The 43464-nt window shown below is 47.4% G+C and carries 35 protein-coding genes (1 of these 35 cut by a window edge); 19 read left to right on the top strand and 16 right to left on the bottom strand.

Annotation, left to right across the window (positions count from 1 at the left end):
• Positions 1-128: 128 nt before the first annotated feature.
• Together ACYVFD_RS27190 and recJ are read right to left on the bottom strand one after the other, a co-directional pair.
• Complete coding sequence (locus tag ACYVFD_RS27190) at positions 129-1322, bottom strand: MFS transporter (protein ID WP_461093671.1); 1194 nt, start codon at positions 1320-1322, stop codon at positions 129-131.
• An 87-nt stretch (positions 1323-1409) separates the two neighbouring features.
• Complete coding sequence (gene recJ / locus ACYVFD_RS27185; RefSeq protein ID WP_461093670.1) at positions 1410-3152, bottom strand: single-stranded-DNA-specific exonuclease RecJ; 1743 nt, start codon at positions 3150-3152, stop codon at positions 1410-1412.
• 41 nt (positions 3153-3193) lie between these two features.
• Between recJ and ACYVFD_RS27180 the strand changes: the two genes are divergently transcribed.
• Together ACYVFD_RS27180 and guaB are read left to right on the top strand one after the other, a co-directional pair.
• Entirely contained in the window at positions 3194-3616 is a 423-nt protein-coding gene (locus ACYVFD_RS27180) for a DUF2141 domain-containing protein (protein WP_461093669.1), read from the top strand.
• 747 nt (positions 3617-4363) lie between these two features.
• Entirely contained in the window at positions 4364-5836 is a 1473-nt protein-coding gene (gene guaB / locus ACYVFD_RS27175) for an IMP dehydrogenase (protein WP_461093668.1), read from the top strand.
• A gap of 89 nt (positions 5837-5925) precedes the next feature.
• On the opposite strand, the gene ACYVFD_RS27170 is transcribed toward guaB, so the two are convergent.
• The 3 genes from ACYVFD_RS27170 to mazG all read right to left on the bottom strand — a co-directional run bounded on the left by ACYVFD_RS27170 (position 5926) and on the right by mazG (position 11184).
• Positions 5926-9369 (bottom strand): M36 family metallopeptidase, encoded by a 3444-nt coding sequence (locus tag ACYVFD_RS27170; protein ID WP_461093667.1) that lies wholly within the window; start codon positions 9367-9369, stop codon positions 5926-5928.
• A 204-nt stretch (positions 9370-9573) separates the two neighbouring features.
• Positions 9574-10305, bottom strand: coding sequence for a metallophosphoesterase family protein (locus tag ACYVFD_RS27165; protein WP_461093666.1), 732 nt, complete (start codon positions 10303-10305; stop codon positions 9574-9576).
• Positions 10306-10374: 69 nt separating this feature from the next.
• On the bottom strand, positions 10375-11184 hold the full coding sequence (gene mazG, locus ACYVFD_RS27160) for a nucleoside triphosphate pyrophosphohydrolase (RefSeq protein WP_461093665.1): 810 nt from the start codon (positions 11182-11184) through the stop codon (positions 10375-10377).
• A gap of 166 nt (positions 11185-11350) precedes the next feature.
• On the opposite strand from mazG, the gene ACYVFD_RS27155 reads away from it, so the two are divergent.
• The 8 genes from ACYVFD_RS27155 (at position 11351) to ACYVFD_RS27120 (ending at position 18815) form a co-directional block, all read left to right on the top strand.
• Positions 11351-12049 (top strand): DUF1361 domain-containing protein, encoded by a 699-nt coding sequence (locus tag ACYVFD_RS27155; RefSeq protein WP_461093664.1) that lies wholly within the window; start codon positions 11351-11353, stop codon positions 12047-12049.
• On the top strand, positions 12024-12566 hold the full coding sequence (locus tag ACYVFD_RS27150; protein ID WP_461093678.1) for a DUF4352 domain-containing protein: 543 nt from the start codon (positions 12024-12026) through the stop codon (positions 12564-12566). The genes ACYVFD_RS27155 and ACYVFD_RS27150 overlap by 26 nt, the downstream gene beginning before the upstream one ends.
• Positions 12567-12581: 15 nt before the next feature.
• Positions 12582-13013, top strand: coding sequence for a diacylglycerol kinase family protein (locus tag ACYVFD_RS27145; RefSeq protein ID WP_461093663.1), 432 nt, complete (start codon positions 12582-12584; stop codon positions 13011-13013).
• Between the two features lie 69 nt (positions 13014-13082).
• The gene (locus ACYVFD_RS27140) at positions 13083-13754 is read left to right on the top strand and encodes a hypothetical protein (RefSeq protein ID WP_461093662.1); all 672 of its coding nucleotides are present in this window, start codon (positions 13083-13085) and stop codon (positions 13752-13754) included.
• Entirely contained in the window at positions 13726-14025 is a 300-nt protein-coding gene (locus ACYVFD_RS27135) for a winged helix-turn-helix domain-containing protein (RefSeq protein ID WP_461093661.1), read from the top strand. Before ACYVFD_RS27140 ends, ACYVFD_RS27135 begins: the two co-directional genes overlap by 29 nt.
• A 150-nt stretch (positions 14026-14175) precedes the next feature.
• Positions 14176-16827, top strand: a complete 2652-nt coding sequence (locus ACYVFD_RS27130; protein ID WP_461093660.1) for an XrtN system VIT domain-containing protein — start codon at positions 14176-14178, stop codon at positions 16825-16827.
• Positions 16814-17929: an exosortase N gene (gene xrtN, locus ACYVFD_RS27125; protein WP_461093659.1), complete on the top strand. Its 1116-nt coding sequence runs from the start codon at positions 16814-16816 to the stop codon at positions 17927-17929. Before ACYVFD_RS27130 ends, xrtN begins: the two co-directional genes overlap by 14 nt.
• Before the next feature lie 121 nt (positions 17930-18050).
• Positions 18051-18815 carry a hypothetical protein gene (locus ACYVFD_RS27120; protein WP_461093658.1) on the top strand — a complete coding sequence of 255 codons (765 nt, stop codon included), beginning with the start codon at positions 18051-18053 and terminating at the stop codon, positions 18813-18815.
• Positions 18816-18883: 68 nt separating this feature from the next.
• Here the strand turns inward: ACYVFD_RS27120 and ACYVFD_RS27115 are convergent, their stop codons facing one another.
• The gene (locus ACYVFD_RS27115; RefSeq protein ID WP_461093657.1) at positions 18884-19585 is read right to left on the bottom strand and encodes a LolA-like protein; all 702 of its coding nucleotides are present in this window, start codon (positions 19583-19585) and stop codon (positions 18884-18886) included.
• Between the two features lie 109 nt (positions 19586-19694).
• Positions 19695-20981, bottom strand: coding sequence for a sodium:proton antiporter NhaD (gene nhaD / locus ACYVFD_RS27110; RefSeq protein WP_461093656.1), 1287 nt, complete (start codon positions 20979-20981; stop codon positions 19695-19697).
• 116 nt (positions 20982-21097) lie between these two features.
• Here nhaD and ACYVFD_RS27105 point away from each other — a divergent pair, with 116 nt between their 5' ends.
• Positions 21098-21412, top strand: a complete 315-nt coding sequence (locus tag ACYVFD_RS27105; RefSeq protein WP_461093655.1) for a hypothetical protein — start codon at positions 21098-21100, stop codon at positions 21410-21412.
• Between the two features lie 3 nt (positions 21413-21415).
• Here the strand turns inward: ACYVFD_RS27105 and ACYVFD_RS27100 are convergent, their stop codons facing one another.
• On the bottom strand, positions 21416-22603 hold the full coding sequence (locus ACYVFD_RS27100; RefSeq protein WP_461093654.1) for a cation:proton antiporter: 1188 nt from the start codon (positions 22601-22603) through the stop codon (positions 21416-21418).
• Positions 22604-22887: 284 nt separating this feature from the next.
• The gene (locus tag ACYVFD_RS27095; protein WP_461093653.1) at positions 22888-23778 is read right to left on the bottom strand and encodes a PE-PGRS family protein; all 891 of its coding nucleotides are present in this window, start codon (positions 23776-23778) and stop codon (positions 22888-22890) included.
• Between the two features lie 199 nt (positions 23779-23977).
• On the opposite strand from ACYVFD_RS27095, the gene ACYVFD_RS27090 reads away from it, so the two are divergent.
• Entirely contained in the window at positions 23978-24619 is a 642-nt protein-coding gene (locus tag ACYVFD_RS27090; protein ID WP_461093652.1) for a 3-keto-disaccharide hydrolase, read from the top strand.
• Positions 24620-24683: 64 nt separating this feature from the next.
• On the opposite strand, the gene ACYVFD_RS27085 is transcribed toward ACYVFD_RS27090, so the two are convergent.
• On the bottom strand, positions 24684-25670 hold the full coding sequence (locus tag ACYVFD_RS27085) for an L-dopachrome tautomerase-related protein (RefSeq protein ID WP_461093651.1): 987 nt from the start codon (positions 25668-25670) through the stop codon (positions 24684-24686).
• A 143-nt stretch (positions 25671-25813) separates the two neighbouring features.
• Between ACYVFD_RS27085 and ACYVFD_RS27080 the strand changes: the two genes are divergently transcribed.
• From ACYVFD_RS27080 to ACYVFD_RS27055, 6 genes are all read left to right on the top strand, one after another.
• Complete coding sequence (locus tag ACYVFD_RS27080) at positions 25814-26179, top strand: hypothetical protein (RefSeq protein ID WP_461093650.1); 366 nt, start codon at positions 25814-25816, stop codon at positions 26177-26179.
• Between the two features lie 114 nt (positions 26180-26293).
• Positions 26294-27337 carry a tRNA preQ1(34) S-adenosylmethionine ribosyltransferase-isomerase QueA gene (gene queA / locus ACYVFD_RS27075; protein WP_461093649.1) on the top strand — a complete coding sequence of 348 codons (1044 nt, stop codon included), beginning with the start codon at positions 26294-26296 and terminating at the stop codon, positions 27335-27337.
• Between the two features lie 74 nt (positions 27338-27411).
• A complete protein-coding gene (locus ACYVFD_RS27070) occupies positions 27412-28095 on the top strand; it encodes a 2-C-methyl-D-erythritol 4-phosphate cytidylyltransferase (RefSeq protein ID WP_461093648.1) in 684 nt (227 codons plus the stop codon).
• 46 nt (positions 28096-28141) lie between these two features.
• Positions 28142-29131: a methylmalonyl Co-A mutase-associated GTPase MeaB gene (meaB, locus tag ACYVFD_RS27065; protein WP_461093647.1), complete on the top strand. Its 990-nt coding sequence runs from the start codon at positions 28142-28144 to the stop codon at positions 29129-29131.
• 46 nt (positions 29132-29177) lie between these two features.
• A complete protein-coding gene (locus ACYVFD_RS27060) occupies positions 29178-30248 on the top strand; it encodes a plastocyanin/azurin family copper-binding protein (protein WP_461093646.1) in 1071 nt (356 codons plus the stop codon).
• Between the two features lie 82 nt (positions 30249-30330).
• Positions 30331-31830 (top strand): DUF7133 domain-containing protein, encoded by a 1500-nt coding sequence (locus ACYVFD_RS27055; RefSeq protein ID WP_461093645.1) that lies wholly within the window; start codon positions 30331-30333, stop codon positions 31828-31830.
• A 97-nt stretch (positions 31831-31927) separates the two neighbouring features.
• Here ACYVFD_RS27055 and ACYVFD_RS27050 read toward each other — a convergent pair whose 3' ends face one another.
• The 6 genes from ACYVFD_RS27050 to ACYVFD_RS27025 all read right to left on the bottom strand — a co-directional run bounded on the left by ACYVFD_RS27050 (position 31928) and on the right by ACYVFD_RS27025 (position 42698).
• The gene (locus ACYVFD_RS27050; protein ID WP_461093643.1) at positions 31928-32299 is read right to left on the bottom strand and encodes a hypothetical protein; all 372 of its coding nucleotides are present in this window, start codon (positions 32297-32299) and stop codon (positions 31928-31930) included.
• Between the two features lie 92 nt (positions 32300-32391).
• Positions 32392-32907, bottom strand: coding sequence for a hypothetical protein (locus tag ACYVFD_RS27045; RefSeq protein WP_461093642.1), 516 nt, complete (start codon positions 32905-32907; stop codon positions 32392-32394).
• Positions 32908-33366: 459 nt separating this feature from the next.
• Positions 33367-34917 carry a SusD/RagB family nutrient-binding outer membrane lipoprotein gene (locus ACYVFD_RS27040; RefSeq protein WP_461093641.1) on the bottom strand — a complete coding sequence of 517 codons (1551 nt, stop codon included), beginning with the start codon at positions 34915-34917 and terminating at the stop codon, positions 33367-33369.
• 23 nt (positions 34918-34940) lie between these two features.
• Complete coding sequence (locus ACYVFD_RS27035; protein ID WP_461093640.1) at positions 34941-38177, bottom strand: SusC/RagA family TonB-linked outer membrane protein; 3237 nt, start codon at positions 38175-38177, stop codon at positions 34941-34943.
• A 553-nt stretch (positions 38178-38730) separates the two neighbouring features.
• Positions 38731-40230: a glycoside hydrolase family 130 protein gene (locus ACYVFD_RS27030; protein WP_461093639.1), complete on the bottom strand. Its 1500-nt coding sequence runs from the start codon at positions 40228-40230 to the stop codon at positions 38731-38733.
• A 119-nt stretch (positions 40231-40349) separates the two neighbouring features.
• Positions 40350-42698: a glycosyltransferase family 4 protein gene (locus ACYVFD_RS27025; RefSeq protein WP_461093638.1), complete on the bottom strand. Its 2349-nt coding sequence runs from the start codon at positions 42696-42698 to the stop codon at positions 40350-40352.
• A gap of 349 nt (positions 42699-43047) precedes the next feature.
• Here ACYVFD_RS27025 and ACYVFD_RS27020 point away from each other — a divergent pair, with 349 nt between their 5' ends.
• On the top strand, positions 43048-43464 hold the beginning of the coding sequence (locus ACYVFD_RS27020; protein ID WP_461093637.1) for an efflux RND transporter permease subunit. The gene runs 1974 nt beyond the window's last position; only the first 417 of its 2391 coding nucleotides appear in the window; the start codon lies at positions 43048-43050; the stop codon falls past the right edge of the window.

Raw genomic sequence — 43464 nt, 5'->3', positions numbered from 1 at the left:
TAAAGGTTTTAGCAGGTAAAGTACCTTTGGCCAGCAGTTCTCGCAAATAAGTCTGATGGTCCTCTGACAAAGTGAGATGTTGCTTTTTCATAAAGCTAATATACAAACTAACTTAGTTTACAGTGTACTTAGTTCGCATTCCCTTTGACACCATAACTCAGCGCAACTACTAACAACAGCATCGCTAAAAAGCCTAACGCAGTGGATAAGGAGAACTGTTGGGCGATAAAACCCAGCAAAGCTGGGCCAGCCAGCAGCCCGGTGTAACCAATCGTTGTAATGGCTGATAAACTGACAGTTGGAGCAACACCGGGTAATCGTCCAGCCGCACTAAAAAAAATGGGCACCACGTTGGCCACTCCTAAGCCTAGCAGTACAAAGCCTCCTAATGTTCCCAGTACCCAGGGACTTGATATAGCAATGATCAAACCCAGCGCCCCCAGCACACTTCCCGCTACGACAACCGTTTTGCCGTTCAGACGTGCCACTAGCTTATCACCCACTAACCGCATGATCGCCATGGCAACAGAAAAAGCCGCATAGCCCGCTCCCGCAAATTCCGGCTCGATACCTCTGATATCCCGGAGAAAGATGGCACTCCAGTCGAGGATAGCTCCTTCGGCCAGAAAAACGGCAAAACACATGATACCCAAAAATAAAACACTCCCGTTCAACCAACCGGACCGCTGCTTACCCGCAGTCGGCTTCTCAGTTGCAGTAGAGAAACGATCAATAACCTGTCGCTCTACATTGGCAGGAAATAAGTTTCTGTATTGCGTTAGCATAATGAGGATCATCAGCAGCGCGATACTGACAATGGCATAGACAGGGTTGAGCCCTAGCTTAATCAAAAAGCCCAGGCCCAGGGAGCCCAGTAAGCCACCCACACTAAAAAGGCCATGCAGAGACGACATAATGGGCCGTCCATACAGATTCTGCACTTGTACGCCATGCGTATTCATCGCTACGTCGACGGCTCCAATACCTGAACCGAACACAAACAGCGTGATAGCCATAGCAGCAGTAGAGGACAGGATAAGCAGCAGCGGCAAAGCCAGCGCCATGACACATACAGCAAAAGCCATAATGATACGACTCCCGAAACGACTGACCAGCCAACCCGAGGTAGGCATCATGATCATGGCTCCAGCCCCCAACAGGAGTAGTAATAAGCCCAGGTTGGCGTCGTTCAGGGTCAACCGATCTTTCGCATAGGGAACCATGGGAGCCCAACTGGCCATACCCAGGCCACAGACCAGAAAAATCAACTGGGTGGCTATGCGGGCCTTAAATACCTGTCGGGATGGTATGGCTACCTCCATGATGTAAATTGATTAAATGCGACTGCAACCAGCTAAAGGCTCAATCAACTACCGAAAACCTGATGACTATCGACTAAAAACCGTCGGCTAGTATTTCACATCTTTCAGCATCAATTGCAACGACACATTGCCATTATAGACGTTGTGCTCTACCTGATAGCAAATCGAGAAGGGCTTTCCAGGCTGAAGATGCGCGGCAACACGGGCCAGTCCGAAGCCAACAGCAGTTAATGTATGTCCCGAACGTCCCTGGCGAACAGTTATTTTCAGGTGTTTGTCTTTCATGATGTATGGCTCACCTGCTAAATAAACATCCTCGGTCATAAAGATCGGTTGCATATTGTGTGGACCAAAGGGGCCCATTTGCTTCACGATTCGGACGAGTTTATCGGAAATTTCACTAAAGTCAAGTGGTAGGTCGATATCAATCAGTGGGGTCAGGTGTTCTTCTTTGATCTTGCGGGAGACAACCTCCTCAAACTTCTTCCGAAACGCATCAATATTTCCGACAGGCATGGTCATACCAGCGGCAAACGTATGGCCGCCAAACTGTTCCAGCAGATCGGCACATTCTTCGATGGCTTCATACACATCAAATCCCGGCACCGACCGGGCCGATCCCGCAGCCTTATCGTTCGACTGCGTCAGGATGATGGTAGGTCGGTGAAAATGCTCGATACACCGCGACGCGACGATGCCAATCACTCCTTTGTGCCAGGTAGCATCGTATAAAACGGTTGATTTTGCCTTGATCAGCGTCTCACTCTCGCGAATCATGGCCAGTGCCTGTTCAGTAATACTGGTATCAAACTCCCGTCGGCTGTTGTTGTGTTGGTTGATAGCTAAAGCGAATCCATCCGCTTCGTCTTCCGACTCAGCCAGCAGCAGTTGTACAGCGGCTTTGGCATGCTGAATTCGACCGGCCGCATTGATGCGTGGCCCTATACCAAAAACCAGATTGGTAATATTCAACTCGCCTTTCGTGAAACCTGCCACACTGATCAATGCTTTCAATCCGGTACGCGGTGCCGCATTGAGGTATTTAAGGCCATAATAGGCCATTACCCGGTTCTCGCCCGTCACTGGCACAATATCCGAAGCAATACTTACCGCTACCAGATCGAGGTACGGATATAATACACTGAGTTCAATGCCCGCTTTTACACAGTAAGCCTGCAACAGTTTAAACCCTATGCCACAACCACTTAGCTCTTTGTATGGGTAGCTACAATCGTCGCGCTTCGGGTCCAGAACAGCAACGGCGTTGGGCAATTCGGAACCAGGGCGATGGTGATCACAGATAATAAAGTCGACGCCCAGCGCATTGGCATCGGCTACCCGCTCAATGGATTTGACGCCACAGTCGAGGGCAATAATGAGCGTGAACCCATGTTCAGCGGCCCACTCAACACCCTGTTTCGAAATCCCGTAGCCCTCCTTATAGCGATCCGGAATGTAATAGTCTATCTTTGCGTGGTAGTTTTTCAGAAAGCCATAAACCAGTGCCACCGACGTTGTTCCGTCGACATCGTAATCGCCATAGATCAGGATTTTTTCGCTCCGTTCAGGAAGCATGGCCTTTTGTAACCGCAGGATGGCCCGATCCATATCTTTCATGTCGAATGGATCATGCAGATGCCCTAGTTCAGGCCGAAAAAACTGACGAGACTCATTGAAGCTAGTTACTCCCCGTTGCACCAGCAAAGCCGACAGGGCTGAGCTAATTCCCAGCGACTGCGACAATGCCTCAATAGCCTCCTGCTCTTCTGTCGAATTGGGGTACCGTTTTGCGATCCATCGTTTAGTCGGAAGTGGGGGCTGGGCTATCATATCTGCAAAATAAATCCGTTTTTAGATAAACACCGTACTGTATGTTCTTTTTACTGCCACTAGTTGGCCTGTTTCTAACGAATCCTATTTCGGCCTCATCACTCTCCAAAACCAATTTAACCATTGAGGTTCACAACGTTCAGACACTAAACGGCTCTGTTTTCATTGCTCTTTTTGCGGCTGGAAAAGAATTTCCCAGCGGTAAACCAATCGAGGGAGAAAAAGTGGCGGCTGCCAGTCATAGTGTTCAGGCATCATTCTCCGTCGAACCCGGTGAGTATGCCATCGCAGTTTTTCACGACGAAAACGGAAACGGCCAACTGGACAAACGTATCTTTGGAATTCCTAAAGAGCCCTACGGATTCAGCAATAATTTCCGACCAAAAATGTCGGCTCCAAAATTCACCGACTGTCGGTTTACGGTTGGTACCAGCAGCAAGACGATTCGGATCAAATTGGATTAATAGGTTGGTGAATCTACTGACCATTCCATCAATCAGTGTCTTTATACCCAGTTTCTGGCACTCATCAGGTATAGCTAAACGTGAGTGATTTGGGGATAAAAAAAAGTTGCCCTACCGCAATAGCAGTAGGGCAATCCTGTAAACTAGATAACATAGGGATTAGGATAAACCCTTACCTCATACGGGTTTATCCTGAGATCTTTAGCATTATACCTAATTTAGACAGTAATGCTACCCAATTAGGTGTCAATACGATAATAGTAATGATTGCAGTTGTTGCAGTGATAGGCTTTTAGCGGTAAGAAGCCCAGGCTTTTCTTTATCCAACGGGGACGATTCGTTCTGTCCGGATGAGTATTTTTACAAACAGGACATCGGTTAAGGAAAGCAATCTTACGCCAGAGATAAATCAGAAAGGGGGCAATTAGCCCTAATGTAGCCAGTATTGGCAGACGGATAGACATAATAGTTAAGTACAGGTTGACGACTGAAATTTAAGTACTAATACCTGCCAGGGAAGATTAAAAAATGATTAGTTGATTATTCGGCAAAAAATCACCGCTTATTCTCAACTCCCCAAACGATAAGTTACTTTCTTCATCAGAGAGCAGGCAAGTTCACGCCAGTAACCTAGTAAAAGCTGTAGGCTTACTGTTGGCTAATTTGGTGGAGAATAAAAATATTATTCAATTGTCAGAAATTCTCCTTACATTTGTCCGGCAAATAACACAACCTGCTTATTTGCTCATGAGCTTAGATACGAGTAAGTTTCTTTACGAGGCTCTCACCTACGACGATGTACTGCTCCTGCCCTCCTACTCGGAGGTTCTTCCCCGCGACACCAGCACCGTTACCCAGCTTACCCGCAAGATTCAACTGAACATTCCGCTTATTTCAGCGGCTATGGATACAGTTACCGAATCGGCACTGGCTATTGCCATGGCACAGGAAGGTGGCATCGGAATCATTCACAAAAACATGAGCATCGAAGCTCAGGCCGAACAGGTTCGGAAAGTGAAACGTTCGGAAAGCGGAATGATTATCGACCCGATCACGCTGCCTGAAACGGCAACCCTCGGCGATGCGCATAAGATCATGCGCGAATCCAAAATCGGCGGTATTCCCGTAGTCGACGATACTGGTAAACTGATCGGGATTCTGACTAACCGGGATCTGCGCTTCCAAAATGACCTTACGAAGCCCGTAACCGACATCATGACCCGCGAAAAGCTCGTCACCGCTCGTCAGGGGCTCACGCTCGAAGAGGCCGAGAGTATTCTACAACAGTACCGCATTGAAAAGCTGCCCATCGTTGATGAAAACTATCACCTGGTTGGGCTGATTACGTATAAGGATATTCTGAAGAAAAAGAGCCATCCCAACGCCTGTAAGGATGAACTCGGCCGGTTGCGCGTAGGCGCTGCCGTTGGCGTTACGCACGATTATGTACAACGGATTGAAGCGTTAGTTAAAGCGGGTGTTGATGTCATCAGTGTTGACACGGCCCATGGTCATCATGTGGGCGTTTTGAATGCAGTGCGTGCCATAAAAGAGCGCTTCCCGAACCTTCAAGTCATTGCGGGTAACGTAGCCACAGGCGAAGGAGCCAAAGCCCTCGCTGATGCCGGGGCCGATGCCGTGAAAGTGGGCGTAGGACCTGGCAGCATTTGCACTACCCGTATTATTGCCGGGATCGGTATGCCCCAGTTGACAGCCGTCTACGAATCAGCCAAAGCGTTGCAGGGAACTGGTGTTCCGGTTATTGCCGACGGTGGCATTCGCTTCTCCGGCGATATTACCAAAGCTCTTGCCGGGGGCGCCAGTACGGTTATGATTGGCTCACTACTAGCCGGAACCGAAGAAGCGCCCGGTGAAGTAGTCTTGTATGAAGGCCGTCGTTTCAAAACTTACCGGGGTATGGGTTCTGTGGAAGCCATGGAGGAAGGCTCGAAAGACCGTTACTTCCAGGATGCCGAAGACGACATTAAGAAACTTGTACCGGAAGGTATCGTCGGTCGTGTGCCCTTCAAAGGCAAGGTGGCTGAGATTGTTTACCAAATGGTGGGCGGTCTGAAAGCTGGTATGGGCTACTGCGGAGCCGCTGATATTCCAGCACTTCAGCAGGCCAAATTTGTAAAAATCACCTCGGCTGGTGTTCGCGAAAGTCACCCACACGATATCCAGATTCAGAAAGAAGCTCCGAATTACTCGTCGCGATAAGCTTTGCCTGAGTAATGAATTTAGTGAGGTTTTCAAACAGTGAATAACTCTCTCAGGAGTTATTCACTGTTTGTTTTATAGCCATCTGACTAATTTACTATGTTAACTTTTCCGCTCCCCTGTACACTTACTTTCCCTGTCCCGAAAAACTGCACCCCCTTTGCCAGGCCTGTGTAAGCGTTCGGAATAGTTACTGTGTGCGTATCCATAATTTGAACAGGAAGCGAGCCATCTGGAACACAATTACAATTCCAGGTCGCTGATACATCCCAACTCCCTGTCTGAACCGAGATAAAAGCCGTCAACGGAATAAAGGTGACCGTCACATCCTGACTTTTATCGCTCAGGCATACTTTTGATCCTGTTGTTCGCTCGCAACGGGCATAATATTGGGTGGTAGCTGTAGGCGAAACTGGCATACTGACTAGTCCATCATCTGCAGTCTGATACCATTTCAGTACAGAGCCAGCCCCCGTACATCCAGAAGCCGCAAGAGCGACCGAACCACCCATAGTTATGGTTGTACTGGAAACAGTAGCTACAGGTGCGGCTGTCGTCAGAATAGTAAATGTAGCCGCCGTCCGACAAGCCGCAAAATCAGGTCTTGATACATAAAATGTCGTAGTACCAGGTATAGTTGTGTTCACAATACCAGAACCAGCTACCCCTACCGGATTGAATACGGTGTTTGTTGCCAATGGCAAACCACCTGTAGGGGTAGCATACCAATTGGGGGCACCAGCCGAAAAGACGGGTGAACTCGCCTGTAAGGTAAACGGTCCTGTTACGCCCCCAAAATAGGTTGCAACAACCAATATATATGTTACTCCTTGGGTAAGTGAATGGGTAAACAGCGACAAATAACCTGGCCCACTATCGTCATCGCCATGTAGAAAATTCGTTGCAGGACTGGCTGGATTAAACGACGCTTGATACAATGACAGATAGGTATCATTAGACCCGCCATCACTCAGAGAAGCCGCCGAAATGGCAAAGGTTTGTGTACCGCTTGACGGTGCCGTAAATGTAAAGGATTGATAATAAACCGTAGAACCAGCCGAATAATAGGTTGCATCATTTCCTGAAGCCCTTATATAGGTAGGCGAACTGGTCGTTAAAGCACCATCAATGACATTCGACAATACAATAGGGGCCATAAGTCCTTCGCCAGCCGGCACGGTTGTATTCTGGCAAATGGAATAAGCCCCAACCGTTGGCGTAATGGTTGGGTTAACTGTCACGGTAACAGACTGATTCAACGAAGGTAACCCACACCCGCCGGGGCTTATCGAAAACACATACTGGACTGTAACAGGCTGATTCGTAGTATTTGTTAATGTTTCATTGATCGTCGATGAAGTAGCCGTTGAACTCGCATTACTAATACCAGCGACAACAGCCCGGCTCCAGCTAAAACTTACTCCGGCTGTACTAGATGTAGCGGTATAAGTCAATGAGGCTCCCGAACAAACTGTTAAAGCGGTAGCAGAACTTAGCGTGTTACCGCCAATGGGCGTAAAGTCTTCAGTTACGATCTGGTCATTTGAGGATGATCCGGTTGAAGCATTAGCGCCCAACCCACGCCGGGCAAAGGCTCTTCCGATAGCACACCGGTACCGACCACCAAACAAAAGCTGGTCGGCCTGTAGAATAGCATCCCGCGACTGCACAAAACTAGGGCTACAAGGCTGCAAACGCAGCCCTTCATTTACGAGCTTTAAAGCGGCCACATTGCCCCGCATGGCCGTTACGCTGGATGGGGTCGTGTAGACGCTGGAAACAATCTGATTATCCTGTAAAATAATCTCCCACGTCATGTCCCAAAGCATAGTTGCCCAGATAGACCCAATCCCATGTGGAACGGCAAAGCTACCTACTTTGGCATAGGTTACCGCCCCATTCACGTTGGTCATATCATACGAATAGGGATAGGGCCGAATGCCAGCTCCTGTTGTTGATTGTCCTAACGCATAAGTACCGATACCCCGCGAAATATTGGCACTGGCTACGGTTGGGGTCAATGCGGCCCAGTTTGTCGTTAGCATCAAGGCCAAATAATCGCTCCAGCCTTCCCCCCCCTGCTCTGCATTCTGTAGACACGATGAATTAGCAGGTCCCCCTGTTAAGCGAGTAGACCACCCATGCCCATATTCGTGCGAAATGATGCCATTATCAAAATCGCCATCCGGCTGATACGTACTTACTCCATTCCAGAGGTACATCTGCATACGCCCGTTGTAGCCATCAACGGGCGTGTAGAAATTAGCGTTATTGGTTCCCCCACCATCCTGTGCATCGGCAAACACATAGTCGTTTCCCGAGCCTCCTCGCCCAAGGTTATTATTCTGAAAATTGCCGCTAGGCTCATCGAAGCCAAACTTCCACAGTACATCGTGAATCAGGTTGTTCCAGTAGAACAGGTTGGTAATGGCCGCATTCTGATTACCAGAAGCCGTATTTAGCCCAAACGTATAAGGATACGTAAAATCAAGCGTAGCCGATGAAGGGCTAAGCCCTATACCATCATTATTATCTGCATCTTCCTGTGCCCAAACATTGTTCCCCCGTGTTGTTGAATAATCAATGCTGCCATCGTTATGCCAGCCATTCGTAACGCCCGGCCCTGTTCCGCTTGGCACAAAACGAGTGTAGGGATTGACCGATTCGGTACGAGAACCATGATTAGGGCTTTCCAAAGGATAATCGAAAACCGTATAGCCGTTAGGAGTAAAGTTTTTTCCCGCTTTGTCTAAGAAAGCCTGGGAACCTTTATCATGAGCTCTAATGTGGTGATGAGGTACTCCAAAGTCACAATGGATGATTTCATCTATTTTTTGTAGTATATTCCCAGATTGAGCATCTACATGAATACTCCACCCATTACTACCATCTTTGGTCAAAAAGCGAACATTCCAGGCCAGGGTTAACTTCTCGACTACTTTCTGCTCTTTCCGATCTGTCTCAATAGGCAGCCAATATAACTTTACATCAATCTTTTGGTCTGACAGAGCCGGAATTGAATATATACTTCTGGTAACGGTACCATCTGCCAACTGAGTAACTTTAGGCAGTTCAACCTGTGTTAAATTGGCTGATGCCAGCCCTACTTCCGCCAAAGCCTTCTGCAAGGCATCTGCTGGTGTAATAGTCCCCTTAAAAGCTCCGACCTTGGGCGTCAAGTCCAGATTTGGAATGAAGTTATGCGTCAGGTAAGAGCCTTTATTGTCGACCAACACGACGTTCAGTAGTCGATTATATACTTCTATAGACTGATATCCCTGATTGAAATACACATGATACCAACCCGTTGTAGGGGAGCGGTATGCACTTGATATAAGTAGTCCATTAATGTCGGTAGCCGTTAATTTCTGCTTGTCGGCATTCTCTACAATGTAGCTTCGGGCGTTTTCGATTTCGATTTGAGCATAGGATTGATAATAGACGAGCAGAAACAGAATTACCCAATATCTCCCTACACCTGTTAAATGAATCGAACGGTGAATAATATGTGATAGTATTGTCCAGAGGGCCATAACTCAATAGTTGAAACCCAAAAGTAAATTTTTATATCAACATTATCTACAATGTTATGTATGAAGTAGTTTTAGCTTAGTATCCCTGCAGAGAGTAAGATGACTGCTACCTGCTAATCGTTATAAACGGGTTACGAATCGGTATTTAGCCTAACTCGCATCCAGCCGTGTTTTACCTAGTTGACCGCTCACGAATACCAGCCTTTAAAGATAGTGCACTGCACTAATTGTGCCATGTGTGGTCAAATTGACCTCCCGGATCCCTACCCGATAGTTGTCGACCGCGAAACCCGGTGTGTTCTGCTTCATTTGATAAAACGTAGAAGGAGAAAGCAAAACCAGCAGATTGCCCCGCTGAACTACTTTTTCGACATGATAGTGGCCGCAAACTACCGTTACATGGCAGGGAAGTCGATGGACCAGTTCCAGAAACTCTTCACTTTGCCGGAATGGGTACTTGGCATCCATAAATTCGACATCGGCAGGTAGCGGAGGATGATGCATCATGATCACGACATTGTTATCGCGCAGGGCCGTCAGATAGTCGGTTAGCCAGGTCCACTGAGCGTCGGAAAATACTCCCTTCGACGAATCCAGAAATAACACTGGGCGCCCTTCCAGTGGCAGGGCGTAATAGAGTTCGTTATCGTGCAAATCGTGCCTTTTATGAAACACATCAGCAATCAGTGTCGCATCGTCGTGGTTACCCGGAATGATGTAATAGGGTATAACGAGTTTTCCCAGTTGCTTTTCAAACCATGCATAAATAGCCGGATCTCCTCCCTTGTTGCAGATATCACCACCAATAACTACACAATTTGGTTTCAATTCGTCTAAAAAAGCCAGTGCATTCAAAAAATTCTGTCGAACATCAACGCCCTGGGGATTTTCGCCCTCGACATCAAGATGCATATCAGTAATAAACGCAATTCGCATAAGCAGTGTGTGATCTGTATTCTGGCCTGTATGGAGTGGCAATGTACATTTTATCTCCAACATCCTGAATCATCCACGTACTTTTGCTTCATTCCAGTACACATCCATTTCGGCCAGAGTCATTTCATTCAATTTTTTACCATTGGCCCGAGCCTGCTCTTCGAGGTATTGAAAACGTTTTATAAATTTTTTGTTCGTGCGTTCCAGCGCCGTTTCGGGATTGATGTCGATAAACCGGGCATAATTGACCAGTGAAAACAGCAAATCGCCAAACTCCCCTTCGGCTCGCTTCGGATCGATTGCTTCATTGGATTCGGCATTGAATTCAGCCTTAAACTCCTGCATTTCCTCTTCTACCTTCTCCCAAACCTGCTGTTTTTCCTCCCAATCGAACCCTGCTCCACGTGCCTTTTCCTGAATTCGCATGGCTTTCACCAGCGCGGGCAACGAGCCCGGTACGCCACCCAGCACCGACTTATTACCTTCCTTTAACTTGAGCTGCTCCCAGTTGACTTTTACCTGCTCTTCTGTTTCGGCAACTACATTTCCATAAATGTGCGGGTGTCGGCTGATGAGTTTATCGCAAACGCTATGGAGCACATCAGCCATATCGAAAGCGCCCGTTTCCGATGCTATTTTGGCATAGAAAACCAGGTGTAACTGAATATCACCCAGCTCTTTACGAATCTCGGGGAGATCGTTTTCCAGAATGGAGTCGGAAAGTTCATAGGTTTCTTCGATGGTCAGATGGCGCAGGCTATCCATCGTTTGTTTGCGATCCCAGGGACACTGCTCACGCAACTCATCCATGATTGTCAGCAATCGGTCGAATGCCATCAGTTGTTCCTGACGGCGAGGGGGCAATTGATCAAAAGTCATTTGGTAAAATTAAGGGAAAAGGCGGAGAAGGGAAAAGGGAGAAAGGAAAGAAAGGATATAGAGTCTAAGCTAAGCCTAATCCTTCCCGCTTACTATTTTTTTCATCAATCACTTGACTGGCATTCAAACAAATCCTTTACTTTGCAAAACAAAGTACTTTTAAAATATGCAAACACTGTATTCTTCCTCTTATGGTTCTGGCCTGTGGGAACATCGGAATGCCCAGTCGGGTAAAGGTCTACGGATTTTGACCCTGCTAACGGCGGCTGGACTTAGTTTAGTTGTTGCGCGGGGAATCCTGACCGGAAACTGGTGGTTCTTCATCGCATTGACCTGGAATCTGGCCCTGGCCTGGTTTCCGCTTGGTACTGTTCTTACCCTTCGTGATCTTCGAACGGCTGGCTTTCGAAGTCGGTGGCTGCTGGCTGGTGGTTTGACGCTCTGGCTTGCTTTTCTACCCAACGCCCCTTACATAATCACCGATCTATTCCATATAAAAGGTATCGACTATCCGCTGCTCTGGTTCGATACGATGGCGCTTTTTGTATTTGCGCTTACAGGCTTGCTTACAGGGCTCTATTCTATCCTCATCGTTCATCGAATGCTCCGGCCACTGACTGGCCACTGGCTCACCTGGGCGTTTATTTTGGCCAGTCAGTTATTATCGGGATTTGGGATTTACCTGGGCCGGTTTGGTCGCTGGAATAGTTGGGATATTCTCGCACGCCCTTCCTCCCTGACTAAGGCCATCGCTCGTGCTTATCAGGACCATTTAAGTGTAAAGCTCACCCTATCGTACGGATTCGTACTGGTGATTTTCTACATCGCTTTCTACTGGTATGCCGAACATGACGACAATCGGTAAATACTGCAATCCTAACCATTCCTCCATAAAACAGGCCGTATGGTCCGTTCTGATAACAGCTTTGACTATTGCCTGTCAACCATCAGCCGATCAAGAAATTGGCTTGGGAGAGCCCATCAGGCACGATGACTTTTTTTATGCGATAAACCATGTGTTAGTGCAGGACCGTATTGGCTCGGCTAGACCCAATGGACGTTTTTGGATTGTTACAATTGAAGTTAACAATCAGGCAAAACGGGTTGAGCATCCATGGACGAACTCGGTGGCTTTTATAACCGACGACCACGGCCATATTTTTGAGAATCAGCCAAAAGCGCAGCAGCAACTAAATAAAGCTCATCCGTTTGGCTGGCAGCAGGAATATATAACTCGAGCCGGACACATTGATACGACTCAACTGGTATTCGACTTACCCAAATCGCTTAAAAAGCCTTTTCTGCATTACCGGGGCGAATTATTAATGGGCGATGCATTCGATGGGCGACAGTTCGAACATACCCGAGTGCGGCTTTTTTAATGCTATGTTTGCGGTATGATTGATTTCCGAAAGGTCATCCGCAGTTTTCGATTTGCCGGGCAGGGCATTCTGGATTTGTTCCGTTTCGAGAACAATGCCAAAGTACACCTACTGATCGCCGGATTGGTTTTGGCAGTCGGTTTTTGGGTTCACCTGACCAGCACAGAATGGGCCATTATCCTGACCCAGGTTGGACTGGTATGGGCGGCAGAAGCCTTCAATACGGCCATTGAAAAACTGTGCGATTTTGTTTCACCGGGTATTCATCCGCAAATAAAAGCGATCAAAGACCTCTCTTCGGGGGCGGTTCTGATCCTGGCCATCACTGCCGTGCTTGTCGGTATTGTTATTTTTGGCAGCCACCTGCTCGATAGTGTATTCAATCTTTCGATTGGGCCTAAAATCTGGTTTTCTACCCCATTCGATCCAACGTTGACACGATTCTGAACGAAACTTCTATCTTTAACCACCCTTATTCTCATTACCTAACCTTAGGTTTTTGACTCATACGTAATCATGCACGAATCCCGCGAACATCTACAAACCCTGTCGGAGATCCGCATACTCATGGAGCGGTCTTCCAAATTCCTGTCTCTGAGTGGTTTATCGGGCGTATCGGCCGGGGTGATTGCGCTCATAGGAGCTGCTACTGTATATATGCGATTGAGCACGGGTCTGTTTACACCGATGGGCTCTTACGATTCGCTACCGAGCAATCCTGTTAACCAACATGATGTGAGGCAGTTTCTGGTGAGAGTGGCCATTGGCGTGCTGGTTCTGGCACTGGCATCCGGCACTTACTTTACGGTTCGCAAAGCTCGTCGTCAGGGATTAACCGTCTGGAACCAACCCTCGAAACGTTTGGTGTGGGCTATGGTAGTCCCTTTGGCCACTGGTGGGGTATTTTGTCTGGCGCTACTGTATTATAACCTGATTTGGCTATCTTTTCCGGCAACACTGATTTTTTACGGGCTGGCCCTGCTCAATGGGAGCAAATACACCCTGCGTGATGTTGAATCATTAGCTTATTGTGAAATAGTTCTCGGCTTGCTGTCCCTATTCTGGCCAGGGTATAATCTGCTAACCTGGTCTATTGGATTCGGCCTGTTGCATATTGCCTATGGCCTGGCCATGTATTATAAATACGAACGTACACCTCATGAAGAACGACCTGCTGGCTCAGTTTAATAAAGCCTTTGAAAGCAAAGCGCGGCTGAGCATTATGTCGGTCCTGATGGTCAATGACTCCCTGAGTTTCAACGCGCTGAAAGAACTGCTCAGTTTAACCGATGGTAACCTTGCCACGCACCTGCGTGCGCTGGAAGAAGCGGGCTATATCGCGGTACAGAAGCAGTTTGTGGGGCGCAAACCCAATACCACCTATTCGGCTACTCAAGTCGGGCAACACGCATTTACCGATCACCTGAACGCCCTGGAAGCTTTTATCAAGAATATGTAATGCGGTAGTTGCGGCTTGTCAATACTTGCTTCAGCACACTGTAAGGGGTTATAGACTCCCTCTTCAAACTTAGTTTTCAATATCCTTTACTGGTTCCAATGATCATGTCTTATCAGTTGTTTTCTTCACTTTGAAAAACAAAGTACTTTTATGAACATAAAATCACTACGTACCTCTCTCACGTCACGTATCCGTGAATCAGAAAATCAATCCGAAATCACTGGCTATGATTTTCCCATTTCTGCCCGGTCACGCTTTCTGGAGCCGTTTCAAGACCCATTTTTCGGAATTGGTTTAGGGTTTCTGGCCGCTTCGGGCAGTGCCTTTCTACTATATGAACTGCTGAGCGATCCGCGCCAGAACGACAACTACAACGGCGCAATGATCCTGCTTCATTACAGCTTAACAGTCATCTTTTCAGTTATTTTATGGACACACGGTTATTTCAAACCCCGTACGGATCACTACGCAAAGAGCCGACCAACGCGATGGCTGGGACTACTACTATGGCTGATTAGTGCCTATGCCCTAAATCGAGAAATACCCGTTTTTCAGCAATCAACCGCCTGGTTATGTTGGGTGTTGGTCATAACCGGAGCGGCTATGTTGCTGTTTGCCTGGAAAGACTCGCTGCCGGTACGGGCACAGCAAGCGCTCTATGCCATACTGGCTATTGGCTGGTGGCTGTTTGTGTACATGGCCTTCTACATGGTTTTGCTTTATCACATCAGTATTCCGATGCTGATCGGTTTAGGCTTATCGTTTCATTCGTATGTACCGCTCCTGTTTGCCATTGCCCTGGGCAAACGACTCTGGTTCGACGGTCAACAGGACGAGCACTTACGGCTGGGAATCGGTTTTGGGCTGATGATTCCTGTCATTACGGTTGGCCTTTTCGTGAGTAGCTGGATTCATGATCTAAACCGTATTGAGCAAACGCAGTTGGAAGCCACCGTCCGTAAAACGAGCGACTTACCCGATTGGGTTCTCGTTGCCCAACGACTGAAACCGGGCTGGGTTACGAACCGGGTGCTGGTGAATAATCGGGTGTACGATCGGATGTTTGTAGGTACTGGCAATGGTGTAGGATTTGGCGGCTTCACTAAACTGGATGAGGTTCGCGAACACGACCCGCTGGTTGCTATTGCCTCTCAACTGTTCCCTGCCGATGTGCTGGACAATGCCAATCAACTGGCTTTACTGAAAGTCGTATCGGCGAATCGGCATGGAGCCGAAGAAAAACTCTGGACGGGCCACCACCTGACCACCGAAGATGTGGTTTCACAAGTACGAATCTGGCCACAATTCCGAATCAGCTATACCGAACAAACCTTTCGTATTCGGAACCATGCCCGCAGCACCACCGAAGAAGCACTCTTCACCTTCCATTTGCCCGCTGGTTCGGTGGTTTCTTCCATGTCGCTTTGGGTGAATGGCCGTGAAGAACCGGCCCGGCTAACTACTGTAGCCAAAGCCGACACAGCCTACCGAACCATTGTAGGTGTCGATTCCAGAAGGGTAGCGCGAGATCCCTCGGTGGTCCACTGGCAGGAAGGTAACCGCGTAACGGTTCGGGTGTTTCCATGCCGGGCAGGCGAGGATCGACGCGTGAAAATCGGGATTACCTCCCCATTAAGGCAGTCAGGAAATCAGCTCATGTATCAGGCTCCAACGGCAGAAGGTCCTGACGCCAGCTCAGCCAGCGAGCTGATTCATATCGATTTTGCGTCGGCCCCAATTGACCTGCAGACGCCCTGGCTTTTGAACCTTCTGCAAGCAAATACGCTTACGCATCAGGGCAATTATAATCCAGGTTGGGCATTACGGTTCCAGGCACCAGCATTATCCCCCGAAGCCTTCGTCCTGAATGATAAGGGGTATCAGGTAACGGCTCACCAGCAAACTACTGAGTCATTTACCCCAACCGATGTTTTTCTGGACGTCAATGAAAACTGGGAGAAAGACGAATTTACCACTGCCTATTGGACGGCCGCAAAACAGCGTAACTGCCGGGTTTGGGTATTTGATGATGGGCTAAAACAACTCACTGCATCAAATCTGGACGATACCTACGACCGGCTTCATCAACAATCGTTCAGCTTGTTTCCGATCTATCGAATAAGCAACCCGGCAACGGCCCTGCTTATTACAAAAAGCGCTTCGACTGGTCCGGTCCTGAGTGACTTACAAAACAGCCAATTTGCCGATCGGTTTGGCGAACTGGCCAATCCACAAGCCCCTCTTCGAACTTTCTGTTTGGCTTCACAGAATCGGGAAAGTAGCTTATCTCCTTTTTTGAAAACGCTGGCCGAACTTGGTGTACTCAACGTACTGGATGGTACTACCGACGACCTTGCAACGTTTTATACCAGCCACCAGTTTCCCCGTTTTGCCACTGATTCAGCACGTATTAGCTTACCCGAAGCGGGTATCGATATTCAAGCGGTTTCATCGTCCGTAGCGAAAGCATCGACGGCTCCTGATCATCTGGCCCGACTCTTTGGCTATAATCAGTTAGTAAGACACATTGGCCGGAAATATTTCGTCAAAAACTATCAGACAGATAGCTTACTTCAGGAAGCCCAACAGGCACACATCGTTTCGCCTTTATCCAGTCTGGTCGTCCTAGAAACCACTGCCGATTATGACCGATTCGGCATTAAAAAGGACAAATCCGGCCTTGATAATGCCACATTGAAGGAAGATGGCGCCGTACCGGAACCGCATGAATGGGCTTTGTTTGGACTACTGGCTTTATCGATCGGGTGGTTAATCTGGCGCAAGCACTATGCACTCCATTGATCTGATTACCTGGCTGGCAATGGGCCTGCTGGTATACGCCTGGTGGCCGGGAACATTCGGGCGGGAACGCTGGACCGGCCGATTGGTCACCTTATGCCTGTTGTCGCCAGGTTTACGGTATCTGTCGGCCCTGTTCTCCTTCCCTATCCGCCTGAAAATTAGTAGCTGGGCCGGTTATTTATTGAACTCGGTAGGTTTGAATGTTCAAGTTGAAGGGAATGTACTACTACGTATCATACCGGGTACAGAGCCACTGAATATGGCTGTGGACCCGGCCTGTATGGGGTTACAACTGACCGGAGTATCGCTACTAGTGAGTCTGTTCAGCCTTATCTGGCACGAGCGTATCCATCAAAAGCGAATCGCTTTAGCATGGCTTATCAGCTACGAGATGGTGGCCTTTGGCTTAACCGTACTCTGCAATCTGTTTCGGATTGTTTTACTGGTAGCTTTTGGTGCTATGCCAGGCACCCTGGCGCACGAAGGCATCGGGTTAGTGTGTGTAGGCGTTTATGCCTGGGCACCTACCTGGTGGCTGGCCAGTCTGCTAGTGGATCGACTGGGGAAAACTGATCAAGTCCGCATGTCCAGCCGGGTATCAAATAGTCTGCTAAAATCGGCGGGTTGGGGCTTTGGCTTACTGGCTATTGGCTTGGGTATCCGGGCCCTGGCCGCTGGACAAACTAACTCAGCTACTGACCTTTGCCGCTCTTTTCAACGCTCCGACACAAGCTGGCATCGCTATACAGCCGATTGTCGTTGTAAAACCGTAACGAATGGTTTTGTCCAGTTAGCCAAACCGGGTTTGCTCATCTATCTGAAACCTCAGCCCGACTGGATCAGTGCCGATCATAGCCCTATGGTCTGCTGGCTGGGCAGCGGTTACGAACTACAATACGTGCGGGAAATCATGCTCGACGGGCATCCGGCTTACTCTGGCGAACTACGCAAACACGGCCATAAACTGCATACAATCTGGTGGTACAGCAATGGATCGATCGATACCATTAGCCAATTGATCATGCGAACGGCTATGGTCAGAGGGGCAACTGGATTTGTATTGGTAAACATCACCTCCGAAAAGCCTGTAAGTTCGTTGTAGCCTTGCATTGCTCTATTGGCTCATTTTCAATATTTAGTGGCAAAACACATTAAAACTTCACAGTATGATTGTATCAGGTTTTCAAATTGTTAGCTTTACGTAGTAAACACTTTATACGATTATGAAACCATTATACATCATTCATGGAACCTTACTATTTCTGATGCTGCAAGGTCAGGCAGCTATGGCTCAGCGAACAAAGCGCTTCTCGAATTACGATGCGATAAGCACTTATCGCATCGCTACACAGCATGTGAATTTAGGGGACCTTAATCAGGCTCTACAGCAGGCAGGTTACACACCCTTAGGTAATCAGTTTACGACATTAAGCGTGCTTACTCAAATTACTCGACCAAACCGTGCCTTAGCTTTGCATACCGAATTTGGGATGGCATTTGCATCTACTGTAAATAATAGTACATACAAGGCACGAGTCGGGTTCTATTCATTCAAGCTGGGAACGTCGTATCAAATCATAGGATCCAAAAATTTTCACCTGGCTCCTCAGCTTGGGCTGTTGTGGATTCCATTTTCCATACACGTTTCACCAACGAATACAACTTCGCCTTCACTCAATACAGTATTAACCAATCCGGGGACCGTCCAAACGGCTACACTGGGTACGATAATGGCTGGACTAGACGCCGGTTTAACCGCCAACTATCGGTTTGGTTATAAGGAGCAACAGACGGATTGCTCAACCATTGAACGCTCATACGTGATTGGCCTTGATGCAGGCTATCGGTTTACAGGCCGATCTCCTCTCGACCGAAATCAGGAAGTTAGTACAACCAATCCAGCCGTTCAATTGTCGGGCTGGTATGTTGGTATTCGGTTTGGATTTGGCGCAAGTTCCCGACCAACAGCAAGTCCAGTTACGTACTGATTGGCCAAAATAGAACTTCCCGAACGGTTTAAACCGTTCGGGAAGTTTAATAGTCAATGAAAAACGACTTATTGTGCTGTGTTGAAATCAGAATCTTTCAACCCTTTATTCACTTTAACATTATCGACCGACATGGTCATTGGGCCACGAGCTGATTGTTGCATGAGTGTCATCGGAAACTTGATCCCATTGGCTTCTTTATAGTCAGTGTATACAGTGGTCATTTCGCCCTGCTGGGTTTTGGTTGCCGACTGTATTTTTAGTCCTGTGGCGGTGTCAAAATTATCGGTCCAGGTGGCTGCTCCATCGGCCGTCGAATGGCTAAGTTTATACGTATCTTTTCCGTCCACTTTTTCAGGGCCAACCACTGTGCTTTTCACCCCGTTTTCGACGTAGTGTAGTTCCGGAAAAAGGGTGTTCATGACCATCATCTGTTTCGCCATTGGTCCGTCCATCGTACGGCTTCCCTGCATCCCTCCCATCACGACCTTATCGCCATCGCTGGTCTGTTTCATTACTTCCATCCCGTTGGCATTGATCACCATCGAGAATTTGTTGGGCAGTTTTTGCTTACGGGTAATTATAATCGCATTCCCGTTCATTTCCGACGACATATTCGTTGTCAGATCGGTCACTTTCATCAGCGCATCTTTTCCACCAATGGCGGCAATGTATTTATCCATGATTTCTTCGGCTGTCGGTGTCGTTTGAGCCATCGAGCCTTGCCAACAGAGGAGCAGTACCCCTGCAATAAATCCTATTTTTTTCATAATTTTTCCCATCTGTTTTTACCAAAGGTAATGGAAGACGGAGTAAACATCAAGTGTCTGATAGACTCTATTGGGGAACGAACCACAAAATTATTAGGCTTATCATCTGCTAATTGGTCAAGGCAAAACCGGCCAGATAAACCAAGGCACCTGCTACATAACCAATCAGCGCTAACCAACTGATTTTTCGTAAGTACCAGCCAAACGAGAGCCGCTCCATGCCCATGACAGCCACACCCGCTGCGGAACCTATCACCAGCAAACTTCCACCAGTTCCTGCACAATAGGCCAGAAATTCCCAAAGTTTTGCATCGGTTGGATAGATTTGCAGATCGTACATGCCCATGGCGGCTGCTACAATAGGCACGTTATCGACCACGGCCGAAACGATCCCAATCAAGAATACGATCACGTCCAGATTACCTACACTCCTATTTAACGATTCGGCCAGTCCGCTCAGAATAGCTGTCGCTTCAAGTGCGCCGACAGCCAGTAGTATCCCCAGAAAAAAAAGAATGCTCGATACATCGATTCGGCTTAATGCGTAGGCCGCCGTAAATTTTTTCCGCTCCGACTCGTCTTTATCGCTATGCAACACCTCCGATACTACCCAGATCATTCCCAGCACCAGCATCATTCCCATGTAGGGTGGTAAATGCGTCAATGTCTTGAATATAGGCACGAAAAGCATCCCACCTAGCCCAACGGCCAGCATAATTCGCCGATCGCGACGGGCGATTGGCGTTACGTAAGGCCGACTGACACCCTGCGACGACGGCTTAATGTCGACTTTCGGTTGTAAGCGTGTCAGGACGAGTAATGGAAGCAACATCGAAACCAAACTCGGAACAAATAAACCACGGATGATTGACAGGGTCGTCACCTGCCCGCCAATCCAGAGCATTGTCGTGGTTACGTCGCCAATGGGTGACCAGGCTCCGCCAGCATTGGAGGCTACGATGATCATCCCCGCCATGATATGCCGCTGTTCCGTATTCCGAACCAGCTTGCGGGCTACCGATACCATCACAATGGCAGTAGTCAGATTGTCCAGCAGAGCCGATAGGAAAAAGGCCAGTAGGCTGATGATCCAGAGTAAGGTTCGCATACTACGGGTAGCGATTCGGTCTGTAATAAGCGTAAAGCCATCGTGCGCATCGATCAGTTCGACGACCGTCATGGCCCCCAGCAGAAAGAACAGGATTTCGGCAATAGTTGCCAGATGATGACTGAGGTGCTCACCTACCAACTCCTTATTGGCCCCCATCAGGGCATAGACCGTCCAGCAAATAACACCCGTAATCAGGGCCGTTGCTGTTTTATTGAGTCGAATTGAATGCTCAAGTGTAATGAGTAGGTAACCGGCTATAAAAAGAAAGATTAGTACTAGTGTCATTATAGGGTAGACGTGTTTCAGTTCACGGTTTACGCCGGGCCGTAAACTCAACACCATTTTAAACCTTCGTGAATACTTTTGTTCTTATTCGTGTTAGGCTTCGTAAACGTAAAAATATGTTTGTCGTTCATTTTTCTTCTCTTCGTGCCGACGGTATGGCCCTGTTTCCATTTATTTTAGTGAAGCAGCCGAATCCCGGACCGACGTTGATTAATCATGAACGAATTCACCTGCGGCAACAAGTCGAACTGGGCATTTTACCGTTTTATCTCTGGTATTTTCTTGAGTACCTCATTCGTCGGTTTCAATACCGGGATCACTATACGGCGTATCGAAATATCAGTTTCGAACGGGAAGCGTTTTCAAATGACCACAACCTGAACTACCTGCAAGTCAGGCCATTCTGGCGGTTCTGGTTCTATTTAAAATGAACACTAAAGTCGTTCATCATTTACCATTCGTTTATCGCCTAGTATACCAATCGTAGCCACCAACGACGAAAAAACGACAACCAGAATAGGTATACCCTCCCGAAAACCAATCAGTCGTAGGTTATCAGGAATATTCAGATAAAGCAGGATCGTGATAAGGCCGCGCGGAGCTATCCAGAGCAGTGGCGTCAACGTTCCCTGATAGGTCAGCCGAAGCGTCACCCACCGCCAGCCTATAATAACGCCGACAAATAACAGACTGACAATCAGCGCATCAATATCGATCAAACTTTGGGGTACAGCCGCATAGCCCAGCAGCAGGTAGAAAAAAGTTCGTACAACAAAAGCCCCTTCGGCAGTTAAACTTTTAAGTTGATCAAGCTCTTTTTCAAACAAATCGTTTTTCAGTATCTGGCTCAGCCTTCCCCGGATAAACAGGTCTGTGTTGTTCAAGAACAGGCCAAAAATCAGAATGAGTAACAAGGATGACAGGTGATTGATTTCGGCCAGCGCATATACCAGAAACAAGACCGAAATAATCGGCAGGAATTTAATGCGATGGTTGATTCGGCCAATCAGATACAGGAGTAAAAAGCAGCAACCCAGCGAAATCAGGGCCATTGCCAGTGTATCGCGGGTGAACGACCAAACGGCACCCAGCAGTGAAGGCCGACTCAACAGTAGGAAGTTATACGCCATAATTCCCAGAATACTCGCAAAGGCTGATTCGTAGACGGCATATTCCTGTGGTTTGCCCGTTAACTTCGCTACGGTCTGCACCGTAACGGTACTGCTAACAATCGAAAAGGGCAAAGCTGCCAGCAAGCAGTGATAAAACGAATCGTTCAGCAGCAAATACAACATACTGGCCATCAGCAGTGTGCCACCAATAATAGCCAGTAGTGACGCGATGAGCGTTCGCCGGATCACACTTAACCGTTCGGCATGAAGTTCCAGGTCTAGGCCCCCTTCCAGTACAATCAAAATGAGTCCCAGTGTACCTAGTGTCGGTAAGATGGTTGCGACATAGGGCACTTGTACGTTGAAATAGTCGGTTGCCTGCTTGGTCAACATCCCCAGCAGCAGGAGCAGCAAAACCGACGGGGTTTTGAATCGGCTGCTGAACAAATCGAACGCATAAGAAATCAGTACCGATAAACTCAGAACTATAATCAGTATTGATGAATCCATAAGCGAAAGAATGAAAGAACGAACGAATGAAAGAGTGAAAAGCTGTCGCGAGCTAGTATTTCACTCTTTCATTCGTTCGCTCTTTCATAATTAGTTACTGAAGCTGTTTAAACTTTTCAAATTTCATTAAAACCGGGTAGCTTTTTTTGTCATGCTGACCGGGACGTGTAGTCGCAGGAAGCATCTTCGGCAGCAGCATTCTTTTAGCTATCGAAGATGCTTCCTGCGTCAGCATGACAAAAACACGCATTTTTGAATTTCCTTTGTAAGTTTAAACAGTCTCATTATTTCCTGGCGTAATAATAAAGATTTACCGAAGCTGAGTTGGCGCGTTCGCTAATGGTAAAAAAGCCCTTGTTATCCTTGTCGAAACAAACAGCTTCGCCCTGCGGCTCTAATCGAACCGTTAGCTGGCGGGATGTTCCATACTGTAATGCATCTTGAATCGACTGACCGCTGTTTCGCTTCCAGTAATAAAGCTGTGTGTACGTACGAACCAAGAGCTCACTGCCATCGGGCGAGATAGCTGCGCCGGTCACATAATTGGCAAGTCCCCCTCCCCCAAATGAGGGCAATTCACCAAAGGCGGTGGCAACCGTCACTTCGTTGATATTTTGGGGATAGGGCAGGCTATATAGCCGTACTTTTTCTTCCCGCTTCGTTATGATATAGATGTCTTTCGTAGCTGGGTCGACAAACATGGCTTCGGCATCATGAGGGCCATCGGGATACCGAAAATTTATCCGCTCAACGCCTGTAACAGTAGCCTGCAACGAAGTAGGCTCAGGCAAACGATAAATAACGCAGCCTGAATACTGGGCATTATTATCACCAATATCACCTATATAGAGATAGTTGGTCCCATCTTTTGGACCCGGCCCAATTGCCAATTCTTCCCAATCGCGATTTGTGGTATTGGGTATTGTGATCTTCCCTTTCACCTTACCATCATAGCCCAGTAAAGCTAATTCATTCGGGCTTCCGCTGTCCTGCTCTATCCAGATAGATCCGGGCTGTGTACGGCTATCGACCATACCCGAAGCTTCATCAATTTGACCGGGCGTTACGGGCGCTTCGGTCGGTGTGGACGCAAATTGAGCATCATATACATTGGGAACGGTGAGCTTACACGAAGCGAAGACCAACCCCAAAACCAGCAGAACGGAATTACGCATGATATAGTCTGGTTGATTCGGTTGCCAATCTAACGAATTGGCGAACAAAAATGATGAACGAAATGAAAGAAAGCTATTTGGTCGCATGGAAACAGGTATTTATCCTAAAATCGGCCCCAAATTTAGACTGGTCGTTAGTTTATGTACAGATTGTGCTTTTAAGGATGGGCCACTCTCAACCATAACGCGCCCTATCTGTATGAAAAAACGTATGACTTATTTAGCGGCAGCGCTGCTAGTTGGTTTCTGCTTAAGTTTTACCATCCGTCCATCGGCCGACGGTTGGGTTAGTATCTTCGACGGGAAGACATTCAACGGCTGGAAAATCACCGATGAAAGTCCCGGCACATTTAAAATTGAGGATGGCGCCATTGTAGTCAACGGCCCACGCGCTCACCTCTTCTACGAAGGTCCCGTCCATAACCACAATTTCAAAAATTTCGAGTGGAAAGCCAGTGTCAAAACCATGCCCGGCTCCAACTCAGGTATGTTTATCCATACGGCCTATCAGCCATCGGGCTGGCCAGCTAAAGGGTACGAAATTCAGGTTAACCAATCGCATACCGACTGGCGTAAAACGGGTAGCGTGTATGGGGTTCAGGACGTTAAAGAGGTTTTTGTCAAAGACGATGAGTGGTACACCGAACACATCATTGTGAACGGCAAAAAAGTGATCATTAAAGTCAACGACAAAGTGATCAACGATTATACCGAACCCGATAGCATCAGCACGTCTTCGAAACCTAAAAAACTCAGCATGGGTACCATTGCCTTACAAGGTCATGACCCAAAGAGCAAAGTGTATTACAAAGACATCATGATCAAAGTATTGCCAGATTAATTGGCATGGGGTATAGGGCATGGGCAGAGGGTGGAACGCCTTACCCCATGCCCTTACCCCTATGCTATTTAAACTGCTGAATACTATACGTATTTGCCTGGAGTCGGCTGGGATCTTTGGCCGTAGCGGCTGCACTCACTTCGTCGATCCGGGCATTTAATGTATAAATTTTATCGTTTGCAACTACGTTTGTTGTAGCCTGGTCATACCCAACCTCATCCGTTTTGACCACTGTGGCCGTTTTCCACCCATCTGTACTGCGCACCTGCGACACTTTGTTCCGGCTGTTCACCACATATAAATCATTGTTGTAGAGCAGCATTCCGTCGCCACTCGGTAAGTTTACACCCGTTACTTCCGTTATCGTACTATCATCCAGTTCGACTTTAAACAATTTACCCTCGTTCGATTTGACAACGAGCAGGTATTTATCTGGATGATAGACGATTCCATTTAGGTTAAAACCCTGTGCACCAGCAAAAAGTGTAGACGTAACTGCTACAACCGCCTGCGACGAATTGGCCGCTACTTTATAAATAACCGGTGCGAACGAGTCGGTTATATAGGCATTCCCATCGGCATCGAAGGCAATATCGTTGGCAAAATGATTGGAATTAGGCACCAAACCAGCCAGATCAATCTGACGAACTTTCTGCCGGGTCGCCAGATCGTAAACGAACAGCCCGGCCGTTTTAAGCGAGGTTTCAGGTGTACTTTTATCCGATACGCCCTGATCACCGTTGCATACATAGAGCAACCCATCGCGTACCTTCAGGCCAATACTGCTAATCAGTTGTTTATCATCGGCAATCAATTCTTCATAACGGCCGTTCTGATCAACCACCCCAACTTTTCCCTGCGTAATTGAACTGACCAGAAATTTATCGAGCGTAGGGGCATACGTGATTCCTTCGGGATATTGTCGAGTCGCTGAAAAATCAATTCGCTGGGGGATCACCGGGGCAGTAAACTCAGGATCACTCTTGTCACAGGCAGTTAGGCAGCATCCCAGCAAAAGTAGTGTGGGCACCGAATAGGCACGTGCTATCATAGTTGTCGTTGTTTGTGGCTTTCTGGATACTTAATAGCGTTTCCAAATGAAATGTTTTGTAAAAGGCCTAACTGGCTATACCATGCAACCCAAAACCATCCGGTCATTTTTGTGTTTTACTCACATACTAATTCTCTACCGTTATGAACCACATGACCACCCTAACCGAAGCCATGGAAAAACTTCGGGCCGAGGGCTACACACATGAGTTTGGGCCCCGAAAAGATTTTCTGGAAGAAAAAAGTACAGAAACCAAACTCAAAAGCGAAGACTTTCAAGTCGACAAATTTTACCGGTTTGAGGGCACATCTGATCCTGGCGACGAAATGACGCTGTATGCGATTACAGCTTCGAATGGGATGAAAGGCGTTTTTGTGTCACCTCAGGGGACCTATTCAAACGAAGTATCGCCCGAACTGATGGCTAAATTTAACATATCTGACCGCAACCATGTAACCACTACCGAAGGTTCGGTGCAGCCACTGAACCAGCAGGAAGCTACACACTAGTGATTTCTCGGATATTTGCAAGAAAAACTCCCGGAAGATGGTAAATTTTTCGGGAGTTTCACTATATTTGCGGCCTTTACAAAAAACGCACCGTTCTTTTCGTGCTGATACACTATGAAGTTATCCGAATTCAAATTTGATTTACCCGATAGTCTTATTGCCAAATACCCGGTAGAGCGGGGTGAATCACGGCTGATGGTCGTTGACCGGAAAACTAAAACGATTGAGCACAAACAGTTTTCGGATATCCTCAGCTATTTTGGCGATGGTGACGTGATGGTGATCAACGATACGAAGGTATTTCCTGCACGCCTGTATGGTAACAAGGAGAAAACCGGAGCTAAAATTGAAGTCTTCCTCCTGCGCGAATTAAACCGGGAAATGAAGCTTTGGGACGTACTGGTCGATCCTGCACGGAAAATTCGTGTTGGCAATAAACTCTACTTTGGCGATAGCGATCTGGTTGCCGAAGTGATCGACAATACAACCTCCCGTGGGCGCACCATCCGCTTTCTGTTCGATGGCAATCATGAGGAGTTCATGAAAACGATCGATGAGCTGGGTGAGATGCCAATTCCACGGGCAATGAATCGGGAAGCCGAAACCGCCGATCGGGATGATTATCAAACAGTTTTTGCCCAGCATATTGGCGCTGTGGCCGCTCCTACCGCTGGCCTCCACTTTACCCGTGCCATGATGAAGCGTATGGAGATTAAAGGCATTCATTTTGCCCCTATCACGCTACACGTTGGGCTGGGAACCTTCCGGCAGGTCGATGTGGAAGATCTAACCAAGCACAAAACCGACTCTGAAAATTTCAAGATCACAGAGGGTTCATCTCAGATCGTCAATACGGCGCTGGATGCTGGCAAACGGGTTTGTGCCGTCGGAACGACCTCGCTGAAAGCCATCGAATCGTCGGTATCGGCCAACAGCCGGTTGAAGCCGATCGAAGGCTGGACCGATCGGTTCATTTTCCCTCCTTACGACTTTAAAATTGCGAACTCGCTGCTGACAAGCCTTCACCTGCCTGAATCGATTCTGATCATGATGACGAGTGCATTTGGTGGTCATGAACTCATCAAAGAAGCGTATCAGGTAGCGATTAAAGAGAAATATCGCTTCTTCAGCTACGGCGACGCCATGTTGATTCTATAAGTCGTTAGAAGATTAGTCGACAATCGTTTTATTTTTGAGGGGCCTTAGTGCCCCTTATTTTTTGCGATTTACGAATGACAACAGCCAATCGACCGACGCACGACCCCATACCACCCCAGTATGCCATAATTGTAGCCGGAGGCAGCGGTAGCCGAATGAAATCGGACATACCCAAACAGTTTCTGCTATTGCATGGCAAACCTATCCTGCAACATACGATAGAACGGTTTCTGGAAGTTATACCCGCTTCGCACATTATTCTGGTGCTTCCGGCAAAGGATCGATCCATTTGGGCAACTTTGTGCGAGCAGCATAGCTTTTCGCCTGCTATTCAGTTCATTGACGGTGGCGCCACCCGCTTTCAGTCGGTACGCAATGGCCTACAGGCCATTCAGGCGGAAACCGGGTTAGTGGCCGTTCACGATGGTGTAAGACCCTTTGTATCAGCTGAGATTATAAAAAATAGCTTCGACACGGCGGCCCGGATGGGTTCGGCCGTTACCTGCGTTGCGGTAAAAGATTCCGTTCGGGTTGTTGGTGACGATGGCGTAAGTCAGGCTGTCGATCGGAGCCGGTATCGGCTGGTACAAACTCCTCAAACATTTCGGCTTGACTTGTTCCGACAGGCTTTTCAGTCAGAAGAACAGTCTTCCTTTACCGACTGCGCCAGTGTGATGGAATACGCCGGCTTTCCGATTACCCTTATCGACGGTTCATACGAAAATATTAAGATTACTACGCCAGAGGATCTCAAATAACGCTATACCTGACTCGCACAGTATTCGCCCAAATTATCCGTTCCACATGCGTAAACGTCTGTCTGCCCATCAATATAGTCAAGGCATTCTTGCTGGCGACCGACTGTTACTTAGTCGAGCCATTACGCTTGTCGAAAGCCGTCGCCCCGACGATCAGGCAGTAGCGCAGGAGGTTCTGGAAGCTATTTTGCCCAAAGCAGGGCAGTCGATTCGGGTAGGTATTACAGGGGTTCCTGGAGTTGGAAAAAGTACGTTTATCGAAGGCTTTGGCCAACATCTGACGGATCTGGGTCATCGACTGGCCGTTTTGACCATCGACCCTACCAGCCAACGTACGGGCGGAAGCCTGCTGGGTGATAAAACCCGCATGGAAACCTTATCCATGAATCCCAACGCCTACATTCGTCCCTCACCTGCGGGCGATTCGATAGGAGGGGTGGCCCACCGAACCCGCGAAACCATTCTGCTCTGTGAAGCGGCAGGCTTCGATATTATTTTGGTTGAAACTGTTGGTGTCGGTCAGTCCGAAACGGTGGTGCATAGTATGGTCGATTTCTTATTGCTGCTGATGCTGGCGGGTGCAGGCGATGAATTACAGGGCATGAAACGGGGAATCATGGAATTGGCTGATGCGCTCTGCATTACGAAAGCCGATGGCGACAATCGGGCGGCTGCCAACCGTGCCCGCGTCGAGTACCAGAATGCCCTTCATCTGTTTCCACCCACCGGCACAGGCTGGTCTCCCCCAGTACTCACCTGCTCAGCCATTACACATGATGGATTAACGGCTATTTGGCAAACCATTCAAGCTCATCAGCAACTGACTACCGACAGTGGAAACTGGCATCGTCGGCGGCAGGAGCAGCAACTGGCCTGGTTCCGCTCATTGCTGCGGCAACGGCTCGAAAGCCAATTTTATGCCCAACCGGGTATGCATCAGCAAATAGCGGCTTTGGAAGAACAGGTTCTGGCGGGTAATCGTTTGCCAGGCCCAGCCGTAGATGCCTTATTGAGCCAGGCTGCTACTGGTAGATAACCGGTCTACCTTAATTCCTCGTATACCATTTTATCACTTTGTCAGTATGTATAAATTCCTTCTGGTAGGCTTTGTTTTGCTGGCACAGACAGCGAAAGCGCAACGTGACACAACCATTACCGTTACGACCACCGATGCGCTTCAATTCGACCAAAAGCGATTAGTAGTCCGTCAGAATACGCGTCTGAAACTTATTTTTCAGAATAAAGACGACATGGCACATAACCTGGTCGTAACGCGGCCAAACTCACGGTTGCGGGTGGTCGAATTTGCCCTGGCTTTGGGTCCGAAGGGTCCAGAGCAGCACCACGTGTCGGTGATGGATGAAGTACTTGCCCATACTCAAAGCGTTGAACCCGGCACGACCGACTCGCTGATTGTCAAGCTTACTGAAGGAGCCTACCCGTTTGTCTGTACCTATCCGGGGCACGGGGCTATCATGTACGGCGTTATTTACGCCACCAATGAACCCAAACGGCTCCCTCCCGCCGATCAGGACCCTAACATACCCAATCCCGAACGCTTGGCCGAAACTGGTCATCAACATCATCAGTCGGCAAGCTCAGGGCATCCCTATACCTTGAAGCTACCAGCCGTTTACCGGACGTTTATGCCCGATTGTGGTCCTGCGGCTATTGCCGTTGGGTTGCCAGGGCCGGATGGTGGTCAATCGTATGTATTCGATGCGGGTCAGTGTCGCCTTCGGTATGCCTGGTCAGGTGGTTTTGTCGACAATACCGATCAGTGGGACGGCAAAGGGCAACGACTCAGTAAAATTGTAGGCGAAATCTATTTCCGGGCTGGGGATGGACTTCCCTGGCGGATCGGTACGGGCGCTCAACAACCTGCCCAATTTAAAGGCTACCGGTTGATCAATCGGTATCCCGAATTTCACTATATCGTAAACGGGGTTACGATTTATGAACTCATTAAACCGCTACCTGCCGGACGAGGACTCATTCGCACCTTCACACTTGGCCCCACCAACAAAGCCATTTCATTTGTAGCCACTACCAAACCTGGCATCCAGTTAAAGCCTTCGATCGGCCGGTTTCAAAACGGCGAATTACGAATACCTGCCGGAACCAAACAGTTTACTTTAACGATGCAAAACTGATATAGGATGTATGATGTAGGAAATATGATATATCTTAAGACTGCACCTACATCATACAACACACATCATACCTCCTACTCCTATGTTCGCTTCCTTATTACTTTCCTCTCTCCTACTCGCGGCAACACCTGCTGATACGATCTCGGATTATTACGAAGTAGAAACTATTCCAACTCCGCCTGGACTGGTGGCCGAAACGGGTGGTCTGGCGTTTCTGCCCGATGGACGAATGGCAGCCTGCTTTCACCGGGGTGAGGTCATGCTATATAACCCCAAGACCAAAACCTGGAAGCTCTTTGCCGAAGGCTTGCATGACCCACTGGGCGTGATTGCCATCAATAATAAGCAATTGCTGGTTGTTCAACGACCGGAACTAACCCGGCTCACGGACACAAATGGCGACGGTGTGGCGGACAGATACGAAACGGTCACGGACCAATATGGCATGTCGGGCAATTACCATGAGTTCGCTTTTGGCCCTGTACGTGATGCCAAAGGAAATTTATACCTAAGCCTCAATACCGCATCCAATGGAGCAGGTATTCGTGATGAAGTACGCGGACAATACGATGCCCTCGGGCGGCAGGGACGTATGTATGCCTGTGTACCGTATCGAGGTTGGGTGATGCAGCTCACACCCGAGGGTCAGTTAAAACCCTATGCATCTGGATTCCGGTCGCCAAATGGCATCGGCTTTGATGCACAGGGACGCTTATTTGTGACCGACAATCAGGGCGACTGGCTGGGAACCAGTAAGCTCTACCATGTTGAAGAAGGCAAGTTTTACGGCCACCCGACCAGCCTTGTCTGGCGACCGGGCTCTCCTGACATTGACCCATTAAAGCTCTCTGTCAAAACGCTGGATAGCATGCGGACAATGGAGAGCGTGGCGTTTCCACATGAGTCGATGGCGCACTCACCTACACAGATTGTGCTGGATAACACAAGCGGCAAATTCGGCCCGTTTGCGAATCAATTATTTGTCGGCGAAATGGATTTCCCTCATCTGCTGCGTATCCTTCCCGATGAAGTAGATGGGCAGCTACAGGGAGCCTGTGTACGATTTTTCGACAAAGGAGGCAGCCATGGGGTTCGCTTACGGATTGGGAATAATCGGCTGGCATTTGCGCCTGATGGAAGTTTGTATCTGGGACAAACTGACCACGGCTGGCTGGGCGCGCGAGGGATTCAACGGATACGGTACACAGGTGGCCCTTCGGGCAATGCTATTCCGCTCGATATTAGCAGCATGAAACTCACTTCCACCGGATTTACTTTAACCTTTACCCAACCGCTGGATGAAGCTTCGGCCCGTGAATTGGCAAACTATAGCTTCCGAAGCTATTACTACGAATATCATCAGGCCTATGGCTCTCCACAGATGGATGTAAAGTCAATCCCCGTAACCGCAGTTTCGCTTTCTGAGGACCGTAGAACGGTTTCAATTACATTAACCGAACTGAAGCCGGGACGTATTTACGAACTCACCTTGGGCAATTTACAAGCGAACGCTGGCCAGAAAAAGCTGATGAATCATCTCATCTGTTATACCTTAACTAAACTAAAAGCCGAGAGTCGGTAGTTGTCAGTCACTAGTGATTAGCTTGAAATTATCCGTTCAAGTTAACCACTAGTGACTGACAACTACCGACTCTCTACCAATGACCAGTTTGACTAGTTTATGCGTTCCCCAACGTCCGCTCGGGTTCGTTTGCCCGGGTAGCAGGGACCGGCTGGTCAGTTGTACTGGTATTCCAGTCAGGATTATCCTGATCCGTTGATACAGGAGGCTGTCCCCACGAAGCTCTTTTAGACTCTTCTATTTTATCGCTCGACATGTCATCATCCCCTTCTGCAACTAGCGAATCAGCTTCTGCTACATCGCCCGGCACATCCGTATCGTTACTATCAGCGACACGAGACGGGAGTTCATTATCAAGGTTTTTATCATTTAACTGCGCCAATGCAGGGGGAATGCCCATTGTATTGTGCATGGCCTGAGCCGCATACGACTCTGTGCTTTCTTTCCGTGAATTACTACTTACGCTCATAACGTTGGTTTGTTTAGTGTTGAGAAATAGTCGCTGGATATATACCAGGCAAAGCCAGAAGTAATTATATCTGACGAGTGCCTGAGATCCAGTTAATAAGTCGGTTTATTATTCAAATCGGTACCCGTCTCGGCTAACGACGCTTCGTGATCCTTCTGCGTTTCGTTGTCCTGTTCACTTTTTTTCGGATCATTCTGTCGCTTTGCGTCTTCCTGAGCTTTGGGATTAGGCACTTCATCATCCGATGCATAATCATCGGGGCCGTGTGTCGTCACATCGACCATAGCCGTGTTCGTTTGTGCCCCATCGGCTGCGGCTGCATTCTTCCCTTCCTCGGTCAGCTCCATAGTGCTATTACTCATGTCGCCCATGCGCAATACGCCATTTTTACTATCCATATCCGTACTGCCAATAGCCCGGTCGTTGCGGCCATCCTGCCCACCCCGAACCTGCTCACTGTCGAGTCCGTTGACTGAGTTTTCCTGACTGTATCGATTGCGGTTGTCCTCTGCCGGCCTGTCCTGATCAGTATCATCCGATCCAAAAGGGCCTTCCGAACGACCATTTATCTGTGCATTTTCATGCTTTACATCCTCTTCATCTTTCATGGCGTTGAGTCGGTTGATTTTATCAAATAACTCCAGTGGCTGAAAAAGGTTTTCGGCAACGTGTTTACACTACCTAACCTAAGCAACATCAAATGTTAATGTGTTTACCTGAAAGATTACCTACCGAAAAATTAATATACCTACCGAAAAATATACTTTACTACAGGTTTACTATGATAGAAAAAGGAATGCCCTTTACTTGCCAGACAAATTTACACCCTGACTATAGGGTAAAGCCCATGAAGACTTGCTACTAAGCCAACCCCGATCATTTATCAGGGCACGCTAACGCAATTTTGTGGATCGTAAATTTTAATAGTTGGATAAAGCGTAATGCAGAAAGCGGCCTGATTTTATCGGTCCGCTTTTTATTTTACCCCGTATCATATTGATTATCAATATATAAAAAAAGAGACCACCGCATTGATGGCCTCTTTTTCCTTACGATACTAAAGCTATTTAATCGACATCCCAGAACAGCTTGGTGCTGAATACATCTATTGTACCCTGCGCTGTTACGTTGGCCGAATTCGACCCTGACTCTGTGTTCGGATAGAAGAACCGAAGTGGTCGCTTGTTAGCTTCAGGAACCTGAATACTTTGAGGAATAACCGGCAGATTTGTCCGGCGGTATTCAGCCCAGGCCTCAAGTCCATTGAAGTTGACAAAAGAGATCCATTTCTGAATGGCAATTGCAGCCAGCTTGTCGGTCGAGGCATCCCAGTCATAATTCTGGATACCACTGCCCTTGTAGGCTGCTGCACCCGCTGTATTAGCGCCTAGTACTCGGAACGACTGAAGAATACCTTCTTCAAAGTATGCTTTAGCTGTATTAGGAAGCGTTACATCACTATAACGTTGCTTAGCTTCCGCCAGCAGGAACTGTACCTCCGATGCCGTCATCAGGATATACGGACGGTTGTATTCGCCTTTTACGAGCAAGCTTGGTCCCAGCGAGGTGGTATTGGCAGGAAGAAAACCTGAACTAACTCCAAAAGGTGTTCCTGAATAGTTTGCCGAAATTTCTTTCTGCGTACTAACTCCTGGTGTTGATGAACTTTCACCACCATTTGCATAAGCAATCCGCTTCATCCGGAGCGTATCGCCAGATGCTTTGAGATTATCGATCAGGAACTTTGTCAATCGAGGATAGTTATTTAAAGCACGTTTAGCGCCATTTGCGTCATATCCCCAACGGTCATAGACTGGATTCAATTTACCAGCCGTTGCCAGGTAGAACGAAGGGCCACCGATACCAACTTCAGATCCTGTAATAAAACCTGATCCTTCCGTCACAATCTTATTGACTTCAGTTTTGATATACGTATCTCTTCCCGAAACTTTAGTCTGACGAATCAAAATCCGCATCTTAAGCGAATTGGCAAACTGGGCCCATTTGGTCGTATTCCCGTTGAAAACCAGATCGGCACCGGTAAAAGCACTGGCAAACGGATTGGCTTTCAGGTCTACGATGGCTTCATCCAACAAAGTAATCAAGGCTTCATAGACCGCTTTCTGATCATCAAATTTAGGAGCCAGTGAAGCTGTTGCTTTCAACGCGTCGCTATATGGAACGTTACCGTACATATCCACTAACTGTTGGTACAGCATTGCTTTCATAACCTTCGAAGGCCCTTTCAGGTATTTCTGGCTATTGGCATCTGCATTATTGATTACGTACTGATAATCTTCCAGATTATCAAAATACGAATCCCAATAGTTGAAATCGCCATTGGTATATTGATAAGCGAACTGAGCAGTATTGATAATATATCCATTACCCTGCGTCCATTGACCTGACCAATAGAAACCAATTTCACTTGAGCCACCACCATCGTTATTTCCTGCAATATTCCGTGCTGTCGTATTCAGCGCATTCGTAAATACATAGCTTGGCGAAGCAGTTGGCAACTGATTGGGGTTGGTATTAATATCCAGAAATGACTTCGTATCACAACTGGTTCCTGCTGCGGTTAGTAAGGCAGCTATTGCTACTATTTTTAATTTCATTTTCAAGTTAACCGTTGGGATGATTAAAACGAGAGGTTGATGTTTACACCATACTGACGAACCGGAGGAGTCTGACCAGTTGTGTTGATACCGATACCAATAGCCGAAGTAGTAGTAGGCGTCGATGTAGCCTGGCTACCTGGCGTTGGGTTACCCTGATAGCTGAACTCAGGGTCCGTATAGTAATTCAGTTTATCAACAATGGTTAACAGGTTCCGACCATACAGGGCAATACTGGCTCCTGAGAAAATCTTCGTTTTATTGATCAGACTTTGTGGCAGGCGATACGACAGGTTGATATCACGAAGTTTGATAAACCAGGCTGGCGTAACGAAGTTTTCTGAAATCAGCCGGTAGTTATCAACCCATAGCGAGTATTCCGCTTCACGAACGTTCAACGTCGTGTTTGGAACAATCGTTGTTCCATCTGGCCCCAGATAAGCTGAGTTCGGGAAAATGTGCGGAGCACGGTCTTCCGTCCACTTACCGGTTCCGGTGAAGGTCATCTGACGACCCAGGTCACTAAACATTACGTTACCACCACGATATTCGAAGTTAAACGTAAAGCCAAAATCACCGTATTCAATTTTCGAACCTAATCCTGCAATGTGCCGTGGCAATACACCGCCCCGACCCAATAGCTGTGTATTACGCAATGGATACCCTGTCGTTGCATTCACGAGTACGCGACCTGAACCATCTGCGGCATACTGATAACCATCCGTTTTCAGGTACGGGAAACGCATATCTTTGATTACGTTCGTGTTCGCATACGAGAAACCACCATACTGGAATTCGTTAACGCCAGGATACAGGTCTACCACTTTATTGTCGTTGTACGAATACCGAACGCTGGCATCCCAGGAGAATTTACCTCCACGGGCAATCAGATACTTCAATTCAGCTTCATACCCCCAGTTTTTGGTTTCCCCCACGTTAATCAGCAGGTTGCTAAAGCCGGTGGAATTTGGAATACGAACGGTAATTACCTGACCTTGCGAGCTTTGCGTATAGGCCGATACGTCGATGTTGATCCGGTTGTTCAGCAACTGAAATTCCGCACCGATTTCTGACGAATACACAATCTCTGGCTTCAGGTTAGCATCAGGCAATGTATTACCTACTGTCAAACCAACCGTATTTCCATATGGAAAGCCTGAGCCGTTCGGATAGGTCAGATCCAGGCCATAGAGCGGGATGTTATCGTTCGCATTTTTGTTGTAGTTAGCCCGAAACTTCGCATAGTTCAGGAACGACGACCGGATATTTGGGAAAGCGTCCGTAGCAATGAACGAAAGAGCCGCACCATAGTAAGGATACGAATAGTAATTCGATGGACGGCTTGGCTTATAGAACTTCGACGTCTGGTCGAAACGGAACGATCCGTTCAAAATCAGCCAGTTCTTATAATTGGCGGTTAAGTCAGCATAGTACCCAATACGACGCTCCTGCGTAAGAATTTCTCCACCCTGTAACTCACCCTGGCGGTTAGCTACGTTGTAAACCCCAGGTACTACAATCGAGTTAGAGATTACAGCCATGTTCTTGGTTGTACGTTGATAAACGCTGTTACCCAACAACAATTTGGTGGTAACAGGACCAAAATCTTTCGACAGGTTAATCTGGAATTCGTTGTTGATTACGTTCTCTGTACCCGAATAATCGGTGACGCCACCTAAGATATCAGTAATAGCGCGGTAGATACCGGTACCATCACCATCATTATAATAGGGTGCAGGAATGAACGATTTGGTCTTTGCCCAGTCAGAATACAGGAATTTACCCGTAGTATTTTTGCCCGTACGTGAGTTGTTCATTACGCCCAAACGCTCGTTGAACGACAACCATGGAGTAGGCCGGAAATTAAGGTTCACATTACCATTCAGGTTGGAATCCTTATATTTCATCCGGTTGTTGTCGGCGTTGAAATACGGGTTATTATAATAGTCGTTATAAAAACCGTTCGGGTTAGCCAATGGATTGTTCTGCCAGTCACGAAGATCTGCCAATGGTAAGTTAGCAGGCTGGTTCAGTACATCGTTATAGAAATCAGACGACGTACGGTCATAGCTGGCTTGTGTATACGCTGCATTGAAGCTGGCTGTTATTTTGCCATATTCTTTTGTAGCCGACAGACGAGTACCTGTCCGGTTACTCTTATCATGAGGTACGATACCGGCAATCGACTGGTTTTCAATCGACATATAGAACGAGCTGGTTTCATCACCGCCCTGGAAGCTGGCCTGGTTATTTACCGATACCCCCGTATCGAACGCTTTTCTACGCGCATTCGGAATAGCCGAATACGGAATGATCAATTGGCTGCCATCTTCGGCCGTACGGCCCTGAATTCGTGTCGAGCCATCAAATTGATCACCATACTGCTGGTTTTCGTATGGCCGCCAGTTATCTTTCAGCCGATCCAGGTAATTGGTCTTATAACCAGCCCCACCGAACGACGTCGCATAGTGTGAGCCAGAACCGAATTTGTCCTGAAGCTGTGGCAGGAAGCTGATCTGATCGAAGTTTGTACTATTGGAGTACGATACTTTCAGCTTTCCTTTTACTCCTTTCTTGGTTGTGATCAGAATAGCTCCGTTAATACCAGCCGATCCATACAGGGTAGCTGCCTGACCACCTTTCAGAATGGTTACGCTCTCGATGTCATTGGGGTTAATCAAGGCCAGAACCGTAGAGGTAGTTTGCATACCATCGAGCACAACCAATGCTTCGTTGTTACCCGTCAATGACCGATACCCACGAAGTACGACTTTAACCGCTGGGTCAACACTGTTATTAATGTTATAAACAGCAAGGCCCGTTACTTTACCAGACAGTGCCTGAGCAAGTTGTGGAGAACGACCAACGGTTACATCTTCCGTTTCAACCTTCGATAAGGCATAACCAAGTTCACGCTGGCTTTTCCGAACCCCCTGGGCCGTTACAACGACTTCCTGAAGCTGTGAAGCATCAGGCTTTAGAGAGACATCGACTGTCGACTGATTTTCAATTTTTACACTTGTGGTGGCAAACCCAATAAAGCTGACTTGGAGTATGTCGCCTTTATTGGCCGAAATTTGGTAAGTACCGTCTGAGTTTGTTGTTGTTCCCTGGTTGGTACCTTTTACTAAAACGGTAACACCCGGTAAGACTGAGCCGTCTTCTGATGAAGTAATTTTTCCAGAGATTACCCGGTTTTGAGCAAGCAATGGAATAGCGAACAGACACAGTAAAAACTGTGCGAGTAGATATTTACGCATACGCTATCGTTTAAGTTAAGAATGAAAATTTGGTTAGTAACCAATTCAAATATATTAAAAAAATATTAATTAGATTAAAATCAACAAAAATCACTTTTTAGGTTACTAATTAGTCACTCAAAAAATAATATTTTAATTCATGCCCTATTTTATGGCATCATCCAGAAGAATATTAACATAAATTAACAATAACCTCAATCAAATTTTATGAGTAAAAAACTAAATAATCGTATAAAATTTAATATTGTACCCAAAAAAATTAAAAAAATGCTGTCTGTTTTAATAGTTTAAACACAAAAACTGATGTGCCTACACTAGCCTTTTTTGAAACTATATTAACTCATAAATTATCTATTTCTCCTTGATATTTACTTTAATCAATACACATTATTTAAGTATAAATAACTAATTCCAGCAACTTCGTTTTACATATACGTTAGCTAATTACCCCTTGCGAAATCATCACCTCGATTACGCATAAAACACTAATTCGGCTGTAGAATGAATCCGATTCATTCTACAGCCGAATTAGTGTATGGCACCAACTTGTAATTTATTTAACCGGCATCTCTTCCTGTCTTTCAACAGTTTTAGTAGTCGTCTCCCCTTTTAATTCAGCTAAAAGTTCTTTCACGTTCACGGTTGCAAAACTACTGGCGTAGTCGGCCATGGCATAAGGAATAATTAGGTCTTCATTATTGATCAGACCACCACAGCTATATACAACGTTCGGCACGTAGCCTTCTCGCTCGTTCTCGTCAGGGCTTAGGATAGGTTCAGCGGTACGACCAATAACTTTACTTGGATCATTCAAATCCAGTAGAAAGGCTCCAATCGCATACTTACGCATCGGCCCTACGCCATGGCTCAGCACCAGCCATCCATCCTCGGTTTCGATCGGGGAACCGCAGTTACCCAGTTGCACATACTCCCAGCTATACGTAGGTTTCAGCAGAATGTCTTTCGTTTGCCAGAAATACAGATCGTCGGAGTACATAAGGTAAATGTTTTCCCCGTCCTGGCGGGAAATCATCGCATACTTTCCGTTGACCTTACGGGGGAACAGGGCCATTCCTTTATTGATTACCTCGGCCCCATTGAGCGTACTGATACTAAAATGAGTAAAGTCTTTCGTTTCCAACAACTGCGGGAACGTTACCCTACCATTGTAGGCCGTGTAGGTGGCATAATAGGTTATCTCGCCATTATCGTCGGTAAACTGCACAAACCGGGCATCTTCAATCCCATTGGTTTCGTTGGGCGAATTGGGGAAAATACACCGTTCGTCCAGGCTCTGATCGTCTTCAAAATGAATCTCGTAGTTCGACTTGGCCAGGGCCAACAAACCACTGGCAATAGTCTCATACTCTGCATTGTATCGGTACTGAGACGTTACCCGTTTTACCTGTGCTTCGAGTTCGGGCAGGCTGAATTCATCACCCAATCCAGCCATCATTTTCTCCTGAATACTATTTTCGAGTCGCAGTTCATACAGTTTGCGCTCAAATACCGCCCGGTTGAACAGGTGGTTTGGTACTATATCGGGAGAGGTTACATACCGCGATGGTTTCCGAAGAATGATTTTCCCGGTATCGTCGATGTATCCCATACGGAACGAGATCGAAGATACGTGTCCCTCACCGGTAGCCCGTAAACTCAAAATGAAGCGTTTATAACCGGGTGGTACGTTTGTCTGGTCGGGGTGCCAAACCATGGATGGATTGAACAGCGCTGCCGATTCGAGCGAGTACTCCATAGTAAAATAGGCACCCAGCAACAGCTTACGATCTTCAGTCAGTGGTTCATCCGTGAGCAATTGCGGTTTGATCTGCTCAAATCGCTGCAACAGGAACCGCTCCAGTTTGTAATGCCGACCGCCAAACTCCCGGATCACTTCATCGAGTTTTTGCTCAGCTTCTTCGTCGGTCATACTGCCCACACGGGCGATAATTTTCAGCGTACGCGTTGTGCTACCCAATTCAAACGGTCGAAACAATACCCGTGTTGGATCGGGTTGTAGCACAATCCCGGTTCGGATGGCTTTTACACTCATTGTATGAATGGCTGGTTTCCAAAAGAGAACTACTGCCGTAACGTCATTACGTTCTAAACCCGTACGACGCTGCTGCGACAATTTGAGACTCTACAACTAATTTCACTGTATGTACTCCATTACCCATTCATCAGCACTGGCATTTCTACACTGATGGATTTAACTTCTGTACGTTTTTTCTGAACCATATATAAATCGGCTAACGCAATCAAATACGACAAGGTTGATTCGGCGCCCTGATTCTGATTGGCCCGGTCAATATGCAGACCATCGCGACACCCACCGGTCTGCTGATCGTAGAGCGACAGGCCCAGATCATTCAGGCCTGAGAACCACTTAAACACACGAATCGCAGTGCGTTGCCACTCCTCTTCACCCGTTACCTCAAACGCTGCCAGACAAGCCGACACCGTACTCTGTGCTTCGAGTGGCTGCTGATCGAAATAAGCTCGGGGCTGCCCTTTGGTATAAAAACCATTTGAACCAATGGGCTGGAAATGACCGCATTTAGCCGTTTGAAGACCGATGATCCAGCGTAAGGAGGCAATACCAATGTTCACTAACCGTTCTTCACCCGACCGAATCAAGGCATGAGCCAACACGGCGTTGTCGTACGACAGCGTATTTTCAAACCAGGGCCAATCTTCCGTCGCAGTTTCGGTGTACCGGAATGTCAGCTTATCGAGTAGCTGTCGCTGGATGGTTTTGACCATTCGGTCGTCGTTGAATTTCTTTTGGTATTCGTAAATACCGAGCAAAGCAAATGCCCAGGCTCGTGGTGATGGCATTTGCACCAAACTTGGCAATACATTTTCTAGTAAAGGAATTGCCCAGGATATGGTATTACGCTCCGTTGATCGACCAATGCAGGTACCTAATGCCCAGATGGTCCGCCCAGTACTATCGTCAGACCCAAACTCTTCGAGCCAATGTCGATCGTAGCTCATGAAGTTACGAAACCGCTTGTACTCGTGGTTATAGGCATGGTTGATGAATGCGCAATAATTATCGGCTGTACGCGCAAGTTTCGGATCATTTATTCCGCCCTCCAGCAGCATCTGCGTCAGAATTAAGGCTCTGGCGTTATCATCTGTGCAGTACCCTTCTTCATAAAAAGGTAAATGGTGACGAGCGTGTTGGACGATACCCGTTGAATCGGTCAGGCGGTATAGATGGTCTAGCCGAAGCGAAGGCAGTTTAAACGCAGCACTCGTATTGGCGCCCATCGTATAAGGCACCTGGCTATTGATGGTGCTCATACGTTCCTGACGCGACTTGGCAAATGAGTTGGCATACATCTGAATGACTCGCTCCCAAATCATCTCCCGCCCCATGAGATAGCCTTTTTTCCGCATCGCATGACGAATGGGCTCATCGGTCAGCAGGTTGATAATCTGATCGGCAATCGCTTCTGAATCGCCAAAGGGCACTAATACGCCCCGCCCATCGGCCAGCAACTCCTCGGCGTGCCAGTAGGGAGTTGACACCACTGCTTTTCCGCAGCCAAACGCATACGACAAGGTTCCAGAAGTAATCTGTGCAGGATTCAAATACGGGGTAACGTAAATGTCGGCCGAACCCAGGTATTCCAGCAGGTCTTCCAGTTCGACAAACTGATTATAGAATCGAATATGATCCCGAACGCCTAAATCGGCAGCCAGTTTTTTGAGGCTGTCGCGGTAAGCCTCCCCTTGGTGCTTGAGTAGATGAGGATGCGTGGCCCCTAATACCATATAGACTACATTCGGGTGCTGGGCCACAATACGCGGTAGCGCCCGGATCACATTTTCAATGCCTTTATTGGGTGATAGCAATCCAAAGGTTAACAGTGTTTGCTTGCCTTCCATCCCAAATTTGTCCTTATAGAAATGCGGATCAACAAATGGCATGTCCGGAATTCCGTGTGGAATCAGATCAATCTTATCGGCCGGAACGTCATAAATATTGATGAGAAAATCCCGTCCCTTTTCAGACATGCAAATCACCCGCGACGACAGATCGGCGATACTTTTCAGAACGAGCAGTTGCTCCTCGTTGGGGTCTTTTAAAATAGTATGGAAGGTGGTAATGACGGGCATCGTCAGGTTGCGGAGCAGTGTCAGTATGTAGCTCCCTGCCGAACCGCCAAAAATGCCGTATTCATGTTGCAGGCAGACGACATCAACATCTTTCGAATTCAGGAATTCAGCGGCCTTCTTATAGGCATTAAGATCCTGCTGGTAAAAATCATAGCGCACTTCACTCGGATACGCATACCCACCTGGTGTATCATTTACAGAAATAACTATTGGCTTAGAATCTGGTATGAATGAATTATAAGAAGCGAATAAATCAGATGTAAATGTAGCAATGCCACATTGCCGGGGCAGGTAGTCGCCAATAAAGGCTACGTTCTTAGGATGATGCTTCCAAAGACCTGTTTGTTCCTGTTGATCGGGCAGTTGGCTATAGCTTGTATGGTTAGTCATATAGTTGAGTAAAAATTAGAAGGTTGGTATCCACGCTATTAACTATATAACTATAATCGACTAGTATCTCCTTTTGTTTGGCCTAATCAGACATTTTAATAAGGTAAAGAGGTATTTTTTAACAACTGCAATCTATTATCCAATTATTCCATCTTTTTACACTATAATTAAAAAATAAACCTGTTTTCAAATTAGATGAATCTAGCTTGAAAACAGGTTTCGATACTATTTATACGAGACGTGGAGCTTAATATCAGCTATTATGAAATGTCGTACATAGCTCACTGTTAAATTTCTCAAACGCCACCATTTTTATGTACCTTGCGGCCTTATCCCGCGTTCATCAGGCATGATCTGGTCCCGTATTTCCTCCTTTATTTTATCGAATCGAATCGCGCTGATCGTAGTGGTTTTGCTGAGTACGGCCTTTATGGGTTATCAGGCGACCCAAGTCAAACTCTCCTACGAACTGGCTAAGGTTCTGCCCGTTAGTGATCCCGAACATCAACGATATGAGGCCTTTAAATCCCGCTTTGGCCAGGATGGCAGCGTGATGGTTTTATGCATAGAAACCGACAGCATGTACCAGTTACCGTTCTTTAACGACTGGTATGCACTAAGTCGAAAAATCCGGCGCATTGAGGGAATTAAAGATGTGGTATCGAATGCGAATCTGTTCTCAATCATCCGCGACGATACGGCCCATACCTTTCGTATTCGTCCGTTAATTGCCCGGCCGCTTACCTCACAGATAAGTGTTGATAGC

Source organism: Spirosoma gilvum (genome assembly GCF_054776815.1).
Note: the sequence above shows the minus strand (reverse complement) of the source record. Positions and strands in the feature narration are given on the sequence as shown.

Bases quoted from the DNA above. Each gene is read 5' to 3' on its own strand.
- ACYVFD_RS27190 (WP_461093671.1), bottom strand. From the start codon at position 1,322: ATGGAGGTAGCCATACCATCCCGACAGGTATTTAAGGCCCGCATAGCC.
- recJ (WP_461093670.1), bottom strand. From the start codon at position 3,152: ATGATAGCCCAGCCCCCACTTCCGACTAAACGATGGATCGCAAAACGG.
- ACYVFD_RS27180 (WP_461093669.1), top strand. From the start codon at position 3,194: ATGTTCTTTTTACTGCCACTAGTTGGCCTGTTTCTAACGAATCCTATT.
- guaB (WP_461093668.1), top strand. From the start codon at position 4,364: ATGAGCTTAGATACGAGTAAGTTTCTTTACGAGGCTCTCACCTACGAC.
- ACYVFD_RS27170 (WP_461093667.1), bottom strand. From the start codon at position 9,369: ATGGCCCTCTGGACAATACTATCACATATTATTCACCGTTCGATTCAT.
- ACYVFD_RS27165 (WP_461093666.1), bottom strand. From the start codon at position 10,305: ATGCGAATTGCGTTTATTACTGATATGCATCTTGATGTCGAGGGCGAA.
- mazG (WP_461093665.1), bottom strand. From the start codon at position 11,184: ATGACTTTTGATCAATTGCCCCCTCGCCGTCAGGAACAACTGATGGCA.
- ACYVFD_RS27155 (WP_461093664.1), top strand. From the start codon at position 11,351: ATGCAAACACTGTATTCTTCCTCTTATGGTTCTGGCCTGTGGGAACAT.
- ACYVFD_RS27150 (WP_461093678.1), top strand. From the start codon at position 12,024: ATGCCGAACATGACGACAATCGGTAAATACTGCAATCCTAACCATTCC.
- ACYVFD_RS27145 (WP_461093663.1), top strand. From the start codon at position 12,582: ATGATTGATTTCCGAAAGGTCATCCGCAGTTTTCGATTTGCCGGGCAG.
- ACYVFD_RS27140 (WP_461093662.1), top strand. From the start codon at position 13,083: ATGCACGAATCCCGCGAACATCTACAAACCCTGTCGGAGATCCGCATA.
- ACYVFD_RS27135 (WP_461093661.1), top strand. From the start codon at position 13,726: ATGAAGAACGACCTGCTGGCTCAGTTTAATAAAGCCTTTGAAAGCAAA.
- ACYVFD_RS27130 (WP_461093660.1), top strand. From the start codon at position 14,176: ATGAACATAAAATCACTACGTACCTCTCTCACGTCACGTATCCGTGAA.
- xrtN (WP_461093659.1), top strand. From the start codon at position 16,814: ATGCACTCCATTGATCTGATTACCTGGCTGGCAATGGGCCTGCTGGTA.
- ACYVFD_RS27120 (WP_461093658.1), top strand. From the start codon at position 18,051: ATGAAACCATTATACATCATTCATGGAACCTTACTATTTCTGATGCTG.
- ACYVFD_RS27115 (WP_461093657.1), bottom strand. From the start codon at position 19,585: ATGAAAAAAATAGGATTTATTGCAGGGGTACTGCTCCTCTGTTGGCAA.
- nhaD (WP_461093656.1), bottom strand. From the start codon at position 20,981: ATGACACTAGTACTAATCTTTCTTTTTATAGCCGGTTACCTACTCATT.
- ACYVFD_RS27105 (WP_461093655.1), top strand. From the start codon at position 21,098: ATGTTTGTCGTTCATTTTTCTTCTCTTCGTGCCGACGGTATGGCCCTG.
- ACYVFD_RS27100 (WP_461093654.1), bottom strand. From the start codon at position 22,603: ATGGATTCATCAATACTGATTATAGTTCTGAGTTTATCGGTACTGATT.
- ACYVFD_RS27095 (WP_461093653.1), bottom strand. From the start codon at position 23,778: ATGCGTAATTCCGTTCTGCTGGTTTTGGGGTTGGTCTTCGCTTCGTGT.
- ACYVFD_RS27090 (WP_461093652.1), top strand. From the start codon at position 23,978: ATGAAAAAACGTATGACTTATTTAGCGGCAGCGCTGCTAGTTGGTTTC.
- ACYVFD_RS27085 (WP_461093651.1), bottom strand. From the start codon at position 25,670: ATGATAGCACGTGCCTATTCGGTGCCCACACTACTTTTGCTGGGATGC.
- ACYVFD_RS27080 (WP_461093650.1), top strand. From the start codon at position 25,814: ATGAACCACATGACCACCCTAACCGAAGCCATGGAAAAACTTCGGGCC.
- queA (WP_461093649.1), top strand. From the start codon at position 26,294: ATGAAGTTATCCGAATTCAAATTTGATTTACCCGATAGTCTTATTGCC.
- ACYVFD_RS27070 (WP_461093648.1), top strand. From the start codon at position 27,412: ATGACAACAGCCAATCGACCGACGCACGACCCCATACCACCCCAGTAT.
- meaB (WP_461093647.1), top strand. From the start codon at position 28,142: ATGCGTAAACGTCTGTCTGCCCATCAATATAGTCAAGGCATTCTTGCT.
- ACYVFD_RS27060 (WP_461093646.1), top strand. From the start codon at position 29,178: ATGTATAAATTCCTTCTGGTAGGCTTTGTTTTGCTGGCACAGACAGCG.
- ACYVFD_RS27055 (WP_461093645.1), top strand. From the start codon at position 30,331: ATGTTCGCTTCCTTATTACTTTCCTCTCTCCTACTCGCGGCAACACCT.
- ACYVFD_RS27050 (WP_461093643.1), bottom strand. From the start codon at position 32,299: ATGAGCGTAAGTAGTAATTCACGGAAAGAAAGCACAGAGTCGTATGCG.
- ACYVFD_RS27045 (WP_461093642.1), bottom strand. From the start codon at position 32,907: ATGAAAGATGAAGAGGATGTAAAGCATGAAAATGCACAGATAAATGGT.
- ACYVFD_RS27040 (WP_461093641.1), bottom strand. From the start codon at position 34,917: ATGAAATTAAAAATAGTAGCAATAGCTGCCTTACTAACCGCAGCAGGA.
- ACYVFD_RS27035 (WP_461093640.1), bottom strand. From the start codon at position 38,177: ATGCGTAAATATCTACTCGCACAGTTTTTACTGTGTCTGTTCGCTATT.
- ACYVFD_RS27030 (WP_461093639.1), bottom strand. From the start codon at position 40,230: ATGAGTGTAAAAGCCATCCGAACCGGGATTGTGCTACAACCCGATCCA.
- ACYVFD_RS27025 (WP_461093638.1), bottom strand. From the start codon at position 42,698: ATGACTAACCATACAAGCTATAGCCAACTGCCCGATCAACAGGAACAA.